This window comes from Burkholderia sp. MSh2 (assembly GCF_000731655.1).
GTDB classification, from domain to species: domain Bacteria; phylum Pseudomonadota; class Gammaproteobacteria; order Burkholderiales; family Burkholderiaceae; genus Burkholderia; species Burkholderia paludis.
Window position 1 is genome coordinate 1 of record NZ_JPGM01000053.1, and the last position, 57,671, is coordinate 57,671.

The following is a 57,671-nucleotide window of genomic DNA, read 5'->3' on the forward strand; positions in this document are numbered from 1 at the left end:
TCTGTATAGTAGATCCGCCGCCTCTGTTTCATTGCAACACTCCTCGCTGCTATGCAGCTTCAAGTGTGTTGCATCGACGGGTTGAATCCGCAGCCGAGGGCGTGTCAAAACGAAAATTGCCACTTTTTTGGGGGGTGAATTTATCGTAAACGAGTTCCCAGCCCCGTCTCGACGGACTGAATAGAAATGGCCAGAGTGGTTCCCATCGGACAGTAGTGGGAACCGCAGGTCATTTGCCTACTGGCAGCCGGCGACCGGCGTACCTCCAGCCTTCACGATCGCAGCTTGCTGTACGAGGCAATCTGCTTGGGCTTTAAGTTTCGTGTCGTTGAGCGTGGCGTTGGTGGTCGATAGCGTGGATTGAGCAGTGAGCGCGGTGTTGCGCTGACCAATAGCCGTGTTCTCGGCGCCCAACGCGGTCGAGTAGCTGTTGGCCGCACCGCTTACGGCGGTGAGACCTTGGGCCAACGTCGAGGTGTTGGCCAATGACAGGACTGTAGGGGCGCCGTCAGCGGACAACGTGGCGGAGATCGTCACGTCGTCGCCCACGTGCGTATGTAACGGAACAAGGATCCGTTTGCCCAATTGGGGCAGCGTGATCGGAACGCTAGGCGCTAGGTCCGCATTCGCGCTGGTAGTTTGGGTAATCACCACGCCTTGGGTGTCCGGGTCGAGGCACTTGCCTAAGCACGTACGAGCAAGGCCTGCGGCGGGTTGCCGCAGCACCAGGCCCTTGATCTGCCCATTTGCGTCTGACGCGGGATCGGTTGCGGCCGTGGGTTGAGCGGGTAATGCGTCGGAGGCTCCGGCGGGCTGCGTCGCGGTGGTAGACCTCAGCACGTAGATTGCGATTTCACCGTCATCCGTGGATTGCGGATCCTTCGGAATGGAATTGGCAGCCCCATTGATCGTGACATAGACGGTCTTTTTGGCCTTGTCCGGGTCGACCCAAAGCGCTTTAATGTAGCGCCAAAGATCGACCGGAACCTCGGCTTTCATGAGAGGGGGTTGGCTCAGCGCCCCCTCTACGGGTTTGAACTGATTGGCGGTCGGAACAACAGCGATGGGTATCGTGAACGACACTTTTTTGAGCGCGTCAGCCATCGTCGAGGTGTCCTGGTTGAGTGTCACTTCTGCAGCCGACGCGGCTTGAGCAGACTTTGCCGCACTGGCCTTCTGGGACGCGCTCTTGAGTTCAGTCTGGGCTTTCGTGTAGTCCTTTAAAGCCGCCTGGGCTGTCCCGGAACAAGCATTGCTATCCAAAAAAATCTGTTTTGTCGTATCGTTTGGGATCAGCTTTTTTTGCTTGCTCGTCAAATTGGCGAAATCCAAATATTCGCCGTATGCCCCGTTGAATTGCGTGGATGATGGACTCGCGTTCCTGGGAACATGTACCCCAGCGGTCAATACATCCCCTGCGATCGTCGCGACGGATTGCAACCCGGCCCCTACCACCTGCAGCGATTGGTCTGCCAACTCCCCATTCACGCCTTGCAGCGTGCCATCAGATGCCGTAGTAAATTTCACGTTGGCGTTTTTGAATGCCCCTTGCAGGCTGGCGGTAGGCACGTAGAAATATTGGTTGGGATCGACGGGATAGGAAGGGGTAATCGTCGCTGAGATCTTCACTCCGATCGATGGAACGTCCCTCACGTTCCGGGTCGTTTCACCGCACTTGGTCAATGTCACAGTGTAGAGTACGTTGACCATCGCCTCGGGCAGAGCATAACGGTACGAGGCCACAGGAGGGTCCATCTTTGATGGATCGTAATGCACGCTAACCAGCGTAGTGCAACCAACCACAGCGAGAGCGAGCAGAGAAATCAAGACAGCCTGTTGTTGGATTCGTTTTTGCTCCAGCATGACGGTCTCCGACGGCCTGAGTGTGGGGTCGTACACCGAGAAAAGTATAGAAGATGGATCTCCCTCGGCAAGGTCAATCTGTCTGCCGAGGGCAAGCGGCAAGTCAAGTCGGCGCGATCGTACCGGGCGCGTAATCTGTATCGCTGCCACGTTGGTGGCGGGTAAGCGTGTCACCGGAGCCGTCTTGTGTAGCGCTGGCGTTTATGCGATGGCGAGCTGATCGGCGACAGCCCACGGCGTGAGCTCATTGATCCGGTTAATCGGGTGATCCGCGATGCGTGCCAGCACGTGACGCAGATATGCTTCGGGATCGATGCCATTCCTTGGCCAGCGGTGCCGATCCGGCTGTAGATCGCAGCAGCGCGCTCGCAGCCTGAGTCCGCACCCGCGAACAGGTAATTGCGCCGTCCGATTGCAACCCCTCGTAGCGCGCGTTCAACTGGCGGGTGTCGATCTCCAGATGCCCGTCGTCTCAATGGCGCGTGAGCGCTTCCCACCGGTTCAACGCAGAGGATCGCCCGGCTCCTGGCGGATTTGCCCGCGAGCATTTCCAGCGTGGCACTCAGCCACGCATCGAGTTGATCGAGCGAGCGCCTGGCATGCTCCGTAAGCGCCCGACCGGAACCGTAGCGTGGGCTGTTGACGGCGGGGGGCGATGCTATCGGATGGGTTCGACGCGAGCGGTTGATGGCAGCAACGGCGCCACGCGCCACGGCATCAGCTCGTCAATCCAGCTGACCGGATGGTCAGCGATACGCTCGAGCACGTAGGCAAGATACGCCTCGCGAGCGAGGCCGTTCAGGCGTGCCGTGCCGATCGGGCTGTACATCGCGGCGGCACGTTCTCCGCCAGTGTCGGCGCCGGCGTACAAGTAGTTGCGCCTGTCGATCGCGACGCCGCGCAGCGCTCGTTCAGCAATCAGGTTGTCGATCTCTGCGCGCCCGTCGCTGCAGTGAGGATCTCCGCTGGGGGGCGCCAGATAACAGATACGTAGCCGCATCTTTCCAGTGAGGCTAACGACATGCTCGTCGACAGGCGACCGGGCATCTTCCATCATGAAGCCGCCATCACCTATGGCAAGGATACGTCGCGTGGATGCTCCGGTCGCTGATTGTCGGGCTTCTCGCAAAACCATAAATACCCGAGGTTCCGAATCTCGACGAAGCCGGTGGCTGTGTCGAACGGTTCATTTCGTTCGAACCCGGGACGATAGCAACCGCACCCGCCCCTACCTTGGCAGCGATCGGGAGAGACAGATAACGCACTTCAAATCAGATCTCCATTTGGTTAGCTCACGTGCGCGGCGCAAGACTCCTTGAGACAGCTCGCCAAAACTGTGCCGCCTTGAAGTCGTCGGTAGATTCCGCTTTATCTGCCAAACCAGCAGCGAAGATATGAGCAGCCCTTCCATGACGCAGCGCGAGTTCGTGCGCCTCCCTCGACACCTCGACCCAATCTAATGTTGCCTCTGCTTTTCCGTCATCAGTATCCATGTGCCCTTTTCACGCCGCATCCGAAGCGGATTAACGCTACCATTGCCACCGATCTTGCGAACGCTGCCGATAGCCCCCTGCTGGCCGAACGTCGTCTGATGCAATCAGCCTGTTCGGCGTGCTTTTCACTAAACCATTTGGTTCCCTGGAGGGGCCAACGACAGTCGCTGCATGATTGCTTCGACTGCCTGCTCAACCGACAACTTTGCGGTGTCGACGACGAGGTGCGCCGATTTCCATGGGTCGTATTGACGTTCAAGCACGCTCTGCCATGTCGGCAACTGAAAATCGGGAATATCGGCCTGTCTCCCCTCGACCCTACGCCGGTGCATGGCAGCATCCGAACAAACCAATTCGATCTCGCAAATCCGCACCCCTGCGTCGAACGCTACACTTCTCCAGGCGCTACGTGTAATTTGCAATGAATTGACCGAGTCCGCGACGACAGTCGACCCAAGCCGCAAGTTATCGGCGGCAACCGCATATGCGGCCAGATAGCCACCGGCCCCAATATCCGCTTGGCCGCCTCTGCACGCCTTGATCGCCTGTTCCAATGTATCCATGCGCAGATAAACGGCCGCGAGCTTGCGTGCGAGCATTTGCGCTACTGTCGTCTTCCCGGTGCCCGGTAGCCCGCCAAGGACGATCAACACTTTCGATGCTCCCGGATCAATAGACGGAGACAGATTGTTATCGGTCTACGTCACAAGGTCGACTGTCTCGTTGTGGCCAACGTCTACCCGGCATGGCGGACCGTTACTGATCTGCGGCAGGAACCGGCCTGTCATCAAGCCGGCGCTCACGGTTACTCGGGTGACAATCTGATGTCCGCGTTTCCATAACCACCATGCTTCCCATCCCGAAGCACGCGGCGAGTGCACTCGAGCCACTCAGGGAACACCGCGGCGTCCATGGGCGCCCCCTGCCCATTGGGTTCCCCCCATAGGGCCAGGCTGCTGAGAAGTGCGCCTAGCACTTCAGGCCTATCGAGAGACTCCCATTCCCGTTCGAGAAATTCGAACATGATCAGATACGCCTGGCGCAGCGTAACGGTAGACTCCATCGATGGCTTTTCCATTCTGAACGTGTTCCGGCGGCAAAGCTGCCAGTCTATCTCGACGGTCCGGAATTGGCCGGGCCCAATCGGACGCAAGCGGCAGCGACGACTAAAAACGACCAAACCGATGCCTCTATCAGCCAATGAGGCCCAGTCTTCCCGATCAAGATACAGCTTGATTTCTCCAGGCAAAGCCTGTGTTGCGCACCCCAGGAATCGTGGCGCCGAGCAACTGCCTCTGGCCGAATCCGGAAGTCCGCGCCCCCCCTTGCCATCACGGCTCCGAGATCACGATATGCTCGGCGTACTTCAACGCTTCATCGATAAATATTCGGAGTGCAAGCGCAGCAGCAGCTCTGTTCACCAGGTAATCTACAAAGTAGAACCCGTCTTGCTCGAGCGAGTAGCTGTAGATTTCTGCCATCGAAGGCTGATCGACGGGGTTCGGTAATTTTTTGAAAAACGTGGATGGATCGTAGCCGGCCGGGACGGAAAACTTGATCTTGTACTCGATTCCCATGACTCTGGCTCTCCTGAATGCAACGGCAGATGGCGGGATGGTGAACCGCTACCTGCGTACGCCCCGAAAATCGTCGTTATGCTGAAAAGGGTTTCATCGAAAGACCGTAATTTTGAACGATCTGCGGGCGTGTGTTGAATATCGCTTCCTGGCCGCTACTTGCGATCACGAGGTGCTTCCGCTTTCGATTGCCCGAATCGGCACATGAAACCGGGCGATCAGTCGGCTACAAACACACCCATCACCGACGGAGCCCCGCGTCACAGAGCAGCCGGACGTCGCGCGACAGATTTTCCACTTCGTCGCCAGAGCGGCCAGCCAGGGCGGTCTCCACGCACGTATCCACCTGTTCGGTCGAAGACGAGCCGCTCACCACTCGAGCCCTTCCGATTGGCGAGTCGGGATCGGCCGCCGAGCCTTTCCCGGAGAGATCCAGCTCGCGCCCTGTTTGCTCCCGGTAGCGCCTGAGCATCACGCTATTCTGTTCTGCAACGATCGGCGCCGCCAGTTCGTACTCCGGTCTGAAAACAAATGCCTGCCCGGGGCAACCCTGCTTTTTTGCGTCGAACCTGGCGCGCATGTTCCCGACGTCATGCCGCTTCTTATAGTCGACAAACTCGGAATATGAGTTGGACCAATCGTCACGGACTTCTCCGATGTAAGCCAGCGCCGCTTCTATCTGTTCCACGTTCTCCACGTCGAGGCTCAACTGGGAACAGTCGCTGGACGCCGCCTCTTCCTGTTGATGAGAAAGCAGCGTCTTCAGTTCCGTCACGGCGGATTGAGCTTCGGGAATTCGACCTTCGGCGATGAACTTCCGGATCACCTCGTATCGAGGCGCCGTCTCATGGACGTAGTCGAACCTCGGCGTCACGTTTTCCGGTCGCTTTTCGCAAGCGCCAAGCGCCAGAATCAAGAGGAAGACTATTCGATTCGTTCTTGTCCGCTTCATCGTTATCGCGTTCTTCATGATTATTCTGATGATCTCCGGCGTTGCCGGACGACGAACCATCCCGTCAAGGGTTCTCTGAGTCGAGTATCGGCGATTTACGCGTTGCCGACGCGCCCGCGACCGGCCGGATACCCGGAGAATCGACGACTATCGCAGCGTCACGATCCGACTACCGGACAAGCTCCTTGTATATTTCCGCCGGGCATCTTTTCAACGATCGTCGCGTACACGTCGCAGATATGCCGCATGCATGCCGGAAAAGACGTTGCCCCCGTCAAATACCGAACCCCGGCATGTGGCGTCGAGAACGCGAGGCGTCGAATACGTCCCGCGTCTTAAACGCGTGATTCATCCGCCCAACACAACGCTGCCCCCATCAAGCCTGGCGTTTCCCTCGGCCACCGGCCGGCTTGCCACCCGGCTTGCGCGGACCCGCAACAGCCTTGCCGGCGGGCTTGCTGCGCGGCTTTTGCGCGCTGAACGGACTACCGCTGGACAAACCTGCCCCTTTACCCGCACCCGCACCCGCCGCCCGCGACGCCGCAGGCTTGCGTTTGCCTTCCCCGCCTTGCGCACGCGGCTTCTTGCCGGGCCCCTGCCCGCCGCCCGGCACGGCTTGCGGCACTTTGGGCTTCTTGGGTTTCTTCGGCTTCTTGACGATCTCGCCGGTCGTGCTGGTCTGCGGCACACGATGTTCGGCTTCAAAGCCCGGCTCTTCCTCACGGCGCAGCGTTTGCCGGATCAGCGCTTCGATCGCGGCCAGTTGCGGCGCCTCGTCGGCACACACCAGGGACACCGCCACCCCGCTCGCGCCTGCACGGCCGGTGCGGCCGATACGGTGCACGTAGTCTTGCGCGACGATCGGCAGATCGACGTTGATCACCAGCGGCAAATCGTCGATATCCAGCCCGCGCGCCGCCACGTCGGTGGCGACCAGCATCTGCACTTCGCCCGACTTGAAACGCTCCAGCGCACGCAGGCGCGCAGGTTGCGGCTTGTCGCCGTGGATGGTGTCGACCGCATAGCCTGCTTCATCCAGCATCGCCGCCAGATAATCCACGCCGTTGCGGGTCTTGACGAACACCAGCGCATGGGTCCACTTGTTCTCGGCCACGAGGTGCATGAAGAGGTCGGGCTTGTTCCGTTTGTCGACCGGCACCACCCACTGCTTGATCTTGCTGGCCGTGACGTTCGGCGGACTGACGCTGATATCGACCGGGTTCTGCAGAATGCCCGCCGCCATCGCGCGGATATCGTCGGTGAACGTGGCGGAGAACAGCAAGGTCTGGCGCCGGGCGGGCAACGCGGCGAAGACGGCGTCGAGTTCGCGCGCGAAGCCGAGATCCAGCATGCGGTCCGCTTCGTCCAGCACCAGCGCCTGCACCTGATCGAACTGCACCGCGTTCTGGCGATTGAGATCCAGCAAGCGGCCCGGCGTCGCGACGAGCACGTCCACGCCCTTGCGCAGCTTCATCATCTGCGGGTTGATACTCACGCCGCCATAGGCAGCCAGAAAGCGCAGGTCGAGGCCCTTGCCGTAAGTGACGAAGCTTTGCAGCACCTGCTCCGCCAGTTCACGCGTCGGCACCAGCACCAGGACGCGCGCGCGGTTGCTGGACACCGCCGGGCCGTGCTGCACCAGGCGCTGCAGCAGCGGCAGCGCGAAACCGGCCGTCTTGCCGGTGCCGGTCTGCGCCGCGGCCATGACGTCCTTGCCGCCGAGCACGGCGGGAATCGCCTTGGCCTGCACCGGCGTCGGTGTCTGGTAATTGAGATCCTGCACATTACGCAGCAACGGATCGATCAGGCCGAGCGATGCAAAAGACATGGACGTTTTCCGGGCTAAAACCGTAATTCTAGCGGTTATCACGCCGGTTCCACCATGCGGATCGCGGGACGCAAGGGTCGTCGTCGATCGCCCCCGATCGAAGCGGCATCACCGCGCGCAGCGCCTCGACGCGTTCGAAGCGGCCGATCGACGCGCGTCTCCCCGGCACAGGCCTGCGGCCTGCGGCCCGCGTCTCGCGCCTCGACACGACGCAGCCGACCATCGACACGAAATGGCCCCCCTCGACCGGCGCCGCTTCGCGCCCTCCGCCGGTCAGGTGATAAGCTCGATGCCGTCGCATCGCCGCGCACCGGCGCACCTCGAACCCTGACCCTACGACCGCAGCGAGCCCCCATGTCCCTCTCTCCTTCCGTCCTTTCCGCGTTCACGCCGACCGGCAAGCTGCGCGCGTCGATCAATCTCGGCAACCCGATCCTGGCGAACCGCGACCCGGCGACCGGCGAACCGTTCGGCGTATCGATCGACCTCGCGCGTGCATTCGCCGAACGCCTGTCGGCCGAACTGGAACTCGTGGTGTTCGACGCGGCCGGCAAGTCGGTGCAGGCGCTGACCGACGAGCGCGCGGATTTCGGCTTCTTCGCGGTCGATCCGCTGCGCGGCGAAACGGTCGCGTTCACCGCGCCGTACGTGCTGATCGAGGGGTTCTATCTCGTGCGCGACGCGTCGCCGATCCGCACGAACGCGGACGTCGACCAGCCTCACAACCGCGTGACCGTCGGCCAGGGCAGCGCCTACGACCTGTTCCTCACGCGCGAGCTGAAGGCCGCCCGGATCGTCCGTGCACCGACGTCGCAGGCCGTCGTGCAGACATTCGTCGACCAGCAGCTGGAAGTGGCGGCCGGCGTGAAGCAGCAGCTCGAGACAGACGCGGCGACCACGCCCGGCCTGCGCCTGCTCGACGAACGCTTCATGGTGATCCGGCAGGCGATGGGCGTGCCGAAGAGCCGCGGCGAAGCGGCCGCGGCGGCACTGAGCGCATTCGTCGAGGACATGAAGGCGTCGGGCTTCGTCGCGGATTCGCTGCGGCGCCACGGCATCAACGGCGCATCCGTCGCGCCGCCGGCGTGATCACGGCCCGCCGCGACAATCGCCCGCGCGGGCTTCAAGGTGTCGCCCCGGGACTCACCTAGCCACCCGCGGCGGCCGGCCCGCCGCACACTGCCGGCACGAGCCGCACGATGTCGCGGGTCAGGCGCCTGGCCATCCAGCGTCATCCGCATCCCGTGCCGCGAACGTCATGCCGTCGCGGCACCGCACAACGCAAATTCAGCCGCACGTCCTGGATGGCGTCGGCATGCCGACGCGATCCTCGACGGGGCGCGCCCTTCACGCACCGCCTAAACCGCCTCGAGCACCGTCGCGATCCCCTGCCCGCCGCCGATACACTGCGTGGCCAGCGCGTAACGACCGCTGACGCGGCACAGGAGCGTGGCCGCCTTGCCCGTGATCCGCGCGCCGGTTGCGCCGAGCGGATGGCCGAGCGCGATCGCGCCGCCGTCGATGTTGGTTCGCTCGGGATCGATGCCGAGCTCGCGCATGCAGGCGATCGCTTGCGACGCAAAGGCTTCGTTGATTTCGATCACGTCCATGTCCTCGATGCGCAAGCCGGCACGCGCAAGCGCCTTGCGCGTCGCGTGCACCGGCCCCATCCCCATGATTTCCGGTTCGAGGCCCGCGATCGCGGTCGACCTGATGCGGGCGAGCACGTCGAGCCCATGCTGCCGGGCGAATGCCTCCGACGTGACGAGGACGGCAACGGCGCCGTCGGTCAAAGGCGACGCGGTACCGGCCGTGACGGTTCCGCCTTCCCCGAACGCGGGTTTCAGCGCGGCCAGCCCTTCGAGCGACGTCTGCGGGCGCAGGCAGCGGTCGCGATCGATCATGGTGCCGTCGGGCGTGACGACGGGCACGAGTTCGTCGTCCAGACGCCCCTCGGCCTGCGCGCGTGCGGCCTTGCGCTGCGACTCGACCGCGAACGCGTCCTGCTCCTCGCGCGAAATGTTCCAGCGGGCCGCGACGTTCTCGGCCGTGATGCCCATCGGCGTGTACGCGTGGGTCGGAACCTCCGCATCGGGATGTTCCGGCGACGCGAATCGCGGGTTCGGCGACGCCGACAGGCCGCCTTGCGGCACCATCGTCATGCTCTCGACCCCTGCCGCGATGAACGCTTCGCCGGCCCCGATCGCGATTTGCCCGGCCGCCATGTGGATCGCATACATCGACGAGCCGCAGAAGCGGTTCACGGTCGCCCCGCCGATCCGGACGGGCAGTCCCGCGAGCAGCAATGCGATGCGTGCGACGTTGTCGCCCTGGGCCCCCTCGGGATAGGCGCATCCCATCAGCACATCCTCGATCAGGTGCGGATCGATTCCGCTGCGCCGGACCAGTTCGGCCAGCGCGACGGCGGCCAGATCGTCGGGACGCGCGGCGTGCAGGGGTCCCTTGCGGGCAAATGCGAAAGGCGTGCGGACGTAACCCGCGATGACGGTACGATTCATTTCAGCATCCTCCAAATGAGGCCGGCCGGTAACGGCGCGCCAGTGCGCGCGCCGTCACACCTCGACCCGGGTCCAGATACGTTTGGGCACCATCGTGGCCGCGCACACCAGCGCCGAGCCGACCGTCCCCGCCGCGACGAACGCGGAGAGCGTCCCCATGCCGCCGCCCAGCTGATTGACGGCCAGCCAGCCGCCTCCGGCCGCAATGCACAGGCGGGCCGTGCCGCCCAGGATCGTCCAGAACGGACGGCCGATACCCTGCGCGGCGAACGAGAGGATGAAAGACACGCCGACCAGGCCGTAGAGCGGCGCGATGGTCGTCAGGTAAAGCCCGCCGAAATGGGTCGCGGCCGCGTCATGCGTGAACAGCCCCAGCCAGACGGGCGGATGAATGGCGACGACCAGCCCGATGACCTGCGTGAAGCCGGCGCCCATCGCAATGCCGAGCCATGTGGCGCGCCGGGCGCGCGCGACGTCGCCCGCGCCCATGCACGTCCCGACGACGGTCAGCACGGCGGTGCCCATGCCGAACAGCAGCGGTATCAGCACGTAGTCGAGTCGCGACGCGATGCCGTAGCCGGCCAGCGCGGCCTGGCCGAAACGCCCGACCACCGCGGTCAGCAATACGACCATCAGGTTCAGTTGCAGCGCGCCGATCGACGAGAGCGCGCCGACCCGGAGAATGTCCGCGAAGAAGCGCCGGTTCAGCGGCGTGCGCGTCAGCATCAACCCGCCGTGCCCGCGGGCCATGTAGACCAGCAGCACGACCGCGGCGACGCTGTAATAGAGGGACACCGCCATCCCCGCTCCCGCAATGCCCAGGCCCGGCACGGCGCCCACGCCGAAGATCAGCAACGGCGAAAGCGGAATCAGCACCAGCGCGCCGGCAAAGGTCGTGATCGCGGGAATCCTGACGTTGCCGCTGCCTCGCAAGGCCGCGCACAGCAGGTTGACGATCCAGATCGGGATCGCGCCGGCGAACACGTAGTTCGAATAGGTCACCGCCGCGGCAAGCCCCGGCCCCCGCCCCCCGAGCGCGGCATACAGCGCGGGGCCGCACCACCACGCCCCGATCGTGAACAGGCAGCCGAGCACGACGGCCACGACGACCGCATGCAGGACGAGCGCATCCGCTTCGCGCCGCTTGCCGCCGCCGATCGCGCGCGCCACGGCGGACGCCACGCCGCCGCCGATGCCGCCGTTGGACATCATCGTCATCAACATCGAGACCGGGAAGACGAGCGACACGCCGACCAGCGAATCGGTGCCGAGAAAACTCACGTACCACGTCTCCAGCACGCCGACGAACGTCTGGGCGATCAGGACGACGATGGTGGTGAGCCCGAGCGACAGCAGGGTTCGAAACAGCGGGCCGCCCAGAATGCGGGCGCGACGCAGCGCGCCGGCATCGGGCCTGGTGGCAGTCTGATTCATGGGCGCCGTTCCTGTCCCCGATTCGACAAGAACGACAGCAACAGCTGATTGACCGCATCGGGCGCTTCCTGCTGCACGAAATGGCCGATTCCGGCGATCAGGTGCTTGCCCGTCAGGTGCGGCACGTTGCGTTCGAGCGTCTCGTATTCGTCCTTCGCCATCTTCAGCACGCCGTCCAACTCGCCCGTGATGAAGACCGTGGGCTGGAGGATGCGCGCGCCGGCCAGGAACGCCGTCAGTTCCCAGTTCCGGTCGAAGTTCCGATACCAGTTGATGCCGCCGCGGAAACCCGACCGCTCGAACTGCGCCGTGAAATAGTCGAGCGCTTCCGTCGTGAGCCACGCGGGTTGCTCGTCGGGGAACACGAGACTGTCGACGAGGCGGCTGGCTTTGTCGAAACGGGCGAAGCTGGCGTGGCGATGTTTTTCATTCGCGCGCGCCTGCCCCGACGCCGTATAGAGAATGCCCAGCAACGAGCGTCGGATGTCGGCTTCCAGTTCGCGCTCGATCCGTCCGGGTTCCTGAAAATACTGCTGATAGAAGTGCTGTTCTTGCGAAAGCAGTTGAAAGCGAACCGCGGGCCGCAGCACCTGGCGCGGCAGGTACGGCACGCTCAGCAACGCGAGCCTGTCGAACATGTCGGGGCGCAGCAGCGCGGCGGGTGCGACGACCATGGCGCCCCAATCGTGCCCGACGAGCGTCGCGCGCTCTTCCCCGAGCGCATGAACCAGGCCGACCAGATCCGCGACGAGGTTCAGGACGTTGTACGACTCGACGGCTTGCGGTGAGTCGGTGTCGCCGTAGCCTCGCTGATCCATCGCGACGACCCGGTACCCGGCCCGCGCCAGCGGCTCGATCTGATGACGCCACGAAAACCACGATTCCGGCCACCCGTGACACAGCAGCACGAGCGGCCCGACGCCCTGCTCCACGTAATGCATGCGAATGCCGTTGGTATGGACGTAGCCATGCTTCCAGTCGTGTCCCACTTCCGCCCCCTTGGATCAATAAGAGTATGATCGACATCCAATTAGAGTATGGATACACTCTAAGTGTCAACGAAAAGTTTCAAGGCGGCGCTTGGGCGCCGGATCGACATGAGAAAGTCCAGGGAAGAGGCCAGCCAGACCCGCAAGCGGATCGTGGAAACAGCGGCGCGGGAGTTGCGCGAGAAGGGCGTGGTGGGCGCCGGGATTGCCGACATCATGTCGGCGGCCGGCCTCACGCCGGGCGGGTTCTATCGACATTTCGAATCGAAGGACCATCTCGTGGCGGAAGCATGCGACGTCGCCAGCGCGACGCTCTACGAGACGCTCGAGTCGTTCGTGCAGGGGAAGCCGCCGCGCGACGCGCGCCGGGAGATCGCGGAGCGTTACCTGTCGGTCGCGCACCGCGACAACATGTCGATCGGCTGCCCGTTCGCGGCGCTGGGCGGCGACATGGCGAGAGCCGATGCGCGCACGCGGCAAGTCGCGACGGAAGGGTTCCTGCGTCTCGCGGGTCTCTTTGCGGAACAGCTGGGGGGCACGGAAGCGAGCAAGCGCGGCAAATCGCTGGCGGCGGCGTCAGCCATGATCGGCGCACTGATGATGTCGCGCGTGGTCGATGACGACGGGCTGTCGCAGGAGATCCTCGAGGCCGCACGGGACGCGCTGTGCAAATGATGCGCCGGTGTCCGCGCTCGATGGCGGGAGCGGAGGCACGTGCCGTTCGGGACGGAGCGCGTGCCGCCGTCGAGCGCGGCGACCGGCCCTCCGCGCACAGCGTCGCGGACTGAGCCCGTCCACCCCGCCCGTCATGACGGCGCGGAGTCGCCCGCCCGCAGCGCAATGCCCGTCCACGCCCCACTCGCGGCCAGTTCTCCGGTCAGCTCGACGATCGTATGCCGCACGGCCAGCGCGGCGGCATTGACGGGGGACGTGGTGGACCAGCACAGGCTCGCGGGCCGGCGCGTGTTCCGCATGCGGCATGCCGGATGCCGGATGCGACACGTCCCGGAAAATCCGGGCCGTGTCGTCGCTCAGCGGTTCGCCGCCAGCGTCTCGGTAGTCGCCAGGAATCGCGCGATATCGTCCGGCGCATGGCAATGGAGCGGCGATACGCGTACCGCGCCGCCGATCCCGAACGATTTCAGCATCCGTCCCGAATACAGGCTCGACGCAACGCGCTCATAGACGATCACACCATGCTTCTCGTACTCCCGCACCGCTTGCGTCGGTTCGAGGTTCGCGAAGCCGATCCCGACGATCAGGTCGCGCTTCGTCAGGTCGTCGTGATCCCAGTAGACCTCGACGCCGTCGATCGAGCGCAGCCCGCGACGGCCGCCATACCCGTCGAGCAGCGCGGCCAGCAGCGCACGCTCGTGCAGTTCGATCCGGTGCATGCCCTCGACGAACTGCGTGCGCCGATCTTCCGAATCGGAAAAATACCGGCCGATCCACGTGACGTAATCGACGATCGACGTCACGACCGCGAACTGTGCGGGCGCCGGGCTGCCCAGTTCCCATACACCGTTCTCCTTCGCGGCGAGCCGGTGATGCGGCAACGCGGCCGCACGCGGCGACAGCCACGAGATGCCGGAGCCGCGGCAACCGAAGAACTTGTACGGCGCGAAATTGATGCCGTCGACCGGCGTGCGCTGCAGGTCGACGACGCCGTGCGGCGCATGCTGGACCGCGTCGACGATGACGAACAGGTCCGGCTTCTTCTCCCGTGCACGCGCGACGATCGTCTCGATGTCGAATTTTGCGCCGGAGATGTTCGACGCGAACATCACGCTGAGCAGCGCGGTATCGGCGTCGACCCGCGACACGATCGCATCGACGTCCACGCCGCCGGTTTCCGGATTGCTCGGCGCGATGCGCAGCGTCTTGCCGGTACGTTCCGCGTAATACGTCATCGCATCGTAGGACGACGGATGCTCAAGCACGGTCGTCACCGCATTGGCGCCCGGCACGTTCTCCATGATCGCGCGCACCATGTCGAACATCGCGCCCGACGCCGTCAGCGACGCATACACGGTGCCGTCGCGCGCATTCAGGATCGTTCGCACGTCGTCCTCACCGCGCGACTGGATCGCCTGGAGATCGAGCGCACGCTCGTGAATGCGCTCCGGGCAGTCGGGCATTGCATCGGTCCACGCGTACGCGTCGACCGCGGCCTTCAGCCGGAACGATCCGCCGGCGTTGTCGAAGAACAGCCGCGCGCGTCCGTCGATATCGCGATCGACGTGATGAAAGCGCGCCTTGACCTGCTGCATCAACGCGTCGGGAAAAAGTGCTCCATGGGGACTGCTCATCTTCGATACTCCTGTTTGCTTCCGGATGTTGTGCGATGCCTGCATGGCGACGTTCAGCCGCGCAGCGATTCGAGGTACGCGCGGCCCTTGTCCGCGTCGTAGCGGCCTTCCCATTTCGCGATGACGAGCGGCGCGAGTGCGTTGCCGACGACGTTCAGCGCGGTGCGGCCCATGTCCATGATCCGGTCGACGCCGGCGATGAACGCCAGCCCTTCGAGCGGCAACCCGGCGCTCGCGAGCGTCGCGAGCATGATCACGAACATGAAGCCCGGCACGCCGGCGGCCCCCTTCGACGTGACGACCATGGTCAGCGTCAGCAGGATCTGCTGCTGCCAGCCGAGATGCACGCCGTAGAGCTGCGCGACGAACAGCGTGCCGATGCCGAGATAGATCGACGCACCGTCGAGGTTGAACGTGTAGCCGGTGGGCACCACGAACGTCGTGATGCTCTTCGGCACGCCGTAGTCCTCCATCTTCTTCATCAGCTGCGGCAGCACCGTCGCCGAACTGCAGGTCGAGAACGCGATGATCAGCTCGTCCTTGATCACGCGCAGCAGCGTGAAGATGCGGAACCCGAACAGCCGCGCGGTCAGGCCGAGCACCGCGATCCCGAACACCAGGATCGCGAAGTACGTCACGGCGACCAGCTTCAGCAGCGGCATCAACGACCCGAAGCCGAAGCTCGCGACCGTGACCGCGATCAGCGCGAATACGCCGACGGGCGCATAGCGCATCACCATGTTCGTCACCTTGAACATCGCGTCGGCGACGCCCTTGAGCATCGCGAGCACCGGCTTGCGGTGCTCTTCCGGCACCGATTGCAGACCGAGCCCGAACAGCAGCGAGAAGAAGATCACCGGCAACAGGTCGCCCTTCGCCATCGACGCGACGATGTTGTCGGGAATGATGCCGAGCACCAGCGCCATCAGCCCGTGGTGCGCCTGCTGCACCTGCTGCGTCGCTTGCTGATAGCGGGAAATGTCGGTGTGCCCGAGCTGCGACATGTCGGTGCCGACGCCCGGCTGCAGCACGTTGCCGATCACGAGCCCGAGCACGATCGCGATCGTGGTGATCGCCTCGAAATAGAGCAGCGTCTTCAGGCCGATGCGGCCGAGCGACTTGCTGTCGCCCACCCCGGCGATGCCGATCACCATGCTCGTGAACACGATCGGCACGACGATCATCCGCACCAGCCTGATGAAGATGTCGCCGGCCGGCTGAAGCAACCCGGAAACGGCGGCGTCGCGCAACGACGGGAACCGGTTCAGGACGAGCCCGGTCGCGATGCCGATGACGAGCCCGATGGCGATCTGCCATGCAAGACCGATGCGCGGCTTGCGCGCCGCTTCGTGGACGGGCGGGGAGTCGATGACGGTGTCCATGCTGTCTCCGGAAATGAGGGGGCGATCGAACGCCGGGGGCGATGCGGCGCGCTTTCTGACGAGTGCACGCGTCGGGCAACGCAACGGGAGAACCTTAAGCGGCCGAAACAGGTAAAAAAAGCGATTTTTTGATATGCGAAAATATCGCTTTTATTCATCTATCGAGCGACAGACGATGCTCACGTTCAAGCAGATGGAAGCGCTGTACTGGATCGTGCAACTCGGCACCTTCGACGCGGCGGCGACGCGTCTCAACACGACGCAGTCGGCCGTGTCGAAGCGGATCCAGGAACTCGAACGCGCGTTCGACCTGACCGTGTTCGACCGCGCTCATCGCAGCGCCCGGCTCACCGACAAGGGCGCCGAACTGTTCGATCACGCGAAGGAGTTGCTCGAACAGCGCGACCGCGTCGTCGAGCGGATGATTTCGAAGGAAGCGCTGGTGCGGCACGTCCGGATCGGCGTGACCGAATTGACCGCGCTGACGTGGCTGCCGCGCCTGATTGCGGCGATCCAGGCCGCCTATCCACGGGTGCACGTCGAGGCGGAGGTGGACCTGACCGCGACGCTGCGCGAGCGGCTCGCGGCCGACACGATCGACCTGATCGTCGTCCCGCAGATTCACGCGACGGAATCGTTCGCGGCGACGGTGGTGGGCGAAGTCGACAATGCATGGATGTGCGCAGCCGGGCTCGTGCCGAAACGGAAGACGGCCCTCTCGCTGGCGGACATCGCCCAATTTCCGCTCATCCTGCAAGGCAACCTGTCGGGCACGGGGCACCTGTACACGCGCTTCCTGCAGGAACACGGCGTCGCGATGCAGCGCGTGCTGACGAGCAACAGCCTGATCGCGCAGATCGGCCTGGCGCTGTCGGGGCTGGGCGTCAGCTATCTGCCGAAGGCATGCGTCGCGCACCTGGTCGCCTGCGAGGCGCTGAATATCGTGCGGACTCGCCCGGCGCTGCCGCCGGTTCGCTACGTCGCACTGCATCGGCAGGGACAGGGGCAGACGCATACGCTGACGGCGGAGATCGTCCGGCTGGCAGCCCGGACCTGCGATTTCAGCACGAACCTGCTGGATCCGGGGGCGCACACCGTCGTCGATGCATCACGCATCGGCAAGGTTGCCGAAAACGTACGGGAGGGCCCGGGCGGGCCCTCCGTGAACAGCACGCCGACCGTCAAGAAGCCGTCAGGCGGCCGGTAGGCGGGCGCTCAGTGATACGGCGAAGCGGCGTACTCGAGCCGGGCCGCTCCCTTCGGCCACGAGTCCGCTGACCGAAGGGAATCGGCGCCCGGCAGCGGGCCTGCCGACGCGCGGCGTCGCGCTCAACCGACCCGCGCTTCGCCTTGCCGCGCCGCTTCGCCCTCGTCCCCGCCCGTGCGGGCGAGCACCGGCCGGAGCGCCTGCCCCGTGTGGCTCGCGGCCGTTTCCGCGAGCGCTTCCGGCGTCGCCGCCGCGACGATCGTGCCGCCGCCCACGCCGCCTTCCGGCCCGAGATCGATGATCCAGTCGGCTTCCGCGATCACGTCGAGGTCATGCTCGATCACGACGACGCTGTGCCCCGCATCGACGAGCCGGTGCAGCACGCGGATCAGCTTCGCGACGTCCGCCATGTGCAGGCCGACCGTCGGCTCGTCGAGCACGTACAGCGTATGCGGCGCCTTCTGGCCGCGCCGCGTGATGTCGTCGCGCACCTTCGTCAGCTCGGTGACGAGCTTGATGCGCTGCGCCTCGCCGCCGGACAGCGTCGGCGACGGCTGGCCGAGCGTCAGGTAGCCGAGGCCGACATCCTTCATCAGTTGCAGCGGATGCGCGATGTTCGAGATCGGCGCGAAGCACTCCACCGCCTCGTCGATCTCCATCGTCAGCACGTCGCCGATGTTCCGGCCGCGCCACGTGACGGCGAGCGTCTCCGGGTTGAAGCGCTGCCCGTGACAGACGTCGCACGGCACCTTGACGTCGGGCAGGAAGCTCATGCCGATCGTCCGCACGCCCTGGCCCTCGCACGCGGGGCAGCGCCCGTCGCCGGTGTTGAACGAGAAACGCGACGCCGTGTAGCCGCGCGCACGCGCTTCGAGCGTATCGGCGAACAGCTTGCGGATCGTGTCCCACACGCCGATATAGGTGGCCGGACACGAACGCGGCGTCTTGCCGATCGGCGTCTGGTCGACTTCGAGCACGCGGTCGATCTGTTCCCAGCCGCTCAGCGACTCGCAGCCCTGCCATGCATGCGTGATGTTCAGCGACGGCCGCGGCGCGCTGCGCGCCAGCACGCTCGAGCGGCGGTTGGCGGCCGGCGCGTCCTGCTGCGCGGCCTTGCGCGCGCGCCGCGTGGCCGGCGACGACAACACCGAGCGGCCGACCGCGTCGAGCAGGTTCGTCATCAGCACGTCGCGCGCGAGCGTCGACTTGCCCGACCCGCTCACGCCCGTCACCGCGACGAGCCGCGCGAGCGGAATGCCGACCGTGACGTCGCGCAGATTGTGCAGCCGGGCCCCGTGCACGGTCAGCCACGCGTCCGGCACCGCGGCCGCGCCCTTCCTGCCCGGCAGGCTCACGCTCCGGCGCGGCTGCAGCGGGTGCATCATCGGCTGTGCGAGCAGGCGCCCCGTCACCGAATCGGGCTGGGCGGCCAGATCCGCGACCGCGCCCTGCGCGACCAGCGTGCCGCCGCGCTTGCCCGCGCCCGGGCCGACGTCGATGATGTGATCGGCACGGCGGATCGTGTCCTCGTCATGCTCGACGACGACGAGCGTGTTGCCCTTGTCGCCGAGCTTGCGCAGCGCGTCCAGCAGGATCTGGTTGTCGCGCGGATGCAGGCCGATCGTCGGTTCGTCGAGCACGTAGCACACGCCCTGCAGGTTGCTGCCGAGCTGCGCGGCGAGCCGGATGCGCTGCGCTTCGCCGCCCGACAGGCTCGGCGCCGCGCGATCGAGACTCAGGTAGCCGAGCCCGACTTCCTCGAGGAACGCGAGGCGGCTGCCGATCTCGCTGACGATGTCGCGCGCGATCTGCGCGTCGCGCCCGCTGAGTTCCAGCCCGTCGATCCAGCGCCGCGTGTCCGACACCGTCCACTGCGCGACCTCGACGATCGGATGCGCATCGAACGTGACCGCGCGCGCGGACGGGTTCAGCCGGGTGCCGCCGCAATCCGGGCACGGCTCGTTGCCGACGCCTTCCGGTTCCTGCTCGTCCGACGGCAGCGTCTGCTCGCGGCCGCGATCGTCGCCGGCCAGCACCGTGTCGTCGTACGCCGCGCGCTGCTCGCGCGTGAGCGTGACGCCGGTGCCGACGCAGGTCGTGCACCAGCCATGCTTGCTGTTGTACGAGAACATCCGCGGATCGAGTTCCGGGTAGCTCGTGCCGCACACCGGGCAGGCGCGCTTGACCGACAGCACCTTGACCGTGCCGACGCGCGCGGTCGAATGATCGTTCCGCATCGCGTCGTGCAGCCCGTCGAGCGGCGCGAGCAGATGCATCACGCCCTTGCCCAGCTCGAGCGTTTCGTCGAGCGCGCGCCGCAACCCGGCTTCGTCGTCGGGCGATACGACGATGTCGGCCACCGGCAGCTCGATCGTGTGCTCGCGGAAGCGGTCGAGCTTCGGCCACGGATCGACCGGCACGAACTCGCCGTCGACGCGCAGATGCGTGCTGCCGCGCGCCTTCGCCCACTTCGCGAGATCCGTATAGACGCCCTTGCGGTTGACGACGAGCGGCGCGAGCAACCCGACGTGCTCGCCGCGATGGTCGCGCAGCAACTGCGCGGCGATCGATTCGACCGATTGGGACGTGACCGGCGTACCGTCGTGGATGCAATGCTGCAGGCCGAGCTTCACGTACAGCAGCCGCAGGAAATGCCAGACCTCCGACGTGGTCGCGACCGTACTCTTGCGGCCGCCGCGCGACAGCCGCTGCTCGATCGCGACGGTCGGCGGAATGCCGTACACCGCGTCGACCTCGGGGCGCCCGGCCGGCTGCACGATCGAACGCGCATACGCGTTCAGCGATTCGAGGTAGCGGCGCTGGCCCTCGTGGAACAGGATGTCGAACGCGAGCGTCGACTTGCCGGAACCCGACACGCCGGTGATCACGTTGAACTTGCCGTGCGGGATGTCGACGTCGAGCGCCTTCAGGTTGTGCTCGCGCGCGTTGACGATCCGCACGACGTCCTCGCCTTCGATCGCGCGCCGTTCGCGCGCCGCGTTCAGCACCGCCTGCAGCGGCACGCCTTCGTCGGCCGGCGCCAGGTCGGCATCCATCGCGCGATCGTATTGCAGCAGCGCCACGCCCGTATGCGATTCGGCGCAGGCCTTCACGTCGTCGGGCGTGCCCGCGCACAGCACGCGGCCGCCGCCGTCGCCGCCTTCCGGGCCGAGATCGATCAGCCAGTCGGCCGCGCGGATCACGTCGAGGTTGTGCTCGATCACGATCAGCGAATGGCCGGCCGCGAGCAGCTTGCCGAACGCCTGCATCAGCTTCGCGATGTCGTCGAAGTGCAGCCCGGTGGTCGGCTCGTCGAACATGAACAGCTTGGCCCGCGCGATGCGCGCCTCTTCCGTGACGACCCGGCGCCCGTTGCCGGCCGCCGCGGATTCGGCCAGGAAGCCGGCCAGCTTCAGGCGCTGCGCCTCGCCGCCCGACAGCGTCGGCACCGGCTGGCCGAGCTTCACGTATTCGAGGCCGACGTCGACGATCGGCTGCAGCACGCGCAGCACCTCGGCGTCCGTCGCGAAAAACGCCGCGGCCTCGCTGACGGTCAGGTCGAGCACGTCGGCGATGCTCAGCGCGCGGCCGTCGCGCTCGAGGCGTACCTCGAGGATCTCGGCGCGGTAGCGGCTGCCGTCGCAATCCGGGCAGCGCAGGTAGACGTCGCTCAGGAACTGCATCTCGATGTGCTCGAAGCCCGAGCCGCCGCACGTCGGGCAACGGCCGTCGCCCGAATTGAAGCTGAACGTGCCGGCGCCGTAGCCGCGTTGCAGCGCGAGCGGCGCCTTCGCGAACAGCTTGCGGATCTCGTCGAACGCGCCGACATAGCTCGCCGGGTTCGAACGCGTGGTCTTGCCGATCGGCGACTGGTCGACGAACACGACGTCGCCCACCTGGTCCGCGCCGGTGAGGCCGCGATACGCGCCCGGCGACTCGGTCGCCTTGCCGTGGTGCCGCGCCATCGCCGGATAGAGCACGTCCTGCAGCAGCGTGGATTTGCCGGACCCCGACACGCCCGTCACGCAGACGAGCCGCTGCAGCGGAATCTCGACCGTCACGTCGCGCAGGTTGTGTTCGGTCGCGCCGTCGAGCACGATGCGCGGCGTGTGCGCGTCGACCGGCCGGCGCGCCCAGTTCGACGCATGCGCGACATGCTTGCGGCCGCCGAGATACTCGCCGGTCAGCGTGTGCGCCGACCGGATGTCGCCCGGCGTGCCGTCGTAGACGATCGTGCCGCCGCGCTCGCCCGGGCCGGGCCCCATGTCGATCAGCCGGTCGGCCGCGAGCATCACGGAGGGATCGTGCTCGACGACGACCAGCGTATTGCCCGCGTCGCGCAGCCGCTGCATCGCCTCGACGATCCGCGTGAGATCGCGCGGATGCAGCCCGATGCTCGGCTCGTCGAGCACGAACAGCGTTTTCGTGAGCGACGTGCCGAGCGCCGTCGTCAGGTTGATCCGCTGAACCTCCCCGCCCGACAGCGTGCGGCTCTGCCGGTCGAGCGTCAGGTAGCCGAGCCCGACGTCGCACAGGTATTTGAGGCGCGTGCGCACCTCGGCGAGCAGCAGCTTCAGCGCGTCGTCGAGCAGCGCGCTCGGCAGGCTGATTCCGTCGAAGAAGCGGCGGATGCGCTCGATCGGCAGCAGCATCAGGTCGTGCACGGTCAGGCCCGGCAGCGCCTCGAGCTGCGCGCGGCTCCAGTCGACGCCGCGCGGCATGAAACGGCCGGCCGGCGCGAGCACGGCGTCGGCGCTCTCTTTCGAGCCGAGCCGCCACTGCAGCGATTCCGTCTTCAGGCGCGCGCCGCCGCAGACCTCGCACGGCGTGTAGCTGCGGTATTTCGACAGCAGCACGCGGATGTGCATCTTGTACGCTTTCGATTCGAGGTAGCCGAAGAAGCGCTTCACGCCGTACCACTGGCTCTGCCACTTGCCGTTCCATTCCGGCGAGCCGTTGACGACCCAGTCGCGCTCGGCGTCCGACAGCTCGGACCACGGCGTATCGCGCGGGATGCCGGCCTTCGCCGCGTAGCGCATCAGGTCGTCCTGGCATTCCTTCCAGGCGGGCGTCTGCATCGGCTTGATCGCGCCGCCGCGCAGCGTCTTGCGCGCGTCGGGAATCACGAGGCCGAGATCGACGCCGATCACGCGGCCGAAGCCGCGGCAGGTCTCGCACGCGCCGTACGCCGAGTTGAACGAGAACAGCGCCGCCTGCGGCTCCGCGTAGCGCAGGTCGCTATCGGGATCGTGGAGCCCGGTGGAGAAGCGCCACACCTGCGGCTCGGCCGCCGCGGATTCCGCGTTGCCCGGCTCCGGCGCGAGCACGTACACGTTCACGCGCCCGCCGCCGCGCTTGAGCGACGCCTCGATCGCCTCGACGACCCGCACCTTGTCCGCCTGCTGCACGCGGAAGCGGTCGGCCACCACGTCGAGCACCTTGCGCGGCCCGGTGGGCGACGCGACCTCGCGCTGCGCCTGCACGCGCGTGTAGCCGCTCGCGGACAGCCACTGCGCGACCTCGTCGTCGGACGCCGTTTCGGGCAGCTCGACCGGGAACGTGACGACGACGCGCGGATCGTCCGCCCGCGTGCGCGCGACGAGATCCGCGTAGATCGTTTCCGGCGAGTCGTGCCGCACCGCCCGCGCGGTCTTGCGGTCGAACAGCTCGGCCGCGCGCGCGTACAGCAGCTTCAGGTGATCGTTCAGCTCGGTCATCGTGCCGACGGTCGAGCGCGAACTGCGCACCGGGTTGGTCTGGTCGATCGCGATCGCGGGCGGCACGCCGTCGACGCGCTCGACCTGCGGGCGATCCATCCGGTCGAGGAACTGCCGCGCGTACGCGCTGAACGTCTCGACATAGCGCCGCTGGCCTTCCGCGTACAGCGTATCGAACACGAGGCTCGACTTGCCGGAACCCGACGGGCCGGTGACGACCGTCATTTCGCCGGTGCGCAGGTCGAGATCGACATTCTTGAGGTTGTGCTGACGTGCTCCGCGAATGCGGATCAGATTGCTGGATGCCAATTTGCCTGCCCGTCTGAATGAGTTAGCCAGAGTTCACGGTGCCGGAACGCTGCGGCGGATGCCCGCAGGCGCGGCGCGCGCGCCGCGGGGGTGCGCCCGCGCGGCTCGAATTCGACGGATACTATACTGTATATTCATACAGTTTTCCATGACGACCCTGAGGTCGTCATGGGCAGGCGGCCGTGCAACGCGCGGCCGCGCGCCTCACCGGAAGAAGAGTTCCCGCACGCCGAGCGTGTGATGCGCCTCGGCGGCCATCAGCACCATGAGCACCAGCAGGCACAGCGGCGGGATCAGGATCGCGTACACCAGCGCCAGCCGCTCCCACAGCATGTGCATGAAGACCGACACGATCAGCCCGGCCTTCGCGATCATCAGCGCGACGATCAGCCCCCAGCGCGGCAGGCCCTGCACGCGGAAGTAGTCGACCAGGTAGGACATCGTGCTCAGCAGGAACAGCAGGCCCCATATCTTCAGGTACAGGCCGACCGGATGCTGCTGGCCGTGCGCGGGGCCGGGTCGACCGGCGGGATCGGCAGGATTCATGGCCCGTCACCACAAGTAGAACAGCGCGAAGATGAACACCCACACCAGGTCGACGAAATGCCAGTACAGGCCGGCAATCTCGACGATCTGGAAATTGCCGTGCGCGTCGAACCCCGGCCGCCGGATCCTGCGCGCGACCAGCAGCAGGTAGATCACGCCGCAGGTCACGTGAAAGCCGTGGAACCCGGTGATCGCGAAAAAGCACGCGCCGAACTGCGCCGCGCCCAGCGGGTTGCCCCATGGCCGGATCCCTTCGTGGACGATCAGCTTGGTCCATTCGAGGGCCTGCATCGACACGAAGGTCGCGCCCAGCAGCGCGGTCGCGAGCAGCAGCGCGCCGGCGCGCCGGGCGTTGCGCCGGTAGCCGAAGTTGACCGCCATCGCCATGGTGCCGCTGCTCGTGATCAGGATGAACGTCATGACGGCGATCAGCAGCAGCGGCACGTCGAGGCCGCCCACCGTGAGCGCGAACACCCGGGACGTATCGGGCCACGGCGCGGTGGTCGAGATGCGCACCGTCATGTAGCCGATCAGGAAGCTGCTGAAGACGAAGGTGTCCGACAGCAGGAAGATCCACATCATCGCCTTGCCCCACGGCACCTTGAAGGCTTCGCGGTCGGCCGACCAGTCTGCGACGATGCCGCGCCAGCCGTCGGGCCCGCCGTCGGGCGACGCGGGCGCGGCCGGTTCGCCGCCGGAGGCACCGGATGCGCCGGGGAGCACGGGCGAGGTCATGGCGCGGCTCCGTACAGCGGCCCGCAGATATCGGCGACGATTCCGGGGGTGAGCCACCACATCGCGGCCAGCAGCACGAGCCAGACAGCCAGCAGGAAATGCCAGTAGAGCGCGCAGAGCGCGATGGCGCGGCCGACCCGCGGCGGATCCGCGCGCCGCAGGCGCGCGACCGTCATGCCCCACGCCGCCAGCCCGCCCAGCACATGCAGCCCGTGCAGGCCGGTCAGCAGGTAAAGGAAGCTGTCGGAGGGATTGACGGCCACGGTCTGCCCGGCCGCGGCCAGCTGGCGCCACGCGCTCAGCTGCCCGATCACGAACAGGGCCGCCAGCACGCCGCCCGCCGCGAGCCACGCCGCGCGGTACGGGCCCGTCCGCCGCGCCCGCTGCATGGCCGCGCCGGCCAGCGCCAGCACGACGGTGTTCCACCACAGCAGCGCCGGATGCGGGACCGGCTGCCAGTCGGGCTCGCGCATGCGCATCCCGTAGGCGAGCAGCAGCAACGCAAACAGCGTCGTGGCCACGGCCATGAAGACGAACAGGCCGGTGCGCCCCGCATTCGGCAGCGCCGGGCGCGCGTCGGGCGCGAAGGGGCGCGGCAGCGTGGTCATTCGCGCGCCTCGCCGGGGTGAAGCGTCGGCCGGGCCGGCTCGGGCGGCGCCGCGGGCGGCTGGTTTTGCGGGACGAAATCCTGCTCCTGCCCCGGCGGGCTGTATTCGTATGCCCAGCGATAGACGACGGGCAGCGCGGCGCCCCAGTTGCCGTGTTGCGGCGGCGTGTGCGGCGTCTGCCATTCGAGCGTGGTGGCGCGCCACGGGTTGCCGTCGGCGCGCCTGCCGCGCACGAGACTCCACGCCAGGTTGAACAGGAACAGCAACTGCGCCGCCGCGACGACCAGCGCGACGACGGTGATGAAGGTGTTGAGCGTCTGCGCCGATTGCGGAATGAAGCTGTAGCCCTGATAGGCGTAATAGCGTCGCGGCATGCCCAGCAGGCCGAGATAGTGCATCGGGAAGTAGATCGCATAGGTGCCGACGAAGGTGATCCAGAAGTGCGCGCGCCCGAGCGTGTCGTCGAGCATGCGGCCCGTCACCTTCGGATACCAGTGGTAGAGCCCGCCGAACACGACCAGGATCGGCGACACGGCCATCACCATGTGGAAGTGCGCAACCACGAAGTACGTGTTCGACAGCGGAATGTCCACGCTCACGTTGCCGAGGTAGAGCCCGGTCAGCCCGCCCAGGACGAAGGTGCTGACGAAGCCGATGGCGAACAGCATCGGCACGGTCAGGTGGATGTCGCCGCGCCACAGCGTCAGCACCCAGTTGTAGACCTTGAGCGCGGTCGGCACGGCGATGATCAGCGTCGTGGTGGCGAAGAAGAAGCCGAAATACGGATTCATGCCGGCGATGAACATGTGGTGGGCCCAGACCACGAAGCTCAGCGCGCCGATGATCACGATCGCCCACACCATCATCCGGTAGCCGAAGATGCTCTTGCGCGCGTGCGTGCTGATGAGGTCCGACGCGATGCCGAAGGCCGGCAGCGCGACGATGTAGACCTCCGGATGCCCGAAGAACCAGAACAGGTGCTGGAACAGCAGCGGGCTGCCGCCGGCATGCCTGAGCGTCTGCCCCATCGACACCACGGCCGGCATGAAGAAGCTGGTGCCCAGCGTCCTGTCGAGCAGCATCATCACCGCCGACACGAACAGCGCCGGAAACGCCAGCAGCGCCATGACGGTCGCGATGAAGATGCCCCACACCGTGAGCGGCATGCGCATCAGCGTCATGCCGCGCGTGCGCGCCTGCAGCGTGGTGGTGACGTAGTTCAGGCCGCCCATCGTCGCCGCGACGATGAAGATCGCGAGCGACACCAGCATCAGCACGATGCCCCACTCCACGCCCGGCGTGCCGGGCAGGATCGCCTGCGGGGGATACAGCGTCCAGCCCGCGCCGGTGGGCCCGCCCGGCACGAAGAAGCTCGCCAGCAGCACCAGCACGGCCAGCAGGTAGACCCAGTAGCTCAGCATGTTGAGAAACGGGAACACCATGTCGCGCGCGCCCAGCATCAGCGGGATCAGGTAGTTGCCGAAGCCGCCCAGGAACAGCGCCGTCAGCAGGTAGATCACCATGATCATCCCGTGCATGGTGACGAACTGGTAGTAGTGGCTGGCGTCGATGAAGCCGAACCGGCCCGGGAAGCCGAGCTGCAGCCGCATCAGGTCCGACAGCACCAGGCCGACCAGGCCGACGGCGATCGCCGTCAGCGCGTACTGCACCGCGATGACCTTGTGGTCCTGGCTCCAGACATAGCGCGTCCAGAAACCGTGCGGGGCGTGATCGGTGTGTGCGTAAGGCATGGCGGGCTCCGCTACGGCCGGGCGGCGGTGCGGGCGGGCGGCCCGCCCTGCGCCTCGATATAGGCGACCAGCGCGGCCAGCTCCGGCTCGCTCAGGTCGAAGTGCGGCATCACCGGCGCGTAGCCCTTCACGACGCGGGCCGTCGGGTCGCGGATGAACGCGCGCAGATAGGCTTCGTCCACCTTCGCGGTGCTGCCGTCGGCCATCGTTTCGGTCTTGCCGTACAGGCCCTTCCAGGTCGGCCCCACGCGCGGGCTGCCGTCCACGGTATGACACGCGACGCAGCCCCTGGACGCCGCGAGCGCGCGGCCCTGTTCGACCAGCGCCGCCGCGCTGCCGCCGGCGGCGGCAGGCGCGGCCTGCGCGCGGGCCTGCTGCCGCTGCGCGAACGTGGCCTGCCGCGCGAGCCAGCCCTGGAACGACGCTTCATCCTCCACCACCACCACGCCGTGCATGCTCGAGTGCCCGATGCCGCAGAGCTGCGCGCACAGGATGTCGTAGCGCCCCGCCCGGGTCGGCGTGAACCAGAAAGTGGTGACCATGCCCGGCACCATGTTCATGCGGGCCCGGAACGGCGGGACGTAGAAGTCGTGCAGCACGTCGCGCGAACGTGCGAGGACCTGGATCGGCCGGTTGAGCGGCAGGTGCACCTCGGGCGTCTCGATCAGGTAGTTATCCTGACCGTTCGGGTCGGCGGGATTGAGGCCGAACGGGTTGTCGTCGGTGATGTAGCGCACGTCCGTCGTGCCCAGCTTGCCGCCGGGGCCGGCGAAGCGGAAGCGCCACTGCCATTGCTGGCCGAGCACCTCCATCTGCAGCACCCCGTGCGGCGGCCGTACGTAGTCCGCGTAGACGAACAGGCCCGGCGCGAGCAACGCCGCCACGCCGGCGGCAGTCAGGCCGATCAGCCACCATTCCAGCCGCTTGTTGTGCGGCTCGTACGCGGCGCGATGGCCGCCGCGATGGCGATAGCGCAGCAGCGCCACCACGATGAACAGGTTGATCGCGATGAAGAATGCGCCGGTGATGACGAGCGTGATCGTCAGCATGTCGTCCATGCGCACCCAGTTCGACGCGATCGGCGTGATCCACCAGGGGCTGGCAAAGTGAAACCCCACCGCCAGGACGACGATCAGGATCAGGGCAATCGCAAGCGCCATAAGCCGCCTCGTTGCGTGTCACTCGCCGGAGCCGCCGGCACGACGCTCCCGGCGGCGGCGTGCGGCCTCGTCGCACCGTGTATTCGTCTGCGTCGGCGCGTCTGCCGGGACCGCTGCGCCACGCGTTTTCAACGACGGCTCCATACCAAAGGTAGTCCGCGCCGCCGCGTCTCGCAAGGCAGCGGCGGAAGCGTCGCGCCGTTGCGCAAGCCGCCCGGACGGCGGCGTCACGCGCGGCGAAGCCGTGCGCCACGGCCGCGTCCGGCACGCGTCGCGCGAGTGGCTGCCTCGCGAGGGCGCCGGGTGTTCAATCGCGCTGCGGCAGGAACGGCGGCGGCGCGTCAGCCCGCCTCGCCCGGATTGCGCCATCGTTCCAGCTTGCCGTAGGCGACGGCCGCCACCACGCCGAACAGCAGGTTCGCCAGCAACGGTCCGGAACCCCGCTCCGAGACGAACCACGGGAACACGGCCGTCATCACGTAAAAGTTCCATCCGTACGCGACGATCCCGAACGCCAGCCCGATCACGGCCTCCATGCCCACGCTCGAATCGAAGCGAAACGGCGCCATGATCGCGGCGAGCATCATCCCCATGATCGCGCCGAGCACGTAGTGCAGCAGCAGCGCCATCGCCACGATCTCGAGACTGAATTGCGACAGCTGACCGAGCGCGCTGCGGCCCATCACCATCGCCGCGATCTTGTGGGTCGGCTGCCACGGGCTCTCGCCGAGCACCAGGGTCGACCAGAAGAATTCCAGCACGATCACCAGCGCGCCGCCCGCAAGGCCGGCCACGGCGGCGGCGACCCAGTCGGGCGTGCGACGCGCCCAATGATGGGATTGAATGTGCAGTTCCATACGACCTCCTCGCCGACGATTCCACGCCGGCACTCGGGTTCGGAAGGCGCGATGCGCGTCGGGCGCGGGCTTCCTGCGCGATCCGGAATGGCAGTTCGCGGCGCGTCCGCAGCCGGCGAACCGGCCCGCACGTTGCGCGGCACCGCGGCGTTCCGCTCGCGGCTCTGCATCGGCGTGTCGGCTGGCAACGCGGCGCGGCGTTGTCCGGTTCGCTCATCGGGCGACGCGCACGACCGGTGCGCGCTGACGAATACGGCCCGCCTCGCCGGACGGCGGCTGCGCGAACCGTGCGGCAACGCCGGGGCCGAACGCATCGGGACGCATCGGCACGCCGTCCGCGATTGCGACTGGGCGACGGCGCGCCCGGGGCCGGAAAGGCCGGCCTTCGCGCGTCAGGGGAAGATCGGGGTCGTCGGCTCGGCGCCTTCGAGGTCCGCCTTCGGAAAATGCTGGGCGACCATCTGCTCGATTTCCTGCTCCCGCAACGCCGGGACGTCGGCCATGATCAGGATCTGGCCTTCCCGGATGGCTTCGCGAAACCGCTGGAGCCGGCCGTTCGGCTCGGCGATGCCGATCATCGCGGCCGTCCACGCCCCGAAGCCCGCGCCCGCCAGCGTCAGGGCGACGACGGCGCCGCCCGCGATCACGAGTTCCGCGGGCGGGAACACCAGCGCGACCAGGCCGATGAGCGCACCCGTCGCGCCGCCGAGCGCCACGCCGCGCTCGAGCGCATGAACGACATCGCTGCTTTGCAGCAACGATGCTTCGGGCAACTGATCGAGTGTGACGCTGTGGTCGGCGAGAACGTGGATATGGCGCCAGATGATACGTGCGCGCAGCAAATCGTCGACGATCGCCTTCGCCATCAGCGTATCGGGCACGAGGAAATAAAGGCGTCTCATGTTGGCACCCCTTTTCTGCCATCCGCTCCCTCACGCGGGAGCGTTTTCTATTTTATGTCACCCGCAGCCATGCGGTGATCGCACATGGATGATCCTTGGCGCAGCCTGCGCGACTCTTGGCTCTTGGCTCTTGGCTCTTGGCTCTTGGCTCGTGGCTCGTGGCTCGTGGCTCGTGGCTCGTGGCTCGTGGCTCGTGGCGGCGAGCGTACCGCGTGGCCGGTCATGCGATCCGGTGTTCCGTGCAGCCGGCATGCGCAACGCCGGGCGTGGATTCCTCGATCCAGCCGGCAGACGGGAACCGCTACCATGCGCCCGGAATCTTCTGGTTTACGGCGATGAAGCCGATGCGGTCGCCTGGAACGGACGACGCGGGTATCTGCGGGGCGCGCTGTCGTCGCAGCAACCGCAACTACCGCCGGCAAGAACGGCCGGTTTGATTCGCGCCGAATGGCTCGCGGCACCGATCGCGGCCGACTGACGACGCTATCCGCGTTTGCGCAGCGGCTCCAGCAGGTCTCTCAGGCCGTTGTGATCGATTTCGTGCATCAGCGCGAGCTGCCGGCCGAGTTCGCCGCGCGGAAATCCTTCGCGGGCCAGCCAGTTCAGGTAGTTGCCGGGCAGGTCGGCAATGAGTCGGCCCTTGTACTTTCCGAAGGGCATGGTCACGGTAACGAGATGTTCAAGGTCTGGGGCGTGCATGGCGGTATTGTGCACGGCTTTCCGCGCCCGTTGCGAGCAGGCCGATCCGGGGCGGTCGGAGAACGTGAAGCAGGACCTTCGCGCGATGCCGGATCGGGAAACCGCTCCGGGTCGGCGGCTCGCCGTAGCGTCCAGGCGTATGCGCCGCAGCGCGCGCGGGCGAATCCCGATCCGTCGCCGGAACGACGCATAGACACACGCTGCGGAAATGCCGCCGGCGCCCGTCTCGCGAACCGGTCACAGTGAGCCGTCCGTCCCTCCTTCGGCCTGCTAGACTGAAATTTCCCCCTGCAAACCATGGAGGGAATCATGATGTCCATCTACGTCGTGAAGACCGGCGAACAGTTCCTCTGTACCGCCGAAGACGGCGATATCGGCATGGCGCCGGCAGTCGAAGATGCCACGTCGTTTCGTTCGTATGAAGAAGCGGAAAAAGCGGCGCACGCACACGCCGATCCCGGATACGAAATCGTGGCCGTCTGCGTGATCAGGCACTGACGGGGCGCCGATGGCCGGGCGCCGGCTTGTCCGTTGATGAATCGGGCGGCTCCGGCCCGGCGATCCGTTCGTATCGTTCGTATCGTTCGTATCGTTCGTGCCCGTGCGGTCGAAGCCTCACCGATTCCGTTTGCATCCATCGGCGCGCGTCTGCGGTTCATCACTGATGATCGGAGCTGACCACAGTGCCGGACGCGCCGTGCGTGTTGGCCGAAACGACCTTCTCGTAGATCCAGTGGCTGTTCTCCGGGAGCATCGCAATGCCCCACGCCTGCCCCGACTGCGTCGTGACACAGGTTGCCGGCCGGATAGACCATGCTCATCCCGGTCTCCGACATATCTTTATTCATATTGGATTACTGAATAAACAACTCAAATCTGGCGACTCGAACCATCAGGCAACTCACGCGCAGCCACTCACCTTCCCCGTCCGGCCATCGACCGCATTTCCCCGTTTTCCGGAACACAATCGACGAATTTTCGAATGCCGCCGCACCGCATTCATCGAGCCATTTTTCTTGACCATGTCATCCAGATCAGTGCATCACACCGGGAAATTTTCACGATCCGTCGAATGACTTCATCCGGCAACGCATTCGTCGAATGCCCGAAATTTTCATTACCCGCGTACCGGTTCTTCATGCACTGCCGCCTCCCCGAATCCCGGGAATCTCGTCGTTCGAAGTTGAATGGATATCGCATGCCGCGCGACGCGACTGCGGCCAGTCGTCCGAACACCCGTCGGGCCTCGAAAGAATCGCCTCCAGCCGCACGGAGACGAGTGCCTGCGCATCGGGCCGGGCCGACATTTTCCCGAGCGGAAAAAACCTTTTCCCGGACAGACGGCCTTTACATTCACGCATGCCGATACAAATCCGATTACCTCCGGACAACAAAAACAAGATTCCAGCCAGCCGCACGATTTTTCATCGCGCTTCACATTGACCGCATCAACCCGTCAATGCACGGCAAAACACACCCATTACCCTCAAAACCCGGGCCAAACACAACGAACCCGACAACAAAAACCGGATTCATAAAACAAATCCGGCATGTTTTCCCACGTCGGTTCTTTCCAGCCGCCCATTGCGGCCACCAACGTGCAGCACCTCATCGTGCAAGCCCCCGCGAGCCGCACGGAATCCTCGCAGCCGGCGCAATCACCGGCATATAATTTTTCGCAACCATTGAGCAGCCCGAGATGCTTTCTCCCTGACCGGCCATCCTTCCAGCGCGTCCGCCACCATGTCATCCCGCTCGTTCAGTCCGGCGTTGCCCCGCATCACGCCGGGTTTCGTCGACGTCCATCTGCCTGTCGTCGGCGATCGCCCGGCCGACCTGCGGCTCCCGACCGACATCCCGCCGCCCACGCGACGCGCGATCCGCATCGCGTTCGACGGGCAGCCAGCCGGCCGCCACACCCACGTGCCGCCGGCGATCGGCGACATCGCCGAAAAGACCGCCCTTTCCACACCCGGCAATTTCCCGACGGACTTCCGCGAACGCCCCCGCATCGCGCCATCCGTCTTGCGTCGCCACCGCCAGGCGGCCGGCACGCCCCGGACGCACCGTCACGATGCGTAGGCGCTGCGCGGCATGGGCCGCCGGATGCGGCGCGATGTGGCTGCTCCTGTTCGCGATGGCGGTTGGCTGCGCAACGGCCCGCGCCGCCGCAGCGCCAGACGTCGCGCAACTCGAACACGTGGCGGTATTCGAGGATGCGACCACGACCCTGTCGGCCGATCAGGTCGCCGCGCGGCTCGACGATCCGGCGCAAGGCGCGCCCGTCGCGGGCGCCGCGTCGTACAACGTCGCGTTCTCGCGGTCCGCATGGTGGATTCGCGCGATGCTGACCAACCGCGACAGCGTCGCGCATCCGCTGGTGCTGGCGATTCGCGACGCACGCGTCGACCAGGCCGACTTCCTTGTCGACCGGAACGGCCGGTGGACGCTCGCCGGCCGCTTCCCGGCCGACGCCGCCGGCGATGCGGCGCGACAACCGTCGCGCTACCCGGCGCTCGACGTCACGTTGCGCGCCGGCGAAAGCGTCTCCGTGCTGATCCGCGTGACGTCGCGCAAGGAAATGCGGCTCGCGCCGGCCGCGTTCACCCGCGCGGCATGGGACGCGCTGGAACGACGCGCGACGATGTGGGAGTTCGGCTTCTTCGGCGGCCTGCTCGCGCTCGCCTGGTGCGCGCTGCTGATCGGGTTCTTTTCGCGCAGCGGCGTGTTTCACGTGCTGGCCGCGCTGGCGCTCGGCACGACGCTGTTCGAAGCGGCCTACCGCGGCTACGTGGCGATGGCCTTGCCTGCCGCGCTGCGGGAATGGTCGGCGCGCGGCGAGGTGATCTTCGCGTACCTGGCGGTCGCATGCTTCATCGTCTTCATCCTGACGGTCGCCCGGCGCGAGCAGGCGAGGCTGCCGATGCGCGCGGTCTACGCGGCGTTCCTCGCGCTCGAATGCATCGGCATGGCCGGCGCCGCATGCGGCGACCTGCTGACCTTCACATGGTTCTGCCTGCGACTGAACGCGGTGCTCGGGATCGTCAACATCAGCATCGCGCTGATGCTCGCGATCCGCCGGACGCCAACCGGCCGCGTCATGCTGGTCGCCATCGGGTTCGCCACCTTCAACATGCTGATGCGCGTGCTCGACGGCATGAACATGCTGCCGCCGGCGCTTGCGTGGCTCAAGTCCGACATCTACCCGAACCCCGTCATCACGATCGTCGGGCTCGCCACGCACCTGCTGGTGCTGGCCGCCTGGATCCATCACGTGGGCCGCCAGCGCACCGAGGCGAGGCAGCGGCTCGAACACTGGCAGCTCACCGAGCAGGAGCGCCTGCGCGACGAGGTCGCGCGCCGCACGGTGGCGCTCAACGATGCGCTGCAGCAGGTGACGACCCACATGCAGCAGAAGATCGAGACGCTCGGCTACGTGAGCCACGACCTGCGCGCGCCGCTGTCGACGATCAACGGCTACGCGAAGCTGCTGCTGCAGGATGCGACGCATGGCCAGGCGCGGCTGATCCGTTCGATCGACCGCAGCATCCGCTATCAGCTCGCGCTGATCGACGAACTGCTCGCGTTCACGAAGGCCGAACTGCAGCCGCTCGGCCTCACCCCGGACACGACCGACCTGCCCGGCCTGCTCGACGACATCGGCCACTACGCGGTCGCGCTGGGCGCGCAGCAGGACAACCGGTTCGTCTACCGGCCGGCCACGCCGCTGCCGCGCACGGTGTCGATCGACGGGACGCGGCTGCAGCAGGTCCTGCTCAACCTGCTGTCGAACGCATCGAAATTCACGCGCGACGGCACGGTCACGCTGTCGGTTCACGCGGCGCGCGCGGGCGATGCGTGGCACCTGCTGTTCGAGGTCGCCGATACCGGCATCGGGATCGACATCGACGAGCACCGCGACATCTTCCGCGCGTACCAGCAGGTCCAGGCCGTCAACGGCGGAACCGGGCTCGGCCTGTTCATCGCGCAGCGCATCGTCGCCGCGATGGGCGGCGAGCTGGCCGTGGCGAGCGAGCCGGGCGTCGGCACGGCGTTCTCGTTCGCGATCGTCGCGCCGGCCGTCGGGCATGCGATCGTGCCGGCGGCAGAGCTGCTCCGGCGGTTCGGCCCGGGCGACGACGCTGCCGTCCCGGCGCGCGCCGCGCCCGCGATGGACGGCCCGCCCGCCGATGCGCTGGACACGCTGGTCCGGCTTGCCGGCCACGGGCGGCTCACGGATATCGAGGCCTGGCTCGGCCGATATTCGGAGGAGCACGGTTACGCGGCCTTCGTGCGGCAGGTGCGCGAGCACCTCGACGCGCTGAATCTGCCGGCGATCGAGAAACTGGCGGATGCGCTGAAGCGCGCGCGCATCGCGGCCGCGGCGCCCGATGCCGGAACGGACGTGCCCGGGCCGGCCTGATCGCACCGGAACGGGCCGCCACGGGCCGGCTGGCGCGCGTTCCCGCCCGAAATTGATCTCGGCATATTACCGACAGCCGGCTGACAGCCGGATGTCGGGCCTGCCCGGCCCCTGCCGGCGACTTTCGCGGCGCCCGCGCCGGGCGCCGCGAAAGCCTTTTTCCATCAAACATTTGGGCGCACGCGCGCCGACCGCGACGAGCCGACCCGGCGATCGGCCGGCCGGCCCGGGAGCCGCCTCCGGACGCCGCGCGCCCGGCCCCGCTATTTTTCGAAATCGAGCGTTACGCCCCTGTAATTCCCATTGCCCCGGCCTTCCACTAGATTAAAAGCGTTCCCAGCGCAATGAGGTGCAACGATGAACGCGAAACAATGGGCCCTGGTCGGCTCGGGCATGCTGGTCGCATGCCTTTCCGCACAGCCGGCGATGGCCGGCGTTTCGATCGGTTTCGGCATAGCCGCGCCCGCCCCGGTCTATGTCGCGCCGGCGCCCGTGTACGTCGCGCCGCCGCCCCCGGTGGTCTATGCCCCGCCTGTCGTGGCCGCGCCCGTGATGGTGCCCGCGATCGGCATCACGCTCGGCTGGCATGGCGACCGGTACTGGGACGGCCGCCGCTGGTGGGGCCGGCGCGACTGGGCCGCGCACCACCGCTGGTAAGCCGCGTCACGCGGCGGGCGACCCGCCCGCCGCACCCGCCCCGCTTTCCCCGTCACGACATCGACGGCAACCGTACGCCGCGTGCGCCCGCACGCGGCGCCGGTCCATGCCTCGACCCGGCCGCAACGCGGCCGGCCCGGTCTTTCCGCATCAGCCATCGCCACCCTCGGGAGTGCCCCCATGTCAGCTCGTAGCGCAATGCGCCGCCCGTTCCGGAGACGGACATGAGCGAACCGGGTTCCGCACCGCCGCCGCGCCGCCGTGCGCGCCGCTGGATCGTCGTCGTCGCGCTGGCCGTCCCGGTCGCGCTGATCGTCTTTCACCTGCTGCGCCAGTCGAAGCCGGTTCGCTCGACGTCGGCCCAGGTCGTCAGCGTCGCGACCGCGACGACGGGCGACATGCCGGTCGTGCTGAACGAACTCGGCACGGTCACGCCGGTCGCGACCGTGACGGTGCTGCCGCAACTGAGCGGCTACCTGACCGAGGTCGGCTATCACGAAGGCGAGGAAGTCGCCAAGGGCCAGTTCCTCGCGCAGATCGATCCGCGCCAGTACCAGATCAGCAAGCAGCAGGCGCAGGCCCAGCTCGCGAAGGACCAGGCGAGCCTGGCGCAGGCGCGCGCCGATCTCGCGCGCTACGCGCAGCTCGCCGAGCACAAGTCGATCGCCGAGCAGACCTATCAGGACGCGCAGTTCACCGTCCAGCAGGACGAGGCGGCCACCCAGGCCGATCGCGCGAACATCGCCCAATACGACCTCGATCTCGCCTATTGCCACATCACCGCGCCGGTGGCGGGCCGCGTCGGGTTGCGGCTCGTCGACCCGGGCAACTACGTGACGTCGTCGAGCACGACGGGCATCGTCGTGATCACCCAGATGAAACCGATGACCGTGCAGTTCACGGTGCCGCAGAACGCGCTGTCGGCCGTGATCCGGCGCGTCGGCGCGGGCGCGAAACTGCCGGTGACCGTCTATTCGAGCGACGACGACAAGCAGGTCGCCACCGGTACGCTGTATGCGATCGGCAACCAGATGGCGACCGCCACCGGCACCGTCACGTTGCGCGCGACGTTCGCGAACGACGACGAAGCGCTGTTCCCGAACGAATTCGTCAACGTCAGGCTCGGCGTCGATACGCTGCACGACGCGGTGCTCGTGCCGACGGCCGCGGTGCAGAACGGCGCGCCGGGCGACTACGTGTATCTCGTCAATGCGAACCGGACGGTCTCGGTGCACAAGGTCACGCTCGGGCCCAGCGACGGGCGCACCACCGCGATCGTTGCCGGGCTCGCGGCGGGGCAGCAGGTCGTCACCGACGGCGTCGACCGGCTCAGCGACGGCGCGGCGATCCGCATCGCGTCGAACCGGGCCGGCGGGGCCCAGGCGGCATCGGGCGCCCCGGCGGCGGCCGCGTCGCATCATGCCGGCCACCGGCCCGCCGCGGCAGGCGCGGCATCGGCCGCACCCGGCGCGTCCGGCGCCGCCTGACGATCCGCGGCGCCCGATACGATGAACCTCTCCCGCCTTTTCATCCTGCGGCCGGTCGCGACGCTGCTGCTGACGATCGCGCTCGTGCTGGCCGGCGCGGTCGCGGTGCGCTTCCTGCCGGTGTCGTCGCTGCCCGACGTCGACTACCCGACGATCCAGGTGCAGACCTTCTACCCCGGCGCGAGCCCCGACGTGATGGCAACCACCGTCACCGCGCCGCTCGAGGTCCAGCTCGGCGAAATCCCCGGGTTGCAGCAGATGATCTCGTACAGCTCGGAGGGCGCGTCGGTCATCACGCTGCAGTTCGACCTGTCGGTCAGCCTCGACGTCGCCGAGCAGAACGTCCAGCAGGCGATCAACGCATCGAACAGCTACCTGCCGAGCGGCCTGCCCGCGCCGCCGACCTACGCGAAGGTGAACCCGGCCGACCAGCCCGTGCTCACGCTCGCGGTCACGTCGAACTCGATGTCGCTCACGCAGCTGCAGGACACCGCGAACAACCGGCTCGCGACGAAGATTTCCGAAGTGCCGGGCGTCGGCCTCGTCACGACGGCGGGCGGCCACGTGCCGGCCGTGCGCGTCGAAGCCGATCCGCACAAGCTCGCCGCGTACGGGCTGAACATCGACGATCTGCGCACGCTGCTCGCGAACGTGAACGTCAGCCAGCCGAAAGGCAACTTCGACGGCCCCGATCTCGACTACACGATCAATTCCAACGACCAGATCACCGATCCGGCCGCGTACCTGCGCACGGTGATCGCGTACCAGAACGGCGCGCCGGTGTTCCTCGGCGACGTCGCGCGCGTGTCGCAGGCGCCGCAGGACATCGAGCGCGGCGCGTGGCTGAACCGCACGCCGGCGATCGTGCTGAACGTGCAGCGCCAGCCGGGCGCAAACGTGATCGCGACCGTCGACCGCATCAAGCGGCAGCTCCCCGCGCTCGAGGCGACGCTGCCGGCCGGCATGCACGTGCAGATCGTCGGCGACGGCACCGGCGTGATCCGCGCGTCGGTGTTCGACGCCGCGACCGAACTCGTGCTGGCCGTCGCGCTGGTCGTGATGGTGATCTTCGTGTTCCTGCGCAACCTGCCGGCGACGCTGATCCCGAGCATCGCGGTGCCCGTGTCGCTGATCGGCACGGTGGCCGCGATGTACGAGCTGCACTACTCGATCGACAACCTGTCGCTGATGGCGCTGATCATCGCGACCGGCTTCGTGGTCGACGATTCGATCGTGATGATCGAGAACATCGTGCGCTACATCGAGCAGGGCATGCGGCCGCTCGACGCCGCGCTGGAGGGCGCCGGGCAGATCGGCTTCACGATCCTGTCGCTGACGGTGTCGCTGATCGCTGTGCTGATCCCGCTGCTGTTCATGGGCGGCGTGATCGGCCGCCTGTTCAGCGAGTTCGCGGTCACGCTCGCGGTGACGATCCTGATTTCCGCGGTCGTGTCGCTGACGGTCGTGCCGATGCTGTGCGCGCGCATCCTGCATGCGCAGTCGGAGTCGCAGCCGAGCCGCTTCGAGCGCTTCAGCGAACGGATCTTCGATCGCACGCTCGCGGCCTATTCGCGCGCGCTGACCTGGGTGCTGCGGCACCAGACGCTGACGCTCGTCGTGGCGCTCGGGACGCTCGCGCTGACGCTGATCCTCTACGTGGCGATCCCGAAGGGGCTGTTCCCCGTGCAGGACGTCGGCACGATCCAGGGGATCAGCGTGGCCGACACGTCGGTGTCGTACGCGGCGATGGTCGAGCGCCAGTCGCAACTGGCCGATGCGCTGCTGAAGGACCCGGATGTCGCGTCGCTCACGTCGTACGTCGGGATCGACGGCGTCAACGCGACGCTGAACAACGGTCGCTTCCTGATCAACCTGCGCCCGCACGGCGACCGCGCGGAGAGCGCGGCGGCGATCGCGCGGCGGCTGCAGCAGGAAACGGCCGGCGTACCGGGCGTGCGGCTCTACCTGCAGCCGGTGCAGGACCTGACGCTCGACACGACGCTGTCGCCGAACCAGTACCGCTTCGTGCTGCGCGGCCCGAGCCGGCAGGCGCTGCAGCAGGTGGTGCCCGCGCTGGTCGCGAAGCTGAAGCAGGTGCGCTCGATCACCGACGTGCAGAGCGATCTCGACGTCGACGGGCTCGGCGTGCAGGTGGACGTCGACCGCCAGGCGGCCGCACGCTACGGGATCACGCCGGCCACCATCGACAACGCGCTGTACGATTCGCTCGGCCAGCGCATCGTGTCGACGATCTTCGAGCAGTCGAACCAGTACCGCGTGATCCTGGTCGCGAAGCCCGAGACGATGCCGAACGTCGCGTCGCTCGGCAACCTCTACCTGCCGAGCCAGACGAGCAGCAGCGGCCAGGTGCCGCTCAGCCAGATCGCGACCGTACGGCTCGTGAAGACGCCGCTCGCGATCCGCCATCTCGCGCAGTTCCCGGCGGTCACGGTGTCGTTCAATCTCGCGAACGGCGCGTCGCTGAGCGCGGCCGTCGCCGACGTGCGGCGCGTCGAGCGCGACGCGGCGCTGCCGCCGTCGATCCAGTCGTCGTTCCAGGGCGCGGCGGCCGCGTTCGAGGATTCGCTGTCGAGCGAGGTCTATCTGCTGATCGCCGCGCTCGTCGCCGTCTACATCGTGCTCGGCGTGCTGTACGAGAGCTTCATCCATCCGGTCACGATCCTGTCGACGCTGCCGTCCGCCGGGATCGGCGCGCTGCTCGCGCTGATGATCGCGGGCGCGGATCTCGACGTGATCGGCATCATCGGCATCGTGCTGCTGATCGGCATCGTGAAGAAGAACGCGATCATGATCGTCGACTTCGCGCTCGAAGCGGAACGCGAGCACGGCAAGACGCCGGCCGACGCGATCTTCGAGGCGTCGCTGCTGCGCTTCCGGCCGATCCTGATGACGACCTTCGCCGCGATGCTCGGCGCGCTGCCGATGCTGGTCGGCACCGGCACGGGGTCCGAGCTGCGCCGCCCGCTCGGCCTCGCGATCATCGGCGGGCTCGCGCTGAGCCAGCTCCTCACGCTGTTCACCACGCCGGTGGTGTACCTGCTGTTCGACCGGATGGCCGCGGCGCTGCGGCGCCGGCGTGACGCGGCGGGCGCCGGCGCCGCAGCGCCGGACGGCGGGAGCGCGCCGTGAACCCGGCGGCCCTGTTCATCAACCGGCCGGTCGCCACGACGCTGATGGCGATCGCGATCCTGCTGTCCGGCGCGCTCGCGTACTTCCGGATGCCGGTCGCGCCGCTGCCGAACGTCGCGTATCCGGTGATCGTCGTGCAGGCGAACATGGCCGGCGCCAGCCCGGACGTGATGGCGTCGACGGTGGCCGAGCCGCTCGAACGCCGGCTCGAAACGATCGCGGACGTGGAGGAACTCACGTCGATGAGCTACACGGGCTCGTCGATGATCGTGATCGAGTTCGGCCTCGACCGCGACATCAACGGCGCCGCGCGCGACGTGCAGGCCGCGATCCAGGCCGCGCGCGCCGACCTGCCCACCACGCTGCGCTCGAACCCCACCTACCGGCAATACAACCCGGCCGACGCGCCGGTGATGGTGCTCGCGCTGACTTCCGACACGCTGACCTCCGCGCAGCTCTACGATTCCGCGGATTCGGTGATCCAGCAGCAGCTCTCGCAGATCAAGGGGGTCGGGCAGATCACGCTCGGCGGCGGCGCGCTGCCGTCGGTGCGCGTCGAGCTGAACCCCGGCAAGCTGAACAGCTACGGCATCGGCCTCGAGGACGTGCGCGCGTCGCTCGGCGCGGCGAACGCGGACAGCCCGAAAGGCCATCTCGACCAGGACGGCCATCGCTACGAGATCCTGTCCAACGACCAGATCGGCACGGCCGCGCCGTACCGCGACCTCGTCGTCGCCTACCGCAACGGCGCGGCCGTGCAGTTGCACGACGTCGCGCAGGTGCTCGATTCGAACGAGAACGTGCGCAACGCGGGGCTCTACAACGGCAAGCAGGCCGTGCTCGTGATCGTGTTTCCGGAGCCGGGCAGCAACGTCGTGAACACCGTGCAGCAGATCCGCGAGCGCCTGCCCGTGATCGAGGCCGCGTTGCCGGGCTCGGTGCGCGTCGGCATCGCGGTCGACCATTCGCAGTCGATCAACGCGTCGGTCGACGACACCGAGCGCACGCTCTGCATCGCGGTGCTGCTGGTCGTGGGCGTCGTGTTCGTGTTCCTGCTGTCGCCGCGCGCGACGCTGATCCCGGCCGTCGCGCTGCCGCTGTCGATCGTCGGCACGTTCGGCCCGATGTACCTGCTCGGCTACAGCATCGACAACCTGTCGCTGATGGCGCTGACGATCGGCACCGGCTTCGTCGTCGACGACGCGGTGGTCGTGCTCGAGAACGTCACGCGCTTTCTCGAGGCCGGCCATGCGCCGAAGGAGGCGGCGCTGCGCGGCAGCGCGGAAGTCGCGTTCACGGTCGTGTCGATGAGCCTGTCGCTGATCGCCGTGTTCCTGCCGATCCTGCTGATGCCCGGCATCGTCGGCCTGCTGTTCCACGAGTTCGCGGTCACGCTGTCGATCGCGATCCTGCTGTCGATGGTGATCTCGCTGACCGTCACGCCGACGATGTGCGCGTACGTGCTGAGCCGGCGCAGCGCACACGCCGCGCCGTCGCGCGTCGGCGCCCGTATCGCCGCCGTGCTCGACGGGCTGCGCGACGCGTACGCCCGCTCGCTCGACGCGGTGCTCGACCGCGCGCCGCTCGTCGGCGTCGTGCTGATCGCGCTGCTCGCCGGCAACCTGCTGCTGTTCCGGCTGCTGCCCGCGACCTTCTTCCCCGAGCAGGACAACGGCACGCTGATGGGGCAGATCATCGCCGACCAGAGCATCTCGTTCGGTGCGATGCGGCACAAGCTCGCGCAGCTCCAGGCGATCGTCCAGCAGGACCCGGCCGTCTCGGCGGTCGCCGGCTTCACCGGCGGGCGCGCGTTGAACACGGCCAACGTGTTCGTCGCGCTGAAGCCGCTCGCGCAGCGCCACGCGTCGGCCACCGAGGTCGTCAACCGGCTGCGGCCGAAGCTCGCGGCCGTCTCGGGCGCGCGCCTGTTCCTGCAGGCGCAGCAGGACCTGCGGATCGGCGGCCGGCAATCGGCCGCCGAATACCAGTACACGCTCACGAGCGACGATCCGCAGGCGCTCTATACGTGGACGCCGCGGCTCGTCGACGAATTGAACCGGCGGCGCGGCCAGCTCGTCGACGTGAACTCCGACCTGCAGCAGCACGGGCTGCAGACGATGGTGACGATCGACCGCGCGACCGCGAAACGCTTCGGCTTCGACCCGAACCAGATCGACAACGTGCTGTACGACGCGTTCGGCCAGCGCACCGTTTCCACGATCTACAACCAGTTGAACCAGTACTTCGTCGTGATGGAAGTCGCGCCGCCGTACTGGCAGTTCCCGTCATCGCTCGGCCGGATCTTCGCGAGCACCGCGGCGGGCAACGCGAACGGCACCGCGCAGACGCAGTATCCGTCGGCCACCGTCCCGGCCGCCGCCGCGACGCTCGCGACCGGCGCGGCGGTCGGCGTCGCGACGGCGGGCGCGGGCGGCACGACCAATGCGCAGAACGCGAACGCGGAAGCGAACGCATCCACCAACAGCATCGCGAACAGCAAGGGCGGCAGCTCGACCGGCAGCGCGGACAGCACGTCGGCGGAAACGATGGTGCCGCTCGCCGCGCTCGCGATGTTCGCGAACAGCCACACCGCCACGCAGGTGAACCACCAGGGCGGCCTCGTCGCGGCGACGATCTCGTTCAACCTGCCGGCCAACGGGTCGCTGAGCGACGCGGCCGTCGCGATCGCCGACGCCGAGCAGTCGATCGGCATGCCCGCGTCGGTGCACGGCGGCTTCGCAGGGGCCGCGCAGGCGTTCACGAACTCGATGGGTGCGGTGCCGCTGCTGATCGTCGCGGCGCTCGTGGTAGTCTACATCGTGCTCGGCGTGCTGTACGAAAACACGATCCACCCGCTGACGATCCTGTCGACGCTGCCGTCGGCCGGCATCGGCGCGACGCTGGCCCTGCTCGTGTTCGGCGTGCCGTTCTCGGTGATCTCGCTGATCGGCTTCATCCTGCTGATCGGCATCGTGAAGAAGAACGGGATCATGATGGTCGACGTCGCGATCGCGCTGCAGCGCGACGAGGGCGTCGACGCGCGGCGCGCGATTCACGAGGCGGCCGTGCGGCGCCTGCGGCCGATCATGATGACGACGGCCGCGGCCGTGCTCGGCGCGCTGCCGCTCGCGTTCGCGATCGGCCAGGGCGCGTCGCTGCGCCAGCCGCTCGGCGTGACGGTGATGGGCGGGCTGTTGATCAGCCAGGTGTTCACGCTCTATACGACGCCCGTGATCTATCTGTATCTCGACCGGCTGCGCGAGCGACTCGCGCGCGGGTCGTGGCTGCGGCCGCGGCAACAGCGGCCCGAATCGAGGCCCTGACCCATGACTTTCCCCCGCTTCTCTCCCCGACCCGCGCCGCCGTTCGTGCGACGGCTGCGAACCTGCGCGCTCGGTGCGGCGATCGCACTGGCCGTCGCCGGCTGCGCGGTCGGCCCCGACTATCGCCGCCCGGCCGTGGCAACGCCCGCGACCTGGCGCGAGCTGCCCGGCTGGACGCAGGCGAAGCCCGACGCCGACGGCCCGAAAGGCGACTGGTGGACCGCGTTCAACGATCCGCTGCTGAACGAACTGGAGCCGCTCGTCACGGTGTCGAACCAGACGGTCAGGCAGGACTATTACAACTACCAGCAGGCGCTCGCGCTGGTGCGCGAAGCGCGTTCCGGGCTGTTTCCGACCGTTTCCGCGACGACGTCGGCCACCCGGCAGCGCACGACGGGCGCGGGCTCGCCGACCGTCGCGAACGCGGGCGCGCTCGAAGGCACCGTGAGCTGGTCGCCCGACCTGTGGGGCGAGGTGCGCCGCACGGTCGAGGAACGCAAGGCGAGCGCGCAGGCCAGCGCCGCCACCTACGCGAATGCGGCGCTGTCCGAGCAGGTGACGCTCGCGACCACCGTGATCGACCTGCGCGTCGCCGATGCGAACCTCGACCTGCTCGATGCGACCGTCAAGGCCGACGAAGCGTACCTGCGCGTGATCGCCGACCAGGACAAGGCCGGCACGATCCCGCCGTCCGATCTCGTCGCCGCGCAGACGCAGCTCGAAAGCGCACAGTCGAGCCTGATCGCGCTCGGCGTGACGCGCGCGAAGTACGTGCATGCGATCGCGGTGCTGGTCGGACGCACCCCCGAAGCGCTCGACGTTCCGCACCACCCCGCGTTGCCTGCGCTGCCCGACGTGCCGGTCGCCGTGCCGTCGACGCTGCTGCAGCGGCGGCCCGACATCGCCGTTGCCGAACGGCAGATGGCGTCGGCGAATGCGGCGATCGGAGTGGCAATTGCCGCCTATTACCCGACGATCTCGTTGTCGGCGGCGGCCGGGTTCTCCGCGTCGCCGCTGGCGGGGCTGCTCAGTGTCGCGAACTACGTGTGGTCGCTGGGGGCGAGTGCGTCGCAGACGCTGTTCGACGGCGGCGAGCGCAGCGGCGAAGTGGCGGCCGCGAAAGCCGCGTACGACGCGGCGGTCGCGAACTATCGCGGCACGGTGCTCGGGGCGCTGCAGAATGTCGAGGACGATCTCGTCAGCGTGCGGGTGCTGGCCGAGCAGGCGGCCGTGCTGGAACGCGCGGTGGCCGACGCCAGGCGTGGCGCGGACATCGCGTTCAACGAATATCAGGCCGGCACCGTGGACTACACGACGGTCGCCACCGCGCAGACGACCTTGCTCGGGCTGCAGGAAAATGCGCTGACGGTGCAGCAGGAGCGGCTGGTGGCGACGGCGACGCTGTTCGGCGATCTCGGCGGCGGGTGGTCGGATGCGCAGCTCGACGCGCAGCCGTCGAAGCAGGCGGCGCGCACGCCGGGCTGACGGCCGCGCGATGCGAACGGGGGCGGCGAAACGATCGCCGCCCCCGTTCGCGCCGCCGTCCCGCCGGCGTATCCGGCCCGCTACCGCCGCATCGCGAGGAAACTGCGCGCGGTGCTCGTCAACCGCGACCACGGCCCCGCGCGCCGGCTTGACTCCTGCTCGGCCGACCCGCCGAGCGCCGCCCTCATCATCGAGAGTTCGCTCGCGAGCGCCGTATCGGAGCCGAAACTGCCGGCCGCCGCGAGATCGACGATGCGCATCGCCTGATCGACGCACATCTGCCCGTACGCCGTCGTGGCATCGGCGTCGGCGCGCGCGCCCAGCGTCGCCTCGGCCAGCTTGCTCGCCCACAGCGCGAGGGCGTCGGTCGGCGCGCAGCCGTCGCGCACCAGCATCCTGCCGATTTCCATCGCCGCGAGATGCACATCCTCGTCATCGGAGCACGACATCGTCCGGCTGCGCACCGCATGGTTCCGGTGCGCGGCGCGCAGCGACGGCGTCAATCCGGTCAGGCTCCCGATCCACGCTTGCGCCGCACCCAGGTACGCATGCGACCGGATCGCCAGGTCGCAATCGAAGATCGCGTCCGCATGCGTCGTCGCATGCCGCATCGCGAGCAGCCAGTAGCCGAGAAACGCGCGATACGCGGCGGCCGGCCCGACATACGCCGCGTGCGCCTTGAAGAACTCGATGCAATGATCGGCCGGGCGCTCGCCGACGCACGGAACGTCGTCGGGCAGATCGATGCGCAGGCCGACGATCACCCGTTCGACCGCCGGCACGCTGCGGGCGCATGCGAGCGCCAGGAACGGCAGCGCGATGCAGCCCCCGTCGCGCTGCGCGACGAGCCGGTCGCAGCACGACTGCCACTGCGCGAGCGGATTGCGTGCGACGACGATGTGAACGACGTCCGGAAACGTGCGGCGCATCCACGCGAGGCGGCCGAGCGATTCGCCGAACCGGAACACCGGCACGTCGCCGCGATCGAACGCCTGCGCCATCAGCGTACGCAGGAAGCGATCGATCTCGCCCGCATGTTCCGGCGTCGCTTCCTCGAACTGGTTCGCCGAAAAGGCCATTTCGGCGCGCGACGTGCCGAGCGCATCCCGCCTGAGCGTCTCGGCCACGTCCGCGTCCGGCGGGCCGCCCGGGCCGGCGCCCGCGTACTGCCCGCGGTCGACCGGCTCGTCCATCGCGCGCAGCGGCTCGTCGTAGGCCGTTACGCCGTCGAGATCGCGCAGGCAGGACCACAGCCAGCCGTCGGTCGCGCCGTATCCGGAATGCAGAAACACAGCTTGCATCGAGTTCATGGTGGCTCCTGTCAGGTTGGGTCGAAGTTCGTCCATCGCATCGGGCCAGTGTAGGTTTCGGTGGAATTACCCGGTTTACCGGCCCCGTTACCGCCATTTACCGGCCGCGTGCTGCCGCGCAACGCGCGGGTTGCCTGTCGGCCCGGATCCCGCCGTTCACTCGCGAGCGTTTTCGTTACCGCATTTGACGCACGCATTCCCGATCGCGCGCCGCCGCGCACCGCGACGGATTCGGCCGACGCCTGCGCGGCCCCGCTAGATGGGGTTCGCGCCGCACCGACCGCCCCTTCATCCGGCCTCGGATAAACGTTGCGCACACAACCATCAGATTACGGATGAACGAAGCGGAAACCCGCGGTAAACCCGTCGTTGTGGAATCCCAACGGATCAGGATTTGTGTCATGACCTAATGGCGGCTCCTGACGAAGGCGGGTCGCTTCGACAGGAAGGAAAGCAGTTCCGGTACATGCCAGGAGAGTTCATGATGAAAGGTATCTTGAGGAAATCGCTGTTGTCGCTCGCGTTGCTGGCCGGCTTTTCGGCCGCGCACGCGCAGAGCACGGTGACGCTGTACGGCGTCATCGACGAGTCGCTCCAGTTCACGCACAACGCCACGCCCACCGGCAGCAACCAGGTCGGCCTCTACTCGGGCAACCTGTCCGGCAGCCGCTGGGGCCTGACCGGCAGCGAGGATCTCGGCGGCGGGCTGAAGGCGATCTTCCAGCTCGAGAACGGCTTCAACGTCAACAACGGCAAGATGGGCACCTACAACGGCACGACGTCGCTGTTCGGCCGCCAGGCCTACGTCGGCCTGCAAAGCGCCCAGTACGGCACGCTCACGCTCGGCCGCCAGTACGATCCGCTCGTCGACCAGATCCAGGGGCTGACCGAAGACAACTACTTCGGCAGCACGTTCGCCACCGCCGGCGACGTCGACAACTACGACAACAGCTCGCGCACCAACAACGCGATCAAGTACCTGTCGCCGAGCTACGGCGGGCTGCAGGTCGAGACGATGTACGCGCTCGGCGGCGTCGCGGGGCAAACCGGATCCGGTCAGACCTGGGCGGTCGCGGCCTCGTACAACAACGGCCCGTTCTCGCTGGCCGCGGGCTATTACGTGGCCGACAACTCGAACGCGACGGCCGCGCGCACCGGCTGGTCGTCGACTTCGGACGGCACCTTCGACGGCCCGGTCAACTCGGGCTACGCCACCGCGAAGTCGATCAATATCGCGCGCGTCGCCGCGCGCTACATCGCCGGCCCGTATACGCTCGGCCTCGCGTACAGCAACTCGGCGTACAAGGCGGATGCGGAATCGGCGTTCGCGTCGACCGAGAAGTTCAACACCGGCCAGGCCTACGTCAACTACCAGGCCGCGCCGGCGCTGCTGCTCGGTCTCGGCTACAGCTACACGCATGCGAACGGGGATGCCAGCGCGTCCTATCACCAGGTCTCGCTCGGCGCCGACTACAGCCTGTCGAAGCGCACCGACGTGTATCTCGTCGGCGCATGGCAGAAGGCCACCGGCACGCAGCTGAACGCGGACGGCACGGTGTCGGGCGCGGAAGCGTCGATCGGCTCGTACGGCGTCGCCGGCACCGACAGCCAGGAGATGGTCAGCCTCGGCATTCGTCACCGGTTCTGATCGCGACACGCGCCGGCCGCCGTTCGCGACGGCCGGCGTTTCGCGATGCCTTGCGTCGAAGCGCCAGGTTTCACCGCAATCATTTGAAATATTGCGGGCTCAAGACAGGCCGAAACGCACTTCCGGTGCGGAATTCCGCCCAATGTCCGTCGATCGCGCACGCTCATGCGGCATCGGTTACCGATCGCGCACAGCGACCGATGTCAGCGTCGCCATATATCTCAATAATTACCGCGCACTCTTGCGCGATCTCCAATTCATTCCGCTTACAAGGCGCGAATCCCGGAGTCCTGAATATGACGAAACAATCCTGAAATTTATTCGGATAGCGTGTGACCTATGCTTCCGTCACACCGCACACCGGCCGCGCCGATGGCGGCAGTTCTCCCCGACAGTGAAAGTGAAAGGCCCGATCATGTATCACACGATGCGCATGGAAGTCTCCTCCGAATCCGGGTTTCCAGTGATCCGCTTCACGATCGACGGCCAGACCTCCGTCCTCGGCGTCAACGATATCGACCAGATGATCCTGCAACTCGCGACCGCACGAGCCGCGATGCAGCCGACCCATCCGGTCGAGCCGCCGGAAGGACAGTATCCGCTGCAGATCGACCCGTGCTGGCGCGTCGACCGGCTCGCCGACTACGACGGCGCGGTGCTGTCGATCCGTCATGTCGGGATGGGCTGGATCGCGTTCGCCCTGCCCGCCGTCAACCTGAACAGCCTCGTCGAGGCGCTCGTCTCTCCGCCCGAAATGGCGCTGCCGATCAATCACGCGATGCTGAACTGAGGCGCGACCGGCGCTGACCGGATTCACGCCGGATCGTCTAACCCAACCCCATTTATTTCGCAATACGAATCATCGACACGATGCGGGGCGCATTGCCCCGGATCGCGACTTTCCGTTCCTTTTCGACAAGGACCTGCCATCATGCGAATCCCTTCCCCGATCGTCGCACCCGCCCGGCAACGCGCCACCTATGCGCTGTCCGATTTCGGCGCCTGCACGTGGTACCTGCTGCCGGCCGACACGCGGCCGGCAGCAGCCGGAACCCGCGATGTTCACGCGTTCGGCGCCCGCCCGATCTTCCGCTGCCGGCTCGACGGCCGCTACGCGTCCGGGCTGTCGCTGAACGCCGTCTGCGGCAACGGCTATGCGGCCGTGCATCTGCTGGCCCGGTCACACGTCGACACGGTGTCGCGCCTGCTCGTGCGTGACTCGCAGAACGACGCCGCACATCGCGTCCACACATTCGAAGAAGGGATCGCCTGGCAGTGAAAGCACGTTCGATGAGGTTCGGCTGGCTTGCCCGGCTTTGCTGGCTCGCGCCGGCTGCATTTTCCGTTCACGCGCAACCGGCACCGGCTGCGCAAGCGGCGCCCGATGCGCCGGCGTCGAGCGGCTTCGCGATCCACGACATCCGTGTCGAGGGTCTGACGCGCATCGAATCCGGCACCGTGTTCTCGTATCTGCCGTTCAAGATCGGCGACACATTCACCGACGACAAGGCGTCGGCCGCGATTCGCGCGCTCTACGCGACCGGCTTCTTCAACGACGTGCGGATCGGCACGGAAGGCAACGTCGTGATCGTGAACGTCGTCGAGCGCTCGGTGATCGGCACGATCGACTTCGCCGGGCTGCACGAGTTCGACCGGGACGCGATCGAGAAGGCGATGAAGTCGGTCGGGCTGGTGTCCGGGCATGCGTACGACCCGTCGCTCGTCAGCAAGGCCGAGCAGGAGCTCAAGCGCCAGTACCTGACGCGCGGCTACTACGCGGCCGAAGTGACCACGACGGTGAGCCCGATCGACCGCAACCGGGTGGCGCTGCTGTTTTCCGTCATCGAAGGGCCGAGCGCGAAGATCCGGCAAGTCGCCTTCATCGGCAATCACGTGTTCAGCGATGCGACGCTGCGCGACGAAATGCAGATGTCGACGCCGAACTGGTTCTCCTGGTACACGAAGGACGACCTGTACTCGAAGGACAAGCTCGCGACCGATCTCGACGCCGTGCGCGCCTACTACCTCGATCGCGGCTACCTGGAGTTCAACATCGACTCGACCCAGGTGTCGCTGTCGCCGGACCGCAAGGACATGGACCTGACCATCACGCTGCACGAGGGCGATCCCTACACGATCTCCGGCATCCGGCTGGCCGGCGACCTGCTCGATCGCGAGGCCGAACTGAACCGCATCGTCGCGATCCACGCCGGCGAGCGCTTCTCCGCGGCGAAACTCAAGGACACGACGCAGGCGCTGATCGACAAGCTCGGCGAATACGGCTACGCGTTCGCGACGATCAATACCGTGCCGCAGATCGACCAGCAACATCACACGGTCGACCTCACGCTGCAGGTCACGCCGGGCAAGCGCGTCTACGTGCGGCACATCGACATTTCGGGCAACACGCGCACGCGCGACGAGGTGATCCGCCGCGAGATGCGCCAGATGGAGGATGCGTGGTTCGATTCGTCGCGACTCAAGCTGTCGAAGGATCGCATCAACCGTCTCGGCTATTTCACCGACGTGGACGTGACGACCGTGCCGGTGGAAGGCACCGCCGACCAGGTCGACGTGCAGGTGAAAGTGACCGAGAAGCCGACCGGCACGATCTCGCTCGGCCTCGGCTACGGATCGGGCGAAGGCCCGATCATCTCGGCCGGCGTGTCGCAGGACAACGTGTTCGGCAGCGGCCAGACGATCTCCGTCAACGCGAACACCGCGACGACGATGCGCACCCTGAGCCTGTCGCAGACCGATCCGTACTTCACGATCGACGGCGTCAAGCGCATCACCGACGTGTACTACCGGACGACGCAACCGCTCTACTACTCGAGCACGAGCGACACGAGCTTCCGGATCATCTCGTACGGGGCGGACACGAAGTTCGGCATCCCGTTCTCCGAGACCGACATGGTGTACTTCGGACTCGGGCTCGAACAGGATCGCCTCGACGTCGATTCGACGACCCCGCAGAGCTATCTCGACTACGTGAAGACGTTCGGCCGCGTGTCGAACGTCGCGCCCTTCACGGTCGGCTGGTCGCGCGACATGCGCGACAGCGTGCTGATTCCGGGGCACGGCTACTACCTGCAGGCGAACGCCGAATACGGCACGCCGATCGGCTCCGTGTCGTACTACAAGACCGACGTGCAGGCGCAGTACTACCACTCGTTCGCGCGCGGCCTCGTGCTCGGCATGAACTTCCAGGCCGGCTACGGCAACGGCCTCGGCGGCGAGCCCTACCCGATCTTCAAGAACTACTTCGCGGGCGGCATCGGCTCCGTGCGCGGCTACGAGCCCAACTCGCTCGGCCCGCGCGACGCGACGACGGGCGACCCGATCGGCGGCTCGAGGATGGTGGTCGGCAACATCGAGATGACCGTCCCGCTGCCGGGCACCGGCTACGACCGCACGCTGCGCGTCTTCACGTTCGTGGACGGCGGCAACGTGTGGGGCACCGAAGGCAACAGCGTCGGCGCGAACGGGCTGCGGTACAGCTACGGCCTCGGGCTCGAATGGATCTCGCCGATCGGCCCGCTGAAGATCGACTATGCGCTGCCGATCGTTCACCACAGCGGCGACCAGTACCAGAAGTTCCAGTTCCAGATTGGCACGTCGTTCTGAACCCGCGCGCGGCCCGCGCTCCGCTCCACGCGGCGGCATCGTCGCGCGCCTGCGCGCCGGCGCGGTCGCGTTGCTCGTCGACGTCGCGCTGTCGGTCGCGCTCTGCACCCCGCGCGATGCCGACGCGCAGTTGCAGAACGCCGCCGCCGAGCCGTACCGGATCGGCGACGCATGGGGGCTGCGCATCGCGTCGCAGCTCGTCGAGCATCCGCTCGCGCCGGGCCAGGCCGCGACGACGTTCGGGATCGGCGCGGCCGCCAGCGGCACCGTCGACCAGGACCTGTCGCTGCACGGCAACGCCGAACTGCGGCGCGGCCCGTCGGTCGTGAAGGCGGACGCGATCCACTACGACGCCGACACGGACATGACCGACGCGTACGGCCACGTGCTCGTGGTTCACGACGGCAACGCGTTCGCCGGCCCCGACGCGCACCTGCAGCTCGACAGCTTCGCGGGAACGATGACGGCGCCCCACTACCGCTTCAACCTGACGGGCGGCTCGGGCTCCGGCACGCGGGTCGACCTGCTCGACGACACGCGCGAAGTGGTCTACGACGGCACGTACACGACGTGCCATTGCTCGGACGATCCGGCGTGGTATCTCCGGGCGTCGCGGCTCGATCTCGACAATGCGGCGGGTATCGGCGTCGCGCACGACGGCATCCTCTTCTTCGCGGGCGTGCCGGTGTTCGCATCGCCGTGGATGTCGTTTCCGCTGAACGACGCGCGCAAGAGCGGCATCCTGCCGCCCACGTTCGCGATCAGCTCGACGAACGGCTATGACATCGCCGTCCCGATCTACTTCAACCTGGCGCCCAACTACGACCTGACCGTCACGCCGCGGCTGATGACCAAGCGCGGCGCGATGCTGACGACCGACTACCGCTACCTGGGCTCGACCTATTCCGGCTCGCTGTCCGCCAGCGTGCTGCCCGACGACGCGACGACGCACACCAACCGCTACTCGATCGCATTCCAGCACCGCGAGGACCTCGGCAACGGCTTCGCCGCGTACGCGAACTACAACCGCGTGTCCGACGCGTCGGTCCCGTCGGATTTCTCGAGCGCCAACTCGCTCGTCGTCGGCTCGCAGACGCTGTTCCAGCAGGAGGCGGGCGTCACGTACAACCACGGCCCGTGGTCGGTGCTCGCGCGCGTGCAGAACTGGCAGTCGTTCACGACCACGCCGCCCTACAACCGCGAACCGGAGCTCAACGCGAAATACACGCGCTACGACGCCGGCGGCTTCGATTTCGGCGCCGACGTCGACGCGACGCGCTTCACGATCCCGACCGCCGATTCGACCGAAGGCAACCGGATGACGTTCGACACCTACGTCAGCTACCCGATCCTGTCGCCCGGCTGGTCGGTGATACCGAAGCTGCAGTGGCATGCGGCGTCGTACGACCTGACGTCGATCGGCAGCGACGCGCCGGCCGGCCAGCCGAAGAACTTCACCGTCAACGTGCCGACCGCGAGCCTCGACATGAGCGCCACGTTCGAGCGCGCGGTGCGGCTGTTCGGCGTCGACATGATCCAGACGCTCGAACCGAGGCTGTACTACGTCTATACGCCGTACCGCAACCAGACCTTCGCACCGGTGTTCGACACCGCGCCGCTCGACTTCGGTCTCGCGGAGATCTTCACGAGCAACCGCTTCGTCGGCGGCGATCGCGTGAGCGACATGAACCGGCTGACGGCGGGCGTCACCACGCGCTTCATCGATGCCGGCAGCGGCGTCGAGCTGGCGCGCTTCGTGCTCGCGCAGGCGTACGACTTCCGTACGTCGCAGGTCACGATGCCGGGCGACACGCCGCCGACGGTCGGGCCGTCCAGCGTGATCGGCGGCGCGGCGCTCCATATCGGCGCCGGCCTCGAACTGCAGCAGGCGGCCGAATACAACCAGTCGAGCAACGAGCTGACCCAGGCCATGGCCGGCATCGACTGGAAGCCGGCCGACGGCAAGGTGATCAATCTCGCCTACCTGTATGCGCGCGCGAACGCGACGCTCGACGACGAGCCCGAGAACCAGGTGCTGCTGTCCGCGCAATGGCCGCTCACGCATGCGCTGTCGGGCGTCGGCTCGGTCGACTACGACCTCGCCGCGCACCGGCTGGTGAGCGGGCTGCTCGGTTTCCAGTATGCGGCCGACTGCTGGGCCGTCAGCTTCGCGCTGCAGAAATACACCAACTACAACAGCACCACGTCGCCGACCACCGGGACGCGCGTGCTGGTGCAGTTGCAGCTCAACGGGCTGAGCCGCATCGACAACGGGCTATTGCAGCAATTCCGCGCGAGCGTGCCGGGGTATGCGACACCGGCGCTGCCCGCGCCGACGTCGCGCTTCACCGACTATCCGTAAGCGGCTCGCGCGCCGCGCGCTCAACCCGCGCTGCGCTCGATCAGGAAGCGCTCGCGACGGCCGCCCTTGATCCAGCCGGGCTCGCGGCCACGTCCGTTCCAGGTCGCGCCGGTTTTCGGGTCGCGATACCTGGGCGCGGCGGCGGCCTTGCGGCCCCGCCTCGTTCCGGCGCCGGCCGAGCGGCCGAATATCTGGCTGGCGGTCAGCCCGTATTCGGCGACCCGGTTGCGAACCTCCTGTATCACGTTCTCGAGTTCGGCGAGCCGCGCCTCCTCGACGCGCTTCATCAAAGCGTCGGCTTGCGCCTTCAATTCGCGATAACCGGACATGCACTTCCTCCATTGATTCATGGCGTTTCAAAAGGACCGGACGAGCGCGGCAATACGACCGCCGTCGATGTGCGATGCAACATCGTGAAAAGCGCCGCCGGCCATCCATTAAAAAAACAAAAAACGATTCACGCGCGGCCCGGCGCGTTTTCACTGCGGAATTCGCAGAACAATTCGCCGCTTTCCGCAATTTCATCGATCTGCTGCTGCGTCAATGCGGCGATGGACGCGGCGACGTCGTCCGGAATCCCCAATTGCCGCTTGCCCTGCTCGAAGTCTGTACGCAACATGCGTTGCGCAAGCACGAGATAGGCGCGGTTGAATTCCGCGATTGCATCGAAGATATCGCCGTGTCCGGTCATGGCCGCTCCCGCGCGACGGCGGTGCCGCGGCCGCGATGCGCGGCGCCGCGACCGGCCCGTCCAGTAGTAGATGCCTGAATCTATGTCACGCGGCCGGCGTCATGCCGACAATTCCTAGATGGCATCCGACACACCGTAAAGCCGCCATTGCGTATTCGAAACGCGCGATTCGCCTTTGTCGGAATCGACCTAGATTCGGTCACTCCCCCGAACCGGAATGTCCCTACGATTTTCCGACGGCGCGCGGATTCATTGACGCGCGGCACGGCGCCGGCGAGCGACGACGGAATTCCCGCGCCGCCGCCCGCGCCCCGCATTGTTGTTCACAGCCCTGAACGGATGGAATTCGAAAATCATGTTGAAAGTGACGAAAGCCGTATTTCCGGTTGCCGGTCTCGGCACGCGATTTCTGCCTGCGACCAAGGCCAGCCCGAAGGAGATGCTGCCTGTCGTGGACAAGCCGCTCATTCAATACGCGGTCGAGGAAGCCATTGACGCCGGCATCACCGAAATGATCTTCGTGACCGGCCGCAGCAAGCGCGCGATCGAGGACCACTTCGACAAGTCCTACGAGATCGAGGCCGAACTCGAGGCGCGCGGCAAGGAAAAGCTGCTGTCGCTCGTGCGGAGCATCAAGCCGAGCCATGTCGACTGCTTCTACGTTCGCCAGGCCGAAGCGCTGGGGCTCGGCCACGCGGTGTTGTGCGCGGAAAAGCTGGTCGGCGACCAGCCGTTCGCGGTGATCCTCGCCGACGACCTGCTCGACGGCCCGACGCCCGTGCTGCGCCAGATGATCGACGTCTTCGATCACTACCATGCGTCGGTGATCGGCGTGGAAGAGATCGCGCCCGAGGCGTCGAAGTCGTACGGCGTCATCGACGGCAAGCGCTGGGAAGACAACCTGTTCAAGCTGTCCGGAATCGTCGAGAAGCCGGAGCCCGCGAAGGCGCCGTCGAATTTCGGCGTCGTCGGCCGCTACGTGCTCAAGCCGAAGGTGTTCGAACACCTGCGCGCGCTGCGTCCGGGCGCCGGCGGCGAATTGCAGCTGACGGACGCGATCCAGTCGCTGCTGACCGACGAACAGGTGCTCGCGCATCGCTACGACGGCACGCGCTTCGATTGCGGCAGCAAGCTCGGCTATCTGAAGGCGACGGTCGAATTCGCGCTGCGCCACCCGGAAGTGGCCGCGGATTTCGAAAGCTTCCTGGCCACGCGCATGTCGGCGCTGCTGGCCGCCTGAGCGCATAGCCGCCGGGAGCCCGTTCATGTGGGTGGCCGTCAGCGATCTCGGCGATGCGGCGGTGACGCTGCCGCTTGCCGTCGCGTGCATCGGCTGGCTGACGCGGTCGAACGCCGGGCGGCATGGGGCGGCCGCGTGGACGCTGATGCTTGCCGCGGGCATGGCGCTGGTCGGCGCCACCAAGACGCTGTACGCCGGCTGCGGCATCCAGATCCGCGCGATCGACTTCCGCGTGATCAGCGGACACACGATGCTGGCGGCGGCGGTATGGCCGATGACCTGCGCGCTCGCGCTGGCCGGCTGCGCGCGGTTGCGGCCCGGCGCGTCGCTCGCGCTCGGGCTGGCGCTCGGCGCGCTGATCGGCGTCGCGCGCGTGATCGACGACGCGCATACGCCGTCGGAAGTCGTCGCCGGCTGGATCGTCGGCTCGGCGGTCGCGCTGTCGTTCGTGCGGCGGCATGGCGCGCCGCGCATCGCGCCCCGGTATCGGCTGCTCGCCGCCGCGTCGCTGCTTGCCGTGTCGGCCGTCGCGTATGGACATCACGCGCCGATCCAGGCGGCGATCGAACTGTACTCGCCGTTTCTGTGCGGACGCTACGCGATGCCGCCTTGACGGTCGCGGCCCCGGACGGCCCCGGGCGGCCGCGCCGCGCGGCGCCCGCCCGGCCCGCCGGAGCGCACCCGCACCCGCACCCGCACCCGCGCCCTCCGCGGGACGGACCCTGCCGGAAACCGACAGAACCCCGCCGCGATCGGACGGCCGCGTTCGCCCCGCCGCCCGGCCGTCTATGCTTGATCGCCGGAACCGCTTCGTGCCGAACGACGCGCGCGTTCCGCGTGCGAACCGGCGAGCCGGCGCTGCCCGGCAGCCATGCCGCCCGCGTCGCACGGCACCTCGCCGCGCGGCGCCGCAACGGCCGTCACGCGGCGCATCCGCACTCTCCGATCGGGCGCATGCATGTCGACCTTGCTATTTTCAGCCAGCGTATTGTTCTTCTCCCTCAATGCGTTCAGCGTACGGGCAACCTTCGCCGCGTATTTCCTGCTGTGCGCGCTCGCCTTTCTCCGGGCGCCGACCCTGACGACGCGCCAGCGGCACCTGTTTCCGGTGTGCACGTACTGGCTGATCAGCACCTGCGTCGCGTTCATCCTGTCCGCGTTCGGCGATTTCTACCTGAACTTCTACATCAAGTTCGTGCTGATCCAGACGTATATCGCACTGAGCTACTGGATGTTCGCCGGCGGCGTGCTCACGCGGCATTCGCTCGACACGGCGTGCCGGACGCTCATCTACGTCCACGCCGCGTTCTTCACGTTTCAGCTCGTCTTCTACCTCGCGACGGGCCACTTCATCGACTTCGACAGCTATGTCCGCGAATCCGATTCCGAAGCGCTCTACGCGACCAAGGCACTCAGCGACAGCCTGATTTC

At 67.1% G+C, this 57,671-nt stretch carries 43 protein-coding genes and 2 pseudogenes (1 of these 45 running past the window's edge); 19 read left to right on the plus strand and 26 right to left on the minus strand.

Translation table 11 applies throughout. The features are described 5' to 3' along the window. Positions 1 to 237 precede the first annotated feature (237 nt). From GQ57_RS27855 to GQ57_RS27885, 8 genes and pseudogenes are all read right to left on the minus strand, one after another. Positions 238 to 1,863 carry a hypothetical protein gene (locus tag GQ57_RS27855; RefSeq protein ID WP_152603366.1) on the minus strand — a complete coding sequence of 542 codons (1,626 nt, stop codon included), beginning with the start codon at positions 1,861 to 1,863 and terminating at the stop codon, positions 238 to 240. Between the two features lie 201 nt (positions 1,864 to 2,064). Further along, positions 2,065 to 2,450, minus strand: a pseudogene (locus GQ57_RS40290) (IS66 family transposase); the annotation flags it as partial. A gap of 71 nt (positions 2,451 to 2,521) precedes the next feature. Beyond that, a pseudogene (locus tag GQ57_RS27860) lies at positions 2,522 to 2,818 on the minus strand (transposase domain-containing protein); the annotation flags it as partial. Positions 2,819 to 3,155: 337 nt separating this feature from the next. Then, positions 3,156 to 3,356, minus strand: coding sequence for a hypothetical protein (locus GQ57_RS42140; RefSeq protein WP_152601665.1), 201 nt, complete (start codon positions 3,354 to 3,356; stop codon positions 3,156 to 3,158). Positions 3,357 to 3,484: 128 nt separating this feature from the next. Beyond that, positions 3,485 to 4,009, minus strand: a complete 525-nt coding sequence (locus GQ57_RS27865; RefSeq protein ID WP_031397923.1) for an AAA family ATPase — start codon at positions 4,007 to 4,009, stop codon at positions 3,485 to 3,487. Positions 4,010 to 4,687: 678 nt separating this feature from the next. Next, positions 4,688 to 4,933: a hypothetical protein gene (locus GQ57_RS27875; RefSeq protein ID WP_034199584.1), complete on the minus strand. Its 246-nt coding sequence runs from the start codon at positions 4,931 to 4,933 to the stop codon at positions 4,688 to 4,690. Positions 4,934 to 5,174: 241 nt separating this feature from the next. Further along, on the minus strand, positions 5,175 to 5,903 hold the full coding sequence (locus tag GQ57_RS27880) for a hypothetical protein (RefSeq protein WP_152603367.1): 729 nt from the start codon (positions 5,901 to 5,903) through the stop codon (positions 5,175 to 5,177). A 358-nt stretch (positions 5,904 to 6,261) separates the two neighbouring features. Next, the gene (locus GQ57_RS27885) at positions 6,262 to 7,713 is read right to left on the minus strand and encodes a DEAD/DEAH box helicase (protein WP_034199586.1); all 1,452 of its coding nucleotides are present in this window, start codon (positions 7,711 to 7,713) and stop codon (positions 6,262 to 6,264) included. A 354-nt stretch (positions 7,714 to 8,067) separates the two neighbouring features. On the opposite strand from GQ57_RS27885, the gene GQ57_RS27895 reads away from it, so the two are divergent. Continuing rightward, positions 8,068 to 8,802: an ABC transporter substrate-binding protein gene (locus tag GQ57_RS27895; protein ID WP_034199588.1), complete on the plus strand. Its 735-nt coding sequence runs from the start codon at positions 8,068 to 8,070 to the stop codon at positions 8,800 to 8,802. 269 nt (positions 8,803 to 9,071) lie between these two features. Here the strand turns inward: GQ57_RS27895 and GQ57_RS27900 are convergent, their stop codons facing one another. The 3 genes from GQ57_RS27900 to GQ57_RS27910 are packed head-to-tail and all read right to left on the minus strand — an operon-like array spanning position 9,072 to position 12,655. Beyond that, positions 9,072 to 10,232 carry a thiolase family protein gene (locus tag GQ57_RS27900; RefSeq protein WP_034199589.1) on the minus strand — a complete coding sequence of 387 codons (1,161 nt, stop codon included), beginning with the start codon at positions 10,230 to 10,232 and terminating at the stop codon, positions 9,072 to 9,074. Between the two features lie 54 nt (positions 10,233 to 10,286). Then, positions 10,287 to 11,666 (minus strand): MATE family efflux transporter, encoded by a 1,380-nt coding sequence (locus tag GQ57_RS27905; protein WP_052001503.1) that lies wholly within the window; start codon positions 11,664 to 11,666, stop codon positions 10,287 to 10,289. Beyond that, on the minus strand, positions 11,663 to 12,655 hold the full coding sequence (locus GQ57_RS27910) for an alpha/beta fold hydrolase (protein ID WP_031397930.1): 993 nt from the start codon (positions 12,653 to 12,655) through the stop codon (positions 11,663 to 11,665). Before GQ57_RS27910 ends, GQ57_RS27905 begins: the two co-directional genes overlap by 4 nt. Positions 12,656 to 12,763: 108 nt before the next feature. On the opposite strand from GQ57_RS27910, the gene GQ57_RS27915 reads away from it, so the two are divergent. After that, on the plus strand, positions 12,764 to 13,330 hold the full coding sequence (locus GQ57_RS27915; protein ID WP_031397931.1) for a TetR/AcrR family transcriptional regulator: 567 nt from the start codon (positions 12,764 to 12,766) through the stop codon (positions 13,328 to 13,330). 131 nt (positions 13,331 to 13,461) lie between these two features. Here GQ57_RS27915 and GQ57_RS42145 read toward each other — a convergent pair whose 3' ends face one another. Genes GQ57_RS42145 through gltP form a run of 3 tightly spaced genes read right to left on the minus strand, consistent with a single transcriptional unit; the run spans position 13,462 to position 16,346 of the window. Continuing rightward, positions 13,462 to 13,629 (minus strand): hypothetical protein, encoded by a 168-nt coding sequence (locus GQ57_RS42145; RefSeq protein ID WP_235215139.1) that lies wholly within the window; start codon positions 13,627 to 13,629, stop codon positions 13,462 to 13,464. Between the two features lie 57 nt (positions 13,630 to 13,686). Continuing rightward, the gene (locus tag GQ57_RS27920; RefSeq protein WP_034199590.1) at positions 13,687 to 14,964 is read right to left on the minus strand and encodes an aminotransferase class V-fold PLP-dependent enzyme; all 1,278 of its coding nucleotides are present in this window, start codon (positions 14,962 to 14,964) and stop codon (positions 13,687 to 13,689) included. Positions 14,965 to 15,017: 53 nt separating this feature from the next. Then, positions 15,018 to 16,346: a glutamate/aspartate:proton symporter GltP gene (gene gltP / locus GQ57_RS27925; RefSeq protein WP_034199591.1), complete on the minus strand. Its 1,329-nt coding sequence runs from the start codon at positions 16,344 to 16,346 to the stop codon at positions 15,018 to 15,020. A 175-nt stretch (positions 16,347 to 16,521) separates the two neighbouring features. Here gltP and GQ57_RS27930 point away from each other — a divergent pair, with 175 nt between their 5' ends. After that, complete coding sequence (locus tag GQ57_RS27930; RefSeq protein WP_235215140.1) at positions 16,522 to 17,553, plus strand: LysR family transcriptional regulator; 1,032 nt, start codon at positions 16,522 to 16,524, stop codon at positions 17,551 to 17,553. A 122-nt stretch (positions 17,554 to 17,675) separates the two neighbouring features. Here GQ57_RS27930 and uvrA read toward each other — a convergent pair whose 3' ends face one another. The 9 genes from uvrA to GQ57_RS27975 form a co-directional block, all read right to left on the minus strand. Continuing rightward, positions 17,676 to 23,579 (minus strand): excinuclease ABC subunit UvrA, encoded by a 5,904-nt coding sequence (gene uvrA / locus GQ57_RS27935; protein WP_034199592.1) that lies wholly within the window; start codon positions 23,577 to 23,579, stop codon positions 17,676 to 17,678. A 204-nt stretch (positions 23,580 to 23,783) separates the two neighbouring features. Continuing rightward, positions 23,784 to 24,125: a cytochrome C oxidase subunit IV family protein gene (locus GQ57_RS27940; RefSeq protein ID WP_031397936.1), complete on the minus strand. Its 342-nt coding sequence runs from the start codon at positions 24,123 to 24,125 to the stop codon at positions 23,784 to 23,786. A gap of 6 nt (positions 24,126 to 24,131) precedes the next feature. Then, positions 24,132 to 24,860, minus strand: coding sequence for a heme-copper oxidase subunit III family protein (locus GQ57_RS27945; RefSeq protein ID WP_034199593.1), 729 nt, complete (start codon positions 24,858 to 24,860; stop codon positions 24,132 to 24,134). Beyond that, positions 24,857 to 25,468, minus strand: a complete 612-nt coding sequence (locus GQ57_RS27950) for a cytochrome c oxidase subunit 3 (protein WP_034199594.1) — start codon at positions 25,466 to 25,468, stop codon at positions 24,857 to 24,859. The genes GQ57_RS27945 and GQ57_RS27950 overlap by 4 nt, the downstream gene beginning before the upstream one ends. Beyond that, the gene (ctaD, locus tag GQ57_RS27955) at positions 25,465 to 27,219 is read right to left on the minus strand and encodes a cytochrome c oxidase subunit I (RefSeq protein ID WP_031397939.1); all 1,755 of its coding nucleotides are present in this window, start codon (positions 27,217 to 27,219) and stop codon (positions 25,465 to 25,467) included. Before ctaD ends, GQ57_RS27950 begins: the two co-directional genes overlap by 4 nt. An 11-nt stretch (positions 27,220 to 27,230) precedes the next feature. After that, positions 27,231 to 28,379, minus strand: a complete 1,149-nt coding sequence (locus GQ57_RS27960) for a cytochrome c oxidase subunit II (RefSeq protein ID WP_031397940.1) — start codon at positions 28,377 to 28,379, stop codon at positions 27,231 to 27,233. Between the two features lie 341 nt (positions 28,380 to 28,720). After that, positions 28,721 to 29,236, minus strand: coding sequence for a hypothetical protein (locus GQ57_RS27965; protein WP_034199595.1), 516 nt, complete (start codon positions 29,234 to 29,236; stop codon positions 28,721 to 28,723). Between the two features lie 392 nt (positions 29,237 to 29,628). Then, on the minus strand, positions 29,629 to 30,138 hold the full coding sequence (locus GQ57_RS27970) for a hypothetical protein (protein WP_031397942.1): 510 nt from the start codon (positions 30,136 to 30,138) through the stop codon (positions 29,629 to 29,631). Positions 30,139 to 30,621: 483 nt separating this feature from the next. Beyond that, the gene (locus tag GQ57_RS27975) at positions 30,622 to 30,837 is read right to left on the minus strand and encodes a DUF3820 family protein (protein WP_031397943.1); all 216 of its coding nucleotides are present in this window, start codon (positions 30,835 to 30,837) and stop codon (positions 30,622 to 30,624) included. Positions 30,838 to 31,146: 309 nt separating this feature from the next. On the opposite strand from GQ57_RS27975, the gene GQ57_RS27980 reads away from it, so the two are divergent. From GQ57_RS27980 to GQ57_RS28015, 8 genes are all read left to right on the plus strand, one after another. Continuing rightward, on the plus strand, positions 31,147 to 31,335 hold the full coding sequence (locus GQ57_RS27980; protein WP_031397944.1) for a hypothetical protein: 189 nt from the start codon (positions 31,147 to 31,149) through the stop codon (positions 31,333 to 31,335). Between the two features lie 1,245 nt (positions 31,336 to 32,580). Next, positions 32,581 to 32,919 carry a hypothetical protein gene (locus GQ57_RS27985; protein WP_152603369.1) on the plus strand — a complete coding sequence of 113 codons (339 nt, stop codon included), beginning with the start codon at positions 32,581 to 32,583 and terminating at the stop codon, positions 32,917 to 32,919. Next, positions 32,912 to 35,260, plus strand: a complete 2,349-nt coding sequence (locus GQ57_RS27990) for a sensor histidine kinase (protein WP_034199597.1) — start codon at positions 32,912 to 32,914, stop codon at positions 35,258 to 35,260. Before GQ57_RS27985 ends, GQ57_RS27990 begins: the two co-directional genes overlap by 8 nt. 393 nt (positions 35,261 to 35,653) lie before the next feature. Beyond that, positions 35,654 to 35,917 carry a hypothetical protein gene (locus GQ57_RS27995; RefSeq protein WP_152601675.1) on the plus strand — a complete coding sequence of 88 codons (264 nt, stop codon included), beginning with the start codon at positions 35,654 to 35,656 and terminating at the stop codon, positions 35,915 to 35,917. A 224-nt stretch (positions 35,918 to 36,141) separates the two neighbouring features. Beyond that, on the plus strand, positions 36,142 to 37,404 hold the full coding sequence (locus tag GQ57_RS28000; RefSeq protein ID WP_031397948.1) for an efflux RND transporter periplasmic adaptor subunit: 1,263 nt from the start codon (positions 36,142 to 36,144) through the stop codon (positions 37,402 to 37,404). Between the two features lie 21 nt (positions 37,405 to 37,425). Continuing rightward, entirely contained in the window at positions 37,426 to 40,554 is a 3,129-nt protein-coding gene (locus GQ57_RS28005; RefSeq protein WP_034199598.1) for an efflux RND transporter permease subunit, read from the plus strand. Beyond that, positions 40,551 to 43,877, plus strand: coding sequence for an efflux RND transporter permease subunit (locus GQ57_RS28010; RefSeq protein ID WP_034199599.1), 3,327 nt, complete (start codon positions 40,551 to 40,553; stop codon positions 43,875 to 43,877). The genes GQ57_RS28005 and GQ57_RS28010 overlap by 4 nt, the downstream gene beginning before the upstream one ends. A 3-nt stretch (positions 43,878 to 43,880) precedes the next feature. Continuing rightward, a complete protein-coding gene (locus GQ57_RS28015) occupies positions 43,881 to 45,362 on the plus strand; it encodes an efflux transporter outer membrane subunit (RefSeq protein WP_081896784.1) in 1,482 nt (493 codons plus the stop codon). An 80-nt stretch (positions 45,363 to 45,442) separates the two neighbouring features. On the opposite strand, the gene GQ57_RS28020 is transcribed toward GQ57_RS28015, so the two are convergent. Beyond that, positions 45,443 to 46,672 carry a hypothetical protein gene (locus GQ57_RS28020; RefSeq protein WP_034199601.1) on the minus strand — a complete coding sequence of 410 codons (1,230 nt, stop codon included), beginning with the start codon at positions 46,670 to 46,672 and terminating at the stop codon, positions 45,443 to 45,445. Positions 46,673 to 47,153: 481 nt separating this feature from the next. Between GQ57_RS28020 and GQ57_RS28025 the strand changes: the two genes are divergently transcribed. From GQ57_RS28025 to GQ57_RS28045, 5 genes are all read left to right on the plus strand, one after another. Beyond that, on the plus strand, positions 47,154 to 48,320 hold the full coding sequence (locus tag GQ57_RS28025) for a porin (RefSeq protein WP_425322001.1): 1,167 nt from the start codon (positions 47,154 to 47,156) through the stop codon (positions 48,318 to 48,320). A gap of 433 nt (positions 48,321 to 48,753) precedes the next feature. Beyond that, a complete protein-coding gene (locus GQ57_RS28030; protein WP_152601667.1) occupies positions 48,754 to 49,110 on the plus strand; it encodes a hypothetical protein in 357 nt (118 codons plus the stop codon). A gap of 141 nt (positions 49,111 to 49,251) precedes the next feature. Further along, the gene (locus GQ57_RS28035) at positions 49,252 to 49,599 is read left to right on the plus strand and encodes a hypothetical protein (RefSeq protein ID WP_034199602.1); all 348 of its coding nucleotides are present in this window, start codon (positions 49,252 to 49,254) and stop codon (positions 49,597 to 49,599) included. An 11-nt stretch (positions 49,600 to 49,610) separates the two neighbouring features. Continuing rightward, a complete protein-coding gene (gene bamA, locus GQ57_RS28040; RefSeq protein WP_081896785.1) occupies positions 49,611 to 51,947 on the plus strand; it encodes an outer membrane protein assembly factor BamA in 2,337 nt (778 codons plus the stop codon). Then, on the plus strand, positions 51,931 to 54,309 hold the full coding sequence (locus GQ57_RS28045; RefSeq protein WP_235215141.1) for an LPS-assembly protein LptD: 2,379 nt from the start codon (positions 51,931 to 51,933) through the stop codon (positions 54,307 to 54,309). Before bamA ends, GQ57_RS28045 begins: the two co-directional genes overlap by 17 nt. Before the next feature lie 20 nt (positions 54,310 to 54,329). Here GQ57_RS28045 and GQ57_RS28050 read toward each other — a convergent pair whose 3' ends face one another. Together GQ57_RS28050 and GQ57_RS28055 are read right to left on the minus strand one after the other, a co-directional pair. Then, positions 54,330 to 54,638, minus strand: a complete 309-nt coding sequence (locus GQ57_RS28050) for an H-NS histone family protein (RefSeq protein WP_031397958.1) — start codon at positions 54,636 to 54,638, stop codon at positions 54,330 to 54,332. A 128-nt stretch (positions 54,639 to 54,766) separates the two neighbouring features. Further along, positions 54,767 to 55,000: a flagellar transcriptional regulator FlhD gene (locus GQ57_RS28055; RefSeq protein WP_031397959.1), complete on the minus strand. Its 234-nt coding sequence runs from the start codon at positions 54,998 to 55,000 to the stop codon at positions 54,767 to 54,769. A 355-nt stretch (positions 55,001 to 55,355) separates the two neighbouring features. Here GQ57_RS28055 and galU point away from each other — a divergent pair, with 355 nt between their 5' ends. The 3 genes from galU to GQ57_RS28070 all read left to right on the plus strand — a co-directional run. After that, positions 55,356 to 56,240, plus strand: a complete 885-nt coding sequence (gene galU / locus GQ57_RS28060) for a UTP--glucose-1-phosphate uridylyltransferase GalU (RefSeq protein ID WP_034199603.1) — start codon at positions 55,356 to 55,358, stop codon at positions 56,238 to 56,240. Positions 56,241 to 56,265: 25 nt separating this feature from the next. After that, positions 56,266 to 56,853: a phosphatase PAP2 family protein gene (locus tag GQ57_RS28065; protein WP_031397961.1), complete on the plus strand. Its 588-nt coding sequence runs from the start codon at positions 56,266 to 56,268 to the stop codon at positions 56,851 to 56,853. A gap of 345 nt (positions 56,854 to 57,198) precedes the next feature. Continuing rightward, positions 57,199 to 57,671, plus strand: the 5' portion of a protein-coding gene (locus GQ57_RS28070) for a hypothetical protein (protein WP_031397962.1). The gene runs 721 nt beyond the window's last position; 473 of the gene's 1,194 nt are visible here — the first part of the coding sequence; its start codon is at positions 57,199 to 57,201; its stop codon lies off the right edge, out of view.

Coding starts and splice junctions, on each gene's coding strand:
- GQ57_RS27855 (WP_152603366.1), bottom strand. CDS start 1,863: ATGCTGGAGCAAAAACGAATCCAACAACAGGCTGTCTTGATTTCTCTG.
- GQ57_RS42140 (WP_152601665.1), bottom strand. CDS start 3,356: ATGGATACTGATGACGGAAAAGCAGAGGCAACATTAGATTGGGTCGAG.
- GQ57_RS27875 (WP_034199584.1), bottom strand. CDS start 4,933: ATGGGAATCGAGTACAAGATCAAGTTTTCCGTCCCGGCCGGCTACGAT.
- GQ57_RS27880 (WP_152603367.1), bottom strand. CDS start 5,903: ATGAAGAACGCGATAACGATGAAGCGGACAAGAACGAATCGAATAGTC.
- GQ57_RS27885 (WP_034199586.1), bottom strand. CDS start 7,713: ATGTCTTTTGCATCGCTCGGCCTGATCGATCCGTTGCTGCGTAATGTG.
- GQ57_RS27895 (WP_034199588.1), top strand. CDS start 8,068: ATGTCCCTCTCTCCTTCCGTCCTTTCCGCGTTCACGCCGACCGGCAAG.
- GQ57_RS27900 (WP_034199589.1), bottom strand. CDS start 10,232: ATGAATCGTACCGTCATCGCGGGTTACGTCCGCACGCCTTTCGCATTT.
- GQ57_RS27905 (WP_052001503.1), bottom strand. CDS start 11,666: ATGAATCAGACTGCCACCAGGCCCGATGCCGGCGCGCTGCGTCGCGCC.
- GQ57_RS27915 (WP_031397931.1), top strand. CDS start 12,764: ATGAGAAAGTCCAGGGAAGAGGCCAGCCAGACCCGCAAGCGGATCGTG.
- GQ57_RS42145 (WP_235215139.1), bottom strand. CDS start 13,629: ATGCGGAACACGCGCCGGCCCGCGAGCCTGTGCTGGTCCACCACGTCC.
- GQ57_RS27920 (WP_034199590.1), bottom strand. CDS start 14,964: ATGAGCAGTCCCCATGGAGCACTTTTTCCCGACGCGTTGATGCAGCAG.
- gltP (WP_034199591.1), bottom strand. CDS start 16,346: ATGGACACCGTCATCGACTCCCCGCCCGTCCACGAAGCGGCGCGCAAG.
- GQ57_RS27930 (WP_235215140.1), top strand. CDS start 16,522: ATGCTCACGTTCAAGCAGATGGAAGCGCTGTACTGGATCGTGCAACTC.
- GQ57_RS27940 (WP_031397936.1), bottom strand. CDS start 24,125: ATGAATCCTGCCGATCCCGCCGGTCGACCCGGCCCCGCGCACGGCCAG.
- GQ57_RS27945 (WP_034199593.1), bottom strand. CDS start 24,860: ATGACCTCGCCCGTGCTCCCCGGCGCATCCGGTGCCTCCGGCGGCGAA.
- GQ57_RS27950 (WP_034199594.1), bottom strand. CDS start 25,468: ATGACCACGCTGCCGCGCCCCTTCGCGCCCGACGCGCGCCCGGCGCTG.
- ctaD (WP_031397939.1), bottom strand. CDS start 27,219: ATGCCTTACGCACACACCGATCACGCCCCGCACGGTTTCTGGACGCGC.
- GQ57_RS27960 (WP_031397940.1), bottom strand. CDS start 28,379: ATGGCGCTTGCGATTGCCCTGATCCTGATCGTCGTCCTGGCGGTGGGG.
- GQ57_RS27965 (WP_034199595.1), bottom strand. CDS start 29,236: ATGGAACTGCACATTCAATCCCATCATTGGGCGCGTCGCACGCCCGAC.
- GQ57_RS27970 (WP_031397942.1), bottom strand. CDS start 30,138: ATGAGACGCCTTTATTTCCTCGTGCCCGATACGCTGATGGCGAAGGCG.
- GQ57_RS27975 (WP_031397943.1), bottom strand. CDS start 30,837: ATGCACGCCCCAGACCTTGAACATCTCGTTACCGTGACCATGCCCTTC.
- GQ57_RS27980 (WP_031397944.1), top strand. CDS start 31,147: ATGATGTCCATCTACGTCGTGAAGACCGGCGAACAGTTCCTCTGTACC.
- GQ57_RS27985 (WP_152603369.1), top strand. CDS start 32,581: ATGTCATCCCGCTCGTTCAGTCCGGCGTTGCCCCGCATCACGCCGGGT.
- GQ57_RS27990 (WP_034199597.1), top strand. CDS start 32,912: ATGCGTAGGCGCTGCGCGGCATGGGCCGCCGGATGCGGCGCGATGTGG.
- GQ57_RS27995 (WP_152601675.1), top strand. CDS start 35,654: ATGCTGGTCGCATGCCTTTCCGCACAGCCGGCGATGGCCGGCGTTTCG.
- GQ57_RS28000 (WP_031397948.1), top strand. CDS start 36,142: ATGAGCGAACCGGGTTCCGCACCGCCGCCGCGCCGCCGTGCGCGCCGC.
- GQ57_RS28005 (WP_034199598.1), top strand. CDS start 37,426: ATGAACCTCTCCCGCCTTTTCATCCTGCGGCCGGTCGCGACGCTGCTG.
- GQ57_RS28015 (WP_081896784.1), top strand. CDS start 43,881: ATGACTTTCCCCCGCTTCTCTCCCCGACCCGCGCCGCCGTTCGTGCGA.
- GQ57_RS28020 (WP_034199601.1), bottom strand. CDS start 46,672: ATGAACTCGATGCAAGCTGTGTTTCTGCATTCCGGATACGGCGCGACC.
- GQ57_RS28025 (WP_425322001.1), top strand. CDS start 47,154: ATGATGAAAGGTATCTTGAGGAAATCGCTGTTGTCGCTCGCGTTGCTG.
- GQ57_RS28030 (WP_152601667.1), top strand. CDS start 48,754: ATGGAAGTCTCCTCCGAATCCGGGTTTCCAGTGATCCGCTTCACGATC.
- GQ57_RS28035 (WP_034199602.1), top strand. CDS start 49,252: ATGCGAATCCCTTCCCCGATCGTCGCACCCGCCCGGCAACGCGCCACC.
- bamA (WP_081896785.1), top strand. CDS start 49,611: ATGAGGTTCGGCTGGCTTGCCCGGCTTTGCTGGCTCGCGCCGGCTGCA.
- GQ57_RS28050 (WP_031397958.1), bottom strand. CDS start 54,638: ATGTCCGGTTATCGCGAATTGAAGGCGCAAGCCGACGCTTTGATGAAG.
- GQ57_RS28055 (WP_031397959.1), bottom strand. CDS start 55,000: ATGACCGGACACGGCGATATCTTCGATGCAATCGCGGAATTCAACCGC.
- galU (WP_034199603.1), top strand. CDS start 55,356: ATGTTGAAAGTGACGAAAGCCGTATTTCCGGTTGCCGGTCTCGGCACG.
- GQ57_RS28065 (WP_031397961.1), top strand. CDS start 56,266: ATGTGGGTGGCCGTCAGCGATCTCGGCGATGCGGCGGTGACGCTGCCG.